Source organism: Vaginella massiliensis (genome assembly GCF_900089075.1).
GTDB classification, from domain to species: Bacteria; Bacteroidota; Bacteroidia; order Flavobacteriales; family Weeksellaceae; genus Weeksella; species Weeksella massiliensis_A.
The window spans coordinates 173,014-229,896 of record NZ_LT593745.1; the positions used below are offsets into that span (position 1 = coordinate 173,014).

At 38.7% G+C, this 56,883-nt stretch carries 63 protein-coding genes, 1 tRNA gene and 2 pseudogenes (2 of these 66 cut by a window edge); 32 read left to right on the forward strand and 34 right to left on the reverse strand.

Translation table 11 applies throughout. The features are described 5' to 3' along the window. The 8 genes from BN8061_RS00785 to BN8061_RS00820 form a co-directional block, all read left to right on the forward strand. Positions 1-305, forward strand: partial view of a cupin-like domain-containing protein gene (locus BN8061_RS00785; RefSeq protein ID WP_068595366.1) — the 3' portion only. 565 nt of this gene lie to the left of the window's left edge; only the last 305 of its 870 coding nucleotides appear in the window; the start codon falls outside the window, past its left edge; it ends in the stop codon at positions 303-305. 160 nt (positions 306-465) lie between these two features. Continuing rightward, positions 466-1,779: a Na+/H+ antiporter NhaC family protein gene (locus BN8061_RS00790; protein ID WP_068595369.1), complete on the forward strand. Its 1,314-nt coding sequence runs from the start codon at positions 466-468 to the stop codon at positions 1,777-1,779. Positions 1,780-1,847: 68 nt separating this feature from the next. Continuing rightward, complete coding sequence (gene mnmA / locus BN8061_RS00795; protein ID WP_068595371.1) at positions 1,848-3,041, forward strand: tRNA 2-thiouridine(34) synthase MnmA; 1,194 nt, start codon at positions 1,848-1,850, stop codon at positions 3,039-3,041. A gap of 226 nt (positions 3,042-3,267) precedes the next feature. After that, entirely contained in the window at positions 3,268-5,151 is a 1,884-nt protein-coding gene (htpG, locus tag BN8061_RS00800; RefSeq protein WP_068595373.1) for a molecular chaperone HtpG, read from the forward strand. 99 nt (positions 5,152-5,250) lie between these two features. Continuing rightward, positions 5,251-6,570: a T9SS type A sorting domain-containing protein gene (locus BN8061_RS00805; RefSeq protein WP_068595375.1), complete on the forward strand. Its 1,320-nt coding sequence runs from the start codon at positions 5,251-5,253 to the stop codon at positions 6,568-6,570. A 52-nt stretch (positions 6,571-6,622) separates the two neighbouring features. Beyond that, the gene (locus BN8061_RS00810; RefSeq protein WP_068595377.1) at positions 6,623-7,396 is read left to right on the forward strand and encodes a hypothetical protein; all 774 of its coding nucleotides are present in this window, start codon (positions 6,623-6,625) and stop codon (positions 7,394-7,396) included. An 8-nt stretch (positions 7,397-7,404) separates the two neighbouring features. After that, positions 7,405-8,019 (forward strand): deoxynucleoside kinase, encoded by a 615-nt coding sequence (locus tag BN8061_RS00815; RefSeq protein WP_068595378.1) that lies wholly within the window; start codon positions 7,405-7,407, stop codon positions 8,017-8,019. A gap of 63 nt (positions 8,020-8,082) precedes the next feature. Continuing rightward, complete coding sequence (locus BN8061_RS00820; protein ID WP_068595380.1) at positions 8,083-9,045, forward strand: EamA family transporter; 963 nt, start codon at positions 8,083-8,085, stop codon at positions 9,043-9,045. A gap of 25 nt (positions 9,046-9,070) precedes the next feature. On the opposite strand, the gene BN8061_RS00825 is transcribed toward BN8061_RS00820, so the two are convergent. From BN8061_RS00825 to BN8061_RS00855, 7 genes are all read right to left on the reverse strand, one after another. Further along, a complete protein-coding gene (locus BN8061_RS00825; protein WP_068595382.1) occupies positions 9,071-10,294 on the reverse strand; it encodes an aminotransferase class V-fold PLP-dependent enzyme in 1,224 nt (407 codons plus the stop codon). Positions 10,295-10,388: 94 nt separating this feature from the next. Beyond that, positions 10,389-11,708 carry a Fe-S cluster assembly protein SufD gene (sufD, locus tag BN8061_RS00830; protein WP_204207184.1) on the reverse strand — a complete coding sequence of 440 codons (1,320 nt, stop codon included), beginning with the start codon at positions 11,706-11,708 and terminating at the stop codon, positions 10,389-10,391. Positions 11,709-11,810: 102 nt separating this feature from the next. Then, a complete protein-coding gene (gene sufC, locus BN8061_RS00835; RefSeq protein WP_068595384.1) occupies positions 11,811-12,569 on the reverse strand; it encodes a Fe-S cluster assembly ATPase SufC in 759 nt (252 codons plus the stop codon). Positions 12,570-12,658: 89 nt separating this feature from the next. Continuing rightward, the gene (sufB, locus tag BN8061_RS00840; RefSeq protein ID WP_068595386.1) at positions 12,659-14,116 is read right to left on the reverse strand and encodes a Fe-S cluster assembly protein SufB; all 1,458 of its coding nucleotides are present in this window, start codon (positions 14,114-14,116) and stop codon (positions 12,659-12,661) included. A gap of 17 nt (positions 14,117-14,133) precedes the next feature. Further along, the gene (locus BN8061_RS00845) at positions 14,134-14,463 is read right to left on the reverse strand and encodes a HesB/IscA family protein (protein WP_068595388.1); all 330 of its coding nucleotides are present in this window, start codon (positions 14,461-14,463) and stop codon (positions 14,134-14,136) included. Between the two features lie 98 nt (positions 14,464-14,561). Next, a complete protein-coding gene (gene trpS / locus BN8061_RS00850; RefSeq protein WP_068595389.1) occupies positions 14,562-15,533 on the reverse strand; it encodes a tryptophan--tRNA ligase in 972 nt (323 codons plus the stop codon). Between the two features lie 121 nt (positions 15,534-15,654). Further along, a complete protein-coding gene (locus BN8061_RS00855; RefSeq protein WP_154662230.1) occupies positions 15,655-16,167 on the reverse strand; it encodes a DUF6438 domain-containing protein in 513 nt (170 codons plus the stop codon). A 156-nt stretch (positions 16,168-16,323) separates the two neighbouring features. On the opposite strand from BN8061_RS00855, the gene BN8061_RS00860 reads away from it, so the two are divergent. Further along, positions 16,324-16,518 carry a hypothetical protein gene (locus BN8061_RS00860; RefSeq protein WP_068595395.1) on the forward strand — a complete coding sequence of 65 codons (195 nt, stop codon included), beginning with the start codon at positions 16,324-16,326 and terminating at the stop codon, positions 16,516-16,518. Continuing rightward, entirely contained in the window at positions 16,515-17,456 is a 942-nt protein-coding gene (locus tag BN8061_RS00865) for a PstS family phosphate ABC transporter substrate-binding protein (RefSeq protein ID WP_068595397.1), read from the forward strand. The genes BN8061_RS00860 and BN8061_RS00865 overlap by 4 nt, the downstream gene beginning before the upstream one ends. Before the next feature lie 83 nt (positions 17,457-17,539). Here BN8061_RS00865 and BN8061_RS00870 read toward each other — a convergent pair whose 3' ends face one another. From BN8061_RS00870 to BN8061_RS12095, 4 genes are all read right to left on the reverse strand, one after another. Then, positions 17,540-17,896, reverse strand: coding sequence for a heavy-metal-associated domain-containing protein (locus BN8061_RS00870; RefSeq protein ID WP_068595399.1), 357 nt, complete (start codon positions 17,894-17,896; stop codon positions 17,540-17,542). 34 nt (positions 17,897-17,930) lie between these two features. Beyond that, the gene (locus BN8061_RS00875; RefSeq protein WP_068595401.1) at positions 17,931-20,180 is read right to left on the reverse strand and encodes a TonB-dependent receptor; all 2,250 of its coding nucleotides are present in this window, start codon (positions 20,178-20,180) and stop codon (positions 17,931-17,933) included. A gap of 80 nt (positions 20,181-20,260) precedes the next feature. After that, the gene (locus BN8061_RS00880; protein ID WP_162270396.1) at positions 20,261-20,680 is read right to left on the reverse strand and encodes an HYC_CC_PP family protein; all 420 of its coding nucleotides are present in this window, start codon (positions 20,678-20,680) and stop codon (positions 20,261-20,263) included. A gap of 289 nt (positions 20,681-20,969) precedes the next feature. Further along, complete coding sequence (locus BN8061_RS12095; protein ID WP_235802656.1) at positions 20,970-21,173, reverse strand: OsmC family protein; 204 nt, start codon at positions 21,171-21,173, stop codon at positions 20,970-20,972. 157 nt (positions 21,174-21,330) lie between these two features. On the opposite strand from BN8061_RS12095, the pseudogene BN8061_RS00890 reads away from it, so the two are divergent. Both BN8061_RS00890 and BN8061_RS12100 read left to right on the forward strand, forming a co-directional pair. Further along, positions 21,331-21,972, forward strand: a pseudogene (locus tag BN8061_RS00890) (aldo/keto reductase). Positions 21,973-21,975: 3 nt separating this feature from the next. Continuing rightward, a complete protein-coding gene (locus BN8061_RS12100) occupies positions 21,976-22,173 on the forward strand; it encodes a hypothetical protein (RefSeq protein ID WP_235802657.1) in 198 nt (65 codons plus the stop codon). A gap of 60 nt (positions 22,174-22,233) precedes the next feature. Here the strand turns inward: BN8061_RS12100 and BN8061_RS00895 are convergent. From BN8061_RS00895 to BN8061_RS00945, 11 genes are all read right to left on the reverse strand, one after another. Continuing rightward, positions 22,234-22,307 (reverse strand) — tRNA-Arg (locus tag BN8061_RS00895). Positions 22,308-22,395: 88 nt separating this feature from the next. After that, positions 22,396-22,902 (reverse strand): hypothetical protein, encoded by a 507-nt coding sequence (locus tag BN8061_RS00900; protein WP_068595406.1) that lies wholly within the window; start codon positions 22,900-22,902, stop codon positions 22,396-22,398. 2 nt (positions 22,903-22,904) lie between these two features. Further along, on the reverse strand, positions 22,905-23,606 hold the full coding sequence (locus BN8061_RS00905) for a DUF6048 family protein (RefSeq protein ID WP_154662233.1): 702 nt from the start codon (positions 23,604-23,606) through the stop codon (positions 22,905-22,907). Further along, positions 23,533-24,153, reverse strand: coding sequence for a hypothetical protein (locus BN8061_RS00910; protein ID WP_068595410.1), 621 nt, complete (start codon positions 24,151-24,153; stop codon positions 23,533-23,535). The genes BN8061_RS00905 and BN8061_RS00910 overlap by 74 nt, the downstream gene beginning before the upstream one ends. A 3-nt stretch (positions 24,154-24,156) precedes the next feature. Then, positions 24,157-25,578, reverse strand: coding sequence for a 23S rRNA (uracil(1939)-C(5))-methyltransferase RlmD (rlmD, locus tag BN8061_RS00915; RefSeq protein WP_068595412.1), 1,422 nt, complete (start codon positions 25,576-25,578; stop codon positions 24,157-24,159). Between the two features lie 84 nt (positions 25,579-25,662). Next, entirely contained in the window at positions 25,663-26,616 is a 954-nt protein-coding gene (locus BN8061_RS00920; RefSeq protein WP_068595414.1) for a hypothetical protein, read from the reverse strand. Positions 26,617-26,626: 10 nt separating this feature from the next. Beyond that, positions 26,627-27,670, reverse strand: a complete 1,044-nt coding sequence (locus BN8061_RS00925; RefSeq protein WP_068595417.1) for a cytochrome-c peroxidase — start codon at positions 27,668-27,670, stop codon at positions 26,627-26,629. A gap of 4 nt (positions 27,671-27,674) precedes the next feature. Continuing rightward, positions 27,675-28,529 (reverse strand): MbnP family protein, encoded by an 855-nt coding sequence (locus tag BN8061_RS00930; RefSeq protein ID WP_068595419.1) that lies wholly within the window; start codon positions 28,527-28,529, stop codon positions 27,675-27,677. A gap of 103 nt (positions 28,530-28,632) precedes the next feature. Then, positions 28,633-29,292 (reverse strand): SCO family protein, encoded by a 660-nt coding sequence (locus tag BN8061_RS00935; RefSeq protein ID WP_068595431.1) that lies wholly within the window; start codon positions 29,290-29,292, stop codon positions 28,633-28,635. Then, on the reverse strand, positions 29,285-29,557 hold the full coding sequence (locus BN8061_RS00940; protein ID WP_068595433.1) for a YHS domain-containing protein: 273 nt from the start codon (positions 29,555-29,557) through the stop codon (positions 29,285-29,287). The genes BN8061_RS00935 and BN8061_RS00940 overlap by 8 nt, the downstream gene beginning before the upstream one ends. A 139-nt stretch (positions 29,558-29,696) precedes the next feature. Then, complete coding sequence (locus BN8061_RS00945; RefSeq protein ID WP_154662234.1) at positions 29,697-30,071, reverse strand: hypothetical protein; 375 nt, start codon at positions 30,069-30,071, stop codon at positions 29,697-29,699. A 96-nt stretch (positions 30,072-30,167) separates the two neighbouring features. On the opposite strand from BN8061_RS00945, the gene BN8061_RS00950 reads away from it, so the two are divergent. The 3 genes from BN8061_RS00950 (at position 30,168) to rplS (ending at position 31,648) form a co-directional block, all read left to right on the forward strand. Next, positions 30,168-30,941, forward strand: coding sequence for a polyphosphate kinase 2 family protein (locus BN8061_RS00950; protein WP_068595443.1), 774 nt, complete (start codon positions 30,168-30,170; stop codon positions 30,939-30,941). A gap of 33 nt (positions 30,942-30,974) precedes the next feature. Further along, positions 30,975-31,208, forward strand: a complete 234-nt coding sequence (locus tag BN8061_RS00955) for a putative signal transducing protein (RefSeq protein WP_068595446.1) — start codon at positions 30,975-30,977, stop codon at positions 31,206-31,208. A gap of 89 nt (positions 31,209-31,297) precedes the next feature. Further along, positions 31,298-31,648: a 50S ribosomal protein L19 gene (gene rplS / locus BN8061_RS00960; protein ID WP_068595448.1), complete on the forward strand. Its 351-nt coding sequence runs from the start codon at positions 31,298-31,300 to the stop codon at positions 31,646-31,648. Positions 31,649-31,711: 63 nt separating this feature from the next. Here the strand turns inward: rplS and BN8061_RS00965 are convergent, their stop codons facing one another. Both BN8061_RS00965 and BN8061_RS00970 read right to left on the reverse strand, forming a co-directional pair. Beyond that, positions 31,712-32,197 (reverse strand): DUF2314 domain-containing protein, encoded by a 486-nt coding sequence (locus BN8061_RS00965; RefSeq protein ID WP_068595452.1) that lies wholly within the window; start codon positions 32,195-32,197, stop codon positions 31,712-31,714. A gap of 46 nt (positions 32,198-32,243) precedes the next feature. Then, entirely contained in the window at positions 32,244-33,611 is a 1,368-nt protein-coding gene (locus BN8061_RS00970) for an HTTM domain-containing protein (protein WP_068595454.1), read from the reverse strand. A 62-nt stretch (positions 33,612-33,673) separates the two neighbouring features. Between BN8061_RS00970 and BN8061_RS00975 the strand changes: the two genes are divergently transcribed. Next, positions 33,674-34,075, forward strand: coding sequence for a thiol-disulfide oxidoreductase DCC family protein (locus BN8061_RS00975; protein ID WP_068595459.1), 402 nt, complete (start codon positions 33,674-33,676; stop codon positions 34,073-34,075). Between the two features lie 49 nt (positions 34,076-34,124). Here the strand turns inward: BN8061_RS00975 and BN8061_RS00980 are convergent, their stop codons facing one another. Together BN8061_RS00980 and hisE are read right to left on the reverse strand one after the other, a co-directional pair. Beyond that, a complete protein-coding gene (locus tag BN8061_RS00980) occupies positions 34,125-34,898 on the reverse strand; it encodes a M48 family metalloprotease (RefSeq protein WP_068595462.1) in 774 nt (257 codons plus the stop codon). Between the two features lie 24 nt (positions 34,899-34,922). Further along, the gene (gene hisE / locus BN8061_RS00985) at positions 34,923-35,267 is read right to left on the reverse strand and encodes a phosphoribosyl-ATP diphosphatase (RefSeq protein ID WP_068595465.1); all 345 of its coding nucleotides are present in this window, start codon (positions 35,265-35,267) and stop codon (positions 34,923-34,925) included. 184 nt (positions 35,268-35,451) lie between these two features. Between hisE and gcvP the strand changes: the two genes are divergently transcribed. The 3 genes from gcvP (at position 35,452) to BN8061_RS01000 (ending at position 39,911) form a co-directional block, all read left to right on the forward strand. Beyond that, positions 35,452-38,307, forward strand: a complete 2,856-nt coding sequence (gcvP, locus tag BN8061_RS00990; RefSeq protein WP_068595467.1) for an aminomethyl-transferring glycine dehydrogenase — start codon at positions 35,452-35,454, stop codon at positions 38,305-38,307. A 110-nt stretch (positions 38,308-38,417) separates the two neighbouring features. Then, positions 38,418-39,119 (forward strand): aquaporin Z, encoded by a 702-nt coding sequence (aqpZ, locus tag BN8061_RS00995; RefSeq protein WP_068595470.1) that lies wholly within the window; start codon positions 38,418-38,420, stop codon positions 39,117-39,119. A 192-nt stretch (positions 39,120-39,311) separates the two neighbouring features. After that, the gene (locus BN8061_RS01000; RefSeq protein ID WP_094745812.1) at positions 39,312-39,911 is read left to right on the forward strand and encodes a hypothetical protein; all 600 of its coding nucleotides are present in this window, start codon (positions 39,312-39,314) and stop codon (positions 39,909-39,911) included. Between the two features lie 127 nt (positions 39,912-40,038). Here the strand turns inward: BN8061_RS01000 and BN8061_RS01005 are convergent, their stop codons facing one another. The 5 genes from BN8061_RS01005 to BN8061_RS01025 form a co-directional block, all read right to left on the reverse strand. Next, positions 40,039-41,301, reverse strand: coding sequence for an AI-2E family transporter (locus BN8061_RS01005; protein WP_068595480.1), 1,263 nt, complete (start codon positions 41,299-41,301; stop codon positions 40,039-40,041). Between the two features lie 283 nt (positions 41,302-41,584). Further along, positions 41,585-42,253 (reverse strand): sterol desaturase family protein, encoded by a 669-nt coding sequence (locus BN8061_RS01010; protein WP_068595483.1) that lies wholly within the window; start codon positions 42,251-42,253, stop codon positions 41,585-41,587. 126 nt (positions 42,254-42,379) lie between these two features. Next, a complete protein-coding gene (locus BN8061_RS01015) occupies positions 42,380-43,663 on the reverse strand; it encodes a citrate synthase (RefSeq protein WP_068595486.1) in 1,284 nt (427 codons plus the stop codon). 90 nt (positions 43,664-43,753) lie between these two features. Continuing rightward, the gene (gene eno / locus BN8061_RS01020) at positions 43,754-45,046 is read right to left on the reverse strand and encodes a phosphopyruvate hydratase (protein WP_068595489.1); all 1,293 of its coding nucleotides are present in this window, start codon (positions 45,044-45,046) and stop codon (positions 43,754-43,756) included. Between the two features lie 130 nt (positions 45,047-45,176). Then, on the reverse strand, positions 45,177-45,620 hold the full coding sequence (locus BN8061_RS01025) for a hypothetical protein (protein ID WP_068595492.1): 444 nt from the start codon (positions 45,618-45,620) through the stop codon (positions 45,177-45,179). Between the two features lie 128 nt (positions 45,621-45,748). Between BN8061_RS01025 and greA the strand changes: the two genes are divergently transcribed. Genes greA through BN8061_RS01045 form a run of 4 tightly spaced genes read left to right on the forward strand, consistent with a single transcriptional unit; the run spans position 45,749 to position 47,583 of the window. Then, on the forward strand, positions 45,749-46,228 hold the full coding sequence (gene greA / locus BN8061_RS01030; RefSeq protein ID WP_204207181.1) for a transcription elongation factor GreA: 480 nt from the start codon (positions 45,749-45,751) through the stop codon (positions 46,226-46,228). A 12-nt stretch (positions 46,229-46,240) separates the two neighbouring features. Continuing rightward, on the forward strand, positions 46,241-46,636 hold the full coding sequence (locus BN8061_RS01035; RefSeq protein ID WP_068595495.1) for an HIT family protein: 396 nt from the start codon (positions 46,241-46,243) through the stop codon (positions 46,634-46,636). Positions 46,637-46,639: 3 nt separating this feature from the next. After that, complete coding sequence (locus BN8061_RS01040; protein WP_068595499.1) at positions 46,640-47,209, forward strand: tetratricopeptide repeat protein; 570 nt, start codon at positions 46,640-46,642, stop codon at positions 47,207-47,209. After that, positions 47,209-47,583: a hypothetical protein gene (locus tag BN8061_RS01045; protein ID WP_094745813.1), complete on the forward strand. Its 375-nt coding sequence runs from the start codon at positions 47,209-47,211 to the stop codon at positions 47,581-47,583. Before BN8061_RS01040 ends, BN8061_RS01045 begins: the two co-directional genes overlap by 1 nt. Here the strand turns inward: BN8061_RS01045 and BN8061_RS01050 are convergent. Together BN8061_RS01050 and mnmD are read right to left on the reverse strand one after the other, a co-directional pair. Beyond that, entirely contained in the window at positions 47,580-48,011 is a 432-nt protein-coding gene (locus BN8061_RS01050) for an NUDIX domain-containing protein (protein ID WP_068595502.1), read from the reverse strand. The two genes, BN8061_RS01045 and BN8061_RS01050, sit on opposite strands and share 4 nt — an antisense overlap. Before the next feature lie 12 nt (positions 48,012-48,023). Continuing rightward, positions 48,024-48,725: a tRNA (5-methylaminomethyl-2-thiouridine)(34)-methyltransferase MnmC2 gene (mnmD, locus tag BN8061_RS01055; protein WP_235802658.1), complete on the reverse strand. Its 702-nt coding sequence runs from the start codon at positions 48,723-48,725 to the stop codon at positions 48,024-48,026. A gap of 81 nt (positions 48,726-48,806) precedes the next feature. Between mnmD and BN8061_RS01060 the strand changes: the two genes are divergently transcribed. The 3 genes and pseudogenes from BN8061_RS01060 to BN8061_RS01070 all read left to right on the forward strand — a co-directional run bounded on the left by BN8061_RS01060 (position 48,807) and on the right by BN8061_RS01070 (position 51,488). After that, entirely contained in the window at positions 48,807-49,868 is a 1,062-nt protein-coding gene (locus tag BN8061_RS01060) for a branched-chain amino acid aminotransferase (RefSeq protein WP_068595505.1), read from the forward strand. Between the two features lie 104 nt (positions 49,869-49,972). Next, positions 49,973-51,001: pseudogene (locus BN8061_RS01065) on the forward strand (DUF4407 domain-containing protein). A gap of 76 nt (positions 51,002-51,077) precedes the next feature. Further along, entirely contained in the window at positions 51,078-51,488 is a 411-nt protein-coding gene (locus BN8061_RS01070) for a hypothetical protein (RefSeq protein WP_068595507.1), read from the forward strand. Positions 51,489-51,499: 11 nt separating this feature from the next. Here the strand turns inward: BN8061_RS01070 and folP are convergent, their stop codons facing one another. Beyond that, complete coding sequence (folP, locus tag BN8061_RS01075; RefSeq protein ID WP_068595576.1) at positions 51,500-52,330, reverse strand: dihydropteroate synthase; 831 nt, start codon at positions 52,328-52,330, stop codon at positions 51,500-51,502. 57 nt (positions 52,331-52,387) lie between these two features. Here folP and BN8061_RS01080 point away from each other — a divergent pair, with 57 nt between their 5' ends. The 6 genes from BN8061_RS01080 to BN8061_RS01105 all read left to right on the forward strand — a co-directional run. Beyond that, a complete protein-coding gene (locus BN8061_RS01080) occupies positions 52,388-52,936 on the forward strand; it encodes a DUF1599 domain-containing protein (protein ID WP_068595509.1) in 549 nt (182 codons plus the stop codon). Continuing rightward, positions 52,933-54,042: a BT_3928 family protein gene (locus BN8061_RS01085; RefSeq protein ID WP_068595516.1), complete on the forward strand. Its 1,110-nt coding sequence runs from the start codon at positions 52,933-52,935 to the stop codon at positions 54,040-54,042. The genes BN8061_RS01080 and BN8061_RS01085 overlap by 4 nt, the downstream gene beginning before the upstream one ends. A 2-nt stretch (positions 54,043-54,044) precedes the next feature. Next, a complete protein-coding gene (locus BN8061_RS01090) occupies positions 54,045-55,127 on the forward strand; it encodes an ABC transporter permease (RefSeq protein ID WP_068595517.1) in 1,083 nt (360 codons plus the stop codon). Positions 55,128-55,150: 23 nt separating this feature from the next. Further along, a complete protein-coding gene (tpiA, locus tag BN8061_RS01095) occupies positions 55,151-55,909 on the forward strand; it encodes a triose-phosphate isomerase (RefSeq protein WP_068595518.1) in 759 nt (252 codons plus the stop codon). Between the two features lie 73 nt (positions 55,910-55,982). Beyond that, complete coding sequence (prmA, locus tag BN8061_RS01100) at positions 55,983-56,813, forward strand: 50S ribosomal protein L11 methyltransferase (protein WP_068595519.1); 831 nt, start codon at positions 55,983-55,985, stop codon at positions 56,811-56,813. A 4-nt stretch (positions 56,814-56,817) separates the two neighbouring features. Continuing rightward, positions 56,818-56,883: the start of an ATP-dependent Clp protease adaptor ClpS gene (locus BN8061_RS01105; protein ID WP_068595521.1), read on the forward strand. It continues 228 nt past the right edge of the window; only the first 66 of its 294 coding nucleotides appear in the window; it begins with the start codon at positions 56,818-56,820; its stop codon lies beyond the right edge, outside the window.

Here is a 56,883-nt window from a genome sequence, read left to right on the forward strand (position 1 = left end):
ATCCAGATTTCGACAAATGGCCCGCGCTGAAAAATCTACAGCCCATGTACGCCGATCTGAAACATGGCGAAATGCTCTACATGCCAGAAGGCTGGTGGCATTACATGAAATACCTCACACCCGGATTTTCGATGAGTTTGCGTGCGTTGGCTCATAAACCAAAAAATTTTACAGAGGCGATTTACAATATTTTCATCATGCGCAATTACGATAATTTGATGCGAAAGATAAAAGGACAACAATGGATAGAAGAAAAAAACGCAAATGCCATTAGCCAAACGCACAAACGATTATCTATTAAATAGTGAAAGTTTAGAATTTTCGACCTTTTGAAAACACCAAAACCAGATAACTATTCTAATTTTTGACAATTATTTGGTTTTGTTTTCTAAATACACTATTTATAATCTGAAATTTTAGATTATTTTTCAGGAAATATGAAACTTTGCAAGCTAATTGGAATGTATGGTTTCTGACAGAAAAAAATCTTGGGCACTTTTGCCGCTCATCCTTTTTATCCTCATCTATTTTTCGGCATCATTGATGCTCAACGACTTTTATGCAATTTCGGCACTCACCGTATTTGTTGCTGTTACGCTTTTGGCCTTTTTACAATTTCCGAAAATACCATTCGACCATAAATTGAAAGCTTTTGCCGAAGGCGCAGCTAACGAGACAGTTTTGTTGATGATTATGATTTTCTTGCTGGCAGGCGCATTCGCGCAACTGGGCAATATGGTTGGTGCTGTACAAGCTATTGTCAATATGCTCATGGCCTATATTCCATCAAATTTTATCATTCCTGGCTTTTTCTTACTGGCTTGTTTTATCTCGATTTCGATAGGCACCTCGGTTGGCACAATTGCTACGCTCTCACCAATTGCGGTAGAAATGGAGAATGTACTCCCGGGCAGTTTACCTATTTTATTAGCAGCAGTTGTTGGCGGATCGATGTTTGGCGATAATTTATCGTTCATCTCCGACACCACGGTTGCTGCTACCCGAACACAGAACGTCAGCATGAAAACAAAATTCAAAGCGAATTTTACATTGGTTCTTCCTGCCGCTGTCGCCACCACAATTCTTTATTATTTTTTATCATCCGCCATAACACTTCAACAATTCGAGTCGCAACAAGCTGGCTATGACATTCTTGGACTTCTGCCTTATGTGCTAGTGTTTGGCTTTTCTATTTTAGGTCTGAATGTTCTATGGGCGCTGTGTATTGGTATAATTTGTTTTGGTCTGATCGCTGTTTTTCATTTCGATTTTACATTTCACGACAGCATAAATGCCATACAAGATGGTTTCTCGAATATGTTTGAATTGAGCTTATTATGCTTAATTATCAGCGGTTTGGTTGGAATTATTCGTTTGCACGGCGGGATAGATTATATCGTACAAATGATTACCAATCGTATCAAAACTAAAAAACAAGCCGAACTCGGAATCGCTTCGCTCACGGCAATTGTAGACGCTGTATTGGCAAACAACACCATCAGCATTTTGATTGTAGGAAATCTGGCAAAAGTCATTGCCGACACACACAATTTGCAACCCAAACGCGTCGCGAGTATTTTGGACACCACTTCGTGTTTTATGCAAGGAATCATTCCATACGGAGCGCAAATTTTGGTAGCGCTGGCGGCAGCAAAATCATTAGGATTCAACTTATCACCTTTAGCCATCATCAGTCATCTCTATTATCCGTTTTTGATTGGCTTTTCGACCTTGGTGATGATACTTTTCTACCAACATCGACCGAAAAACTCCGATTAAATTCAGCAATTGATCGCTACAGCAAAATGAGAAATAACTCGTAACTTTGCCGATATTTTTTTTAGAAAATGAAAAGAGTTGTTGTCGGATTATCTGGAGGAGTGGATTCTAGCGTTGCAGCCTATCTTTTGAAAGAACAAGGCTATGAAGTTATCGGGTTGTTTATGCGCAATTGGAACGATGCAAGTGTAACTTTGGAAGACGAATGCCCGTGGATAGAAGATAGTGCAGACGCTTTGTTGGTTGCAGAAAAGTTGGATATTCCTTTTCAGGTCATCGACATGTCGGAGGCGTACAAAGAGCGTATTGTCGATTATATGTTCAACGAATACGAACAAGGTCGAACGCCAAACCCGGATGTTCTCTGCAACCGCGAAATAAAATTTGATTTGTTTCTGAAAACTGCGCTCGAACTTGGGGCAGATTTCGTTGCAACGGGGCATTATGCACGCAAAACTTCTTTTATCGATGAACACGGCAATGAAATATTCCGATTGCTGAAAGGGGTTGACAACAACAAAGACCAAAGTTATTTTTTGTGCCAACTCTCACAAGAACAATTGAGCAAAGCTTTGTTTCCAATAGGCGATATCGAAAAACCAGAAGTGCGTAAGATTGCCCAAAAATTAGATTTGGTAACCGCCAACAAAAAAGATTCTCAGGGTTTATGTTTTATTGGTAAAGTAAGTCTGCCCGAATTTTTGCAACAGCAACTCAGCACCAAAGAAGGTAAAATCATCGAAATTCAAAAAGATTGGCAGCCTTATACTCGAGCAATTCCCGACTTCAAAGATCAATTTGAAGCCTTGGACTTCGAAGCAAATGGTTTTCAATATCATCCTACCGACGGCGAAGTAGTGGGCAAACATCAGGGCGCTCATTTTTTTACCCGCGGTCAACGCAAAGGTTTGGGTGTTGGCGGTAAAGCAGAACCGCTCTTTGTGCTCGATACCGATGTAGAAGAAAACATTATCTATACAGGGCAAGGTGCCGAACATCCTGGTTTGATGAAGCGTGTTTTGTTTATAAAAGAAAACGAAATTCATTGGGTACGAGAAGATTTGGCGTTACAAGAAAACGAAACGCTCGAGGTGATGGCCAGAATTCGTTACCGACAACCATTACAAAAAGCAACTTTACACAAAGCGAAGTCTGGTCTATACGTAGCATTCGAACAACCGCAATCGGCTATTACCGAAGGGCAATTTTGCGCTTGGTACAAAGGCGAAGAATTGCTGGGTTCGGGCGTGATTGCGTATTGATAAATTGGGAATAAAAACAAAACCTTGTAACTGATACGCATCGATGTATTGACTGATGAATTTTCTAAGATAAACGTTTTTTTATAACTTAAATATTTAGGTCAAAATAACGAAAGACAAACAAGCAAACTCTTCACTTCTTGCCAAATTGTCATATTTTTACCATTGGTCTAACTTTTGAATTTTCCAATCGAAAATAATCATTAAAAACACAACATCAGCTATCATGAACAAAGGAAGTATCAAGGTATCGGTAGAAAATATTTTTCCATTAATCAAGAAATTTTTATACTCAGATCACGAAATATTTTTACGCGAATTGGTGTCGAATGCGACAGACGCAACCTTAAAATTAAAACACCTCACTAATATTGGAGAAGCAAAAGTAGAATACGGCAACCCGATAATCGAAATCAAAATAGACCAAGAAAAAGGGACCTTGCACATCATAGACCAAGGGATTGGGATGACAGCTGAGGAGGTCGAAAAATATATCAACCAAGTGGCGTTCTCTGGTGCAGAAGAATTCATCAATCAGCACAAAGATGCAGACGGCATCATTGGTCATTTTGGTCTGGGTTTCTACTCGGCTTTTATGGTTGCGGATAAGGTCGAAATCATTACCAAATCGTACAAAGACGAAGCTGCTGCGCATTGGACATGCGACGGCTCGCCAGAATTTACCTTAGACGTTGCCGATAAAACAGAGCGCGGAACAGAAGTGATTTTACACATTGCCGAGGATTCGAAAGAATTTTTGGATGAGTGGAAAATTGGAGAATTGTTGAAAAAATACAATAAGTTTATGCCAGTTCCGATAAAATTCGGGACGCGTAAAGAGACTTTACCTCTACCAGAAGACGCTGCAGAAGATTCAAAACCCGAAGAAATAGAAGTAGACAACATCATCAACAATACTACGCCAGCCTGGACAAAAGCTCCGTCTGAACTCACAGATGAAGATTATCTCAACTTCTACCGCGAATTGTACCCAATGCAATTCGAAGATCCATTATTCCACATCCATTTGAATGTCGATTATCCGTTTAATCTAACTGGAATTTTATTCTTTCCAAAACTGGGGAACAACATCAATCTCGATCAAGACAAAATTCAATTATACCAAAATCAAGTCTTTGTTACAGACGAAGTAAAAGGCATTGTGCCCGACTTCTTGATGCTGTTGCGCGGTGTGATCGATTCGCCAGACATTCCGTTGAACGTTTCTCGCTCATATTTGCAGGCAGACGGCGCGGTGAAAAAAATATCGGCGCATATCACCAAAAAAGTAGCCGATAAAATGACCACTTTAATGAATCAAAACCGGGAAGATTACGAGCAAAAATGGAACGATATCAAAGTTGTCATCGAATACGGTATGATTACAGAAGATAAATTCTTCGAAAAATCGGACAAATTTGCATTATACCCAACCACAGACGGAAACTATTTTACCTGGACCGAGTTGGAAGCAGAAATCAAAGACTTGCAAACCGATAAAGACGGAAAAATGGTTGTATTGTATGCGACAGATCGAGAGGCACAAGACCAATACATTCAAATTGCGAATGAAAAAGGCTATAAAGTTTTGTTCTTAGACTCACCCATTGCGCCACACCTTATTCAGAAATTAGAAGGAACAAAAGAGAAAGTAAGTTTTGCTCGTGTAGACGCCGATCATATCAACAAACTGATTGATAAAGATGAGGTAAAAATTGCCAAATTATCGGATGAAGAGAAAGAAAAACTGAAAACTCAGATCACCGAAAGCATCAACAACACAGCTTATACTGTGCAATTAGAAGACCTATCGGCAGACGATGCGCCATTCATCATCACGCAATCAGAATTTATGCGCCGCATGAAAGATATGCAAGCCACAGGTGGCGGCGGAATGTTTGGCATGGGAAATTTCCCAGAAATGTATAATCTAGTCGTGAACACCAACGCAGCAATGGCTTCGCAAATCTTGGCAAAAGAGAACAGCGAAGAAAAAAACAAGATCATCGCTCATGCATTAGATCTAGCAAAACTATCGCAAGGCTTGTTGAAAGGGAAAGATTTGACCAACTTCATCAACAAAAGCTTCAAAGCCTTGAATCAAGAATAATCCTTTTTTATCATAATCTCGTATTTTTTAATACGAGATTATTTTTTTTGTAAAAATAAAAACATAACTTTAATTGATTTTTAATTATAAAACACTTTTATGAAAAAACTTATACTTAATGTAGCTATCCTCGCTTCAACCGTAGCATTGGCACAACCAGTTGGATGGACAGACCAAAACACCAACATCCCAGGATCTCAAGATTACTATGTTTCTGCGATCCATGCGCTAAACGAAAATGTAGTGTGGGCTTTACCACAAGGGCAATCGACTGCTCCAAACCGTTATCCTAATTATGTTTTGGTAACGTCTGACGGAGGAAATACTTGGGTTGCAAAAACAGGTCCAGCACCCTCAGGCGCATTGATTTCTATGATCTTCGGGGTTGATGCGAATACCGCTTTTGCTGTAACAGCACCTTACACTGCTGGACCTAGCACAAACGGATTGTACAAAACCACAGACGGAGGAAATACATGGAGCAAAAAAGCTTCTGTAAACTTTAGCAACGCAGCATCGTTTGCCAACATTGTTCATTTTTGGGATGCGAATACTGGTTTTGCGATCGGAGATCCTGTAAACGGAATATATGAAGCATTCAAAACTACCGATGGTGGAGAAACTTGGTCTGTACTTACTACTGCACCTACTACAACCGACAACAATGAGTTTGGGTATAATGGAGGTTTAGCAGTAAATGGAGAGAACGTTTGGTTGACCTCTTCTACTGGTGCAATCTGGCATACAAATGATCGTGGTGTAACTTGGACCAAACATTTCACACCGATTTCTGACTTTGGTGGCGTAAACGTAGAAGGTTCCTTTGGTCACATCTCTTTCTCCTCTGCAACTTATGGTTTGGTTACTGGATCCGATGAATTATTATTCTACACAACCGATGGCGGAGCCAATTGGGAGGTTTTGGAAACATCTGGATTTTACAATGGTGACATTGCGTGGGTGCCAGGAACAGAAAAAACATTCATCTCGACAAGTGCAGATTTCAACAATATCAATTTAGGATATGGATCGTCTATCAGCTACGATGGCGGAGTTACTTGGAATATCATCGACCAAGAAATGCAACGTGGTGCCATTGGAGCTGCAAATCCGAATGCGGTTTGGGCTGGACACTTCCAAACGAATGGTGTTGGAGGAATTCTAAGATTAGATGGAAGCTTATCGATTGAAGATTTGGCTACAACCAAAGTGAGTTTACATGCTGTTGTAGATCAACAATCCTTGAAATTGGTCTCGAATCAAAAAATCAGCCATGTTACATTGGTTGATATGAATGGGAAAGCGGTTGCGAAGTTCAAAGGCAACACCAATTCTGTCTCACATTTACCAAAAGGCGTGTACGTTGCAAAAGTACAATACGAAAACGGTACTTTTGGTACGGTAAAATTTATAAAATAAATATTATACAAAATTCCAGAAAAAAGGGTAACTTCGGTTATCCTTTTTTTGTATGCGTCAACTTATCTTTTATATCCTAATTTTCATCTGCCCAGGTGTATTATTTGGGCAATACATTCTCCAAGACTCTATTCAAGTCGCAAAACCGCTTACAGAAATTGCCCTTGACGAACAAGGAAATATTTACGGCATTGAGCAAAATCAAACCTTGATCAAAATAGGTGAGCAAAAGAAAATCAGCCGTTTCAAACTTACAGGTCATCTCAACAATTTGCGTGTTCACAGTTCCTTACTTTTGTCGTTGCAATTGAACAACGAATTGCATTTGTTAGACAATCACCTGAATCCGACTCAGGACCCAATTCACTTACAAACAGCTGGTTACATTTTACAACAAACAGACGTCATCGACAATAACTTTCTTATAGGGTACGATGCGATTTCGCACAAAATTATTCAATTAAATTATCAACTGGGTAGGATCATCAACACTTCGCCTATCCTCACGATGATTCCGTGGGAAGAGAAAATAACGAAATTACAATACGACAAGAAATCAATTTACCTCATCACTGATAAAAGTCTTTATACCTTCGATGAGTTTTTGACGTTCAAAAAAAAGCTTGACATTCCAGAATACCAAAGCATCTTGTTGAATCACGGTAAAATTTATCTTCAACATGAGAATCAGCTCATTATTTTCGACCCATCCAACTCAACAACAACCACAATATACAACGGTAAAATATCAAATTTCACAGCAAACCGCACACAACTTATTGTAGATAATGATAAGGTATTGTATATTTACAAATTCACAAATTAGAGTAAAAAATGCATATTGCAATTGCAGGAAACATAGGTGCAGGTAAAACAACGCTTACCAAATTATTGGCGAAACAATACAATTGGATTGCCCAATTCGAAGATGTCGACCACAACCCCTATCTCGATGATTTTTACAATGATATGGCAAAATGGGCCTTCAACCTGCAAATTTATTTTTTGGGAAGTCGTTTTCAACAAGTGAAAGAAATTCGCGAAAGCGGTAAAAACATCATTCAAGATCGCACCATTTACGAAGATGCGCATATTTTTGCGAGTAATCTGAAGGATATGGGCTTGCTATCGACTCGCGATTACGAAAATTACCTGCGCGTTTTCAACCTGATGACAACCTTTGTAGAAGCGCCAGATTTGCTCATCTACCTCAAAGCTTCTATACCAACCTTAGTGGCGCAAATTCAGAAACGTGGACGCGAATACGAAAACTCGATCAGCATAGATTATCTGAATCGTTTGAATGATAAATACAACAAATGGATTGAAAATTATTCGGAAGGAAAACTGCTCGTGATCGATGTAGACGATCTCGATTTTGTGAAAAACCCTGAAGATTTGGGTTATATCTTCAATCGAATCGAGGCAGAAATTAATGGACTTTTTTAGATAACCGAAAATTAAAGAATAGCAAAGCGGCAATTCTCACGAATTCGACCGCTTTTTTCAACGATGGAAAATAAAAATATCGCAAAAGGAGTTTTGTTGGTAGCACTTGGCGCTAGCGCTTATGGCATGCTCGCTACTTTTGTAAAACTTGCCTACAAAGAAGGTTTCACAACCGCAGAGGTCACCACTTCACAATTTGTAATCGGATTGGTCGGACTCTTGATCATCAATTTTTTCAACCGAAAAAAACTTCAACCCCTGAAAAAGGGTGATTTATCCAAATTACTAATTTTTGGATCTTCGATGGGATTTACGAGTCTTTTTTACTACTTATCGGTACAATACATCAATGTTTCTATTGGAATTGTGTTGCTCATGCAATCGGTTTGGATCAGCATCCTGATCGAGAGTATTCTAGAAAAACAATTCCCATCGGCACGAAAAATCATCGCAACGCTCATTGTTTTGCTCGGAACTTTATTGGCGACCAACACCTTCTACCAAAGTATAGAACTTGACATTCGGGGTGTTTTTTGGGGATTTTCAGCGGCCTGTTCATTTGCGACCACCATGTATGTATCCAACCGAATTGCCACCTATCTTCCCAATACTCAAAAATCGCTGTATATGCTATCGGGAGGAGGAATAATAGTCGGATTGTTTCTAATCTTTTCCCAAATAGGGCCTTATTATTCGGATAGTTTCAAAGCAATTTACCTCACTTTTTCGGATAATCAAGCCGGCATCAAAGCTTTTGATTGGAGTATTTTTTGGAAATATGGTTTGTTACTCTCATTATTTGGTACCATTTTACCTCCATTATTACTCACAGCTGGATTCCCGCATACCGGACTTGGATTGGGCAGTATTGTTTCTTCTTTAGAATTACCCGTTTCGGTCATGTTTGCTTTTTTCCTACTGAACGAACAAGTAAAATTCATCCAGTGGATCGGAATTTTATTAATTCTTTTTGCGGTGTTTTACATGAACATGAATTCTCTAAAATCGATGAAAAAATCATCATAAGAAAATTTGCATTCGTGAAGCGTTTTTATGCCAACATCCGAATGGCGGTTTTCAAACCTTCTATGAATTGATCTATTTCTTCTTTGGTATTATAAATCGCAAAGGATATTCTCACCGTACCAGGAATACAGAAAAATTTCATGATTGGCTGTGCACAATGATGCCCCGTGCGCACGGCAATTCCTTTTTTATCTAGAATCATCCCCACGTCGGAAGCATGCACGCCATCTAACTTCAGATTAAACGAGATAGCACCAGAATGAGGAGCATTGGCTGCATAAATTTCGACTTCGGGTAAGGTTTTCAATCGTTGCATAGTGTAATCGATCAAGCTCATTTCGTAATCGTGTATCTCGTTGATTCCGATCGAATTGATGAAATCTATTGCTGCTCCCAAACCTATGATACCTGCAACATCTGGCGTTCCGGCCTCGAATTTGAAGGGCAAACAAGCGTAAGTAGAAAAATCTAAATTTACTTCTTTTATCATCTCCCCTCCTCCATGATATGGTGGCATCAAGTTCAGCAGTTCTTCTTTTCCATACAAGACGCCAATTCCGGTCGGACCATACATTTTATGTCCAGAAAAAGCAAAAAAATCACAATCCATTTCTTGTACATCGATTGGAATATGCGGTGTAGATTGTGCCCCATCGATCAGAACTTTGGCACCTACCTGATGAGCTTTTGTTATGATCTCTTTTATGGGGTTGACTACGCCTAAAGCATTCGATACCTGATTTAGGGCAACCAACTTTGTCTTGTTTGTCAACAATTGATCTAATTGCGAAAGATCTAGAATTCCTTCAGCAGATAACGGAATATATCGAAGTACAGCTTTTTTACGTTGTGCCAACAATTGCCATGGTACAATATTGGAATGGTGTTCGATTTGGGTAATCAGAATTTCGTCGCCTTCGACTAACAATTCACCAAAACTACTCGCAACAAGATTAATCGCCTCCGTCGTTCCTCTAGTAAAAATGATTTCGTGTTCGTGTTTTGCGTTTACGAAAGCTTGCACTTTGCGTCGCGATTCTTCCATTTTATCGGTTGCTTCTTGACTCAAAGTATGAATGCCACGATGTACGTTGGCATTGTAATATTCGTAATAATGGTTCAAAACATCCAACACTTCTTTAGGCTTTTGCGTTGTAGCACCGTTGTCGAAATAAATGAGCGGTTGACCATTTACCTCGCGATCGAGTATGGGGAATTTTTTACGAATTTGTTGAATATCTAGTGACATGAATTGTGCTTCGTTTATTTATCCTACCTTATTAAAAAAGTTGTAAACGAACTTACAACTTATATCGAACTATTTTTTTAATAATCTAAACATTTTATAAATCAAAATCTATACTTACACCCAATTTATCGGCTATCATACGATTTACTTTCGTTGTTACCTGCGGTATGGTTACATGTTGTAAGGCATCTGACGCAAAAGCATAGAGTAACAATGCTCTGGCTACATCTTTCGAAATCCCGCGTTGCTGCATATAGAAAAGCGATTCTTCTTCTAACTGCCCAACCGTACAACCATGAGAACATTTTACATCGTCTGCAAAAATTTCTAATTGTGGTTTGGTGTTGATGCTTGCCGCATCGGACAAGAGCACATTGTTATTCTGCTGAAAAGCGTTAAGTTTTTGAGCTTCTTGATGTACATAGATTTTACCATTGAACACTCCACGTGCCTGATCTGCATAGATTCCTTTGTACAACTCATGCGACTCACAATGCGGTGCATTATGCTCAACAAAGGTATGATGATCCACGAGTTGCTTACCATCAATAACGGTGATACCATCTAAAATCGAATTGCAATTCTCACCATTTTGATAAAAATTTAGATTGTTTCGAACGATTTTCCCTCCAAAAGCAAAGGTGAAAACACTCGCTCGCGAATCGCGTTCTTGTGCAATGAACACATTGTCGATCAACGAGGCGTGATTGCCATCGTTTTGAAACTTATGTATAGCAACTTCTGCATTTTTACCTACATTCACCTCTGTTACGGCATTGGTGAGATTCGCTTTATCGTCTAAGGTCTGATGACGCTCGATAATTTGTACCTGCGAATTGTCGCCAACAACGATTAAATTTCGCGGCTGATACATCACTTCTTGCAACACGCCTGTTGAAAAATAAACAAGCTGAATTGGTTTTGATAAAATCACATTGTTCGGAATATAGATATAAGCGCCGTCTTTTGCAAAAGCGGTGTTGAGCGCTACTAAGCTATCATCTTTGGGTGCGATTTTACCATAGTAATTCTCTATTACCGGCTGATGAGTGGATTTGTGCATAGCACTTGACAATACACAAATATCGGCTTCGTCGTGGGTTGTATTCGACAAAAAAGATGAGTATTTACCATTCACAAAAACAATGAGATAGGTATCTATATCGTGAATGAGATACTTCTTGATGTCTTTGTACTCTAAGGCCGTATCGCCTTCTGGGAATAGCTTGTAATCGATCTTGAGCAATGGCGCAAGATTGGTATATTTCCACTCTTCGTCTTTACGGTGGGGAAATCCTTTTGCCTTGAAAACTTCTATCGCTTCTTGACGGAGGAATTCTATGTTTTTATTGACTTTATTTTTTTCGTCGAACACCAAGTGACGAGCTATCAAATTTTCTTTTAAATCAATCATCATTTTTAGATTTTAGATGCTAATTATTCAGAGGGTTTGGTTTTTTATTGTTGCAAAAGATTCATCCTAAATTCACTGCAACACTTTATTATACCCGAAAAATTAGACTCCTGCTTCTTCTTTTACCCAATCGTATCCTTTCGCTTCTAATTCTAAAGCGAGTTCTTTTCCGCCTGTTTTGATGATTTTTCCATCGGCCAAGACGTGTACAAAATCCGGTACGATGTAGTCTAACAATCGCTGATAATGCGTAATTACCAATACGGCATTGTTCTCATTTCTGAACGAGTTTACCCCATCTGCCACAACGCGTAGCGCATCAATATCTAATCCTGAGTCGGTTTCGTCTAGAATAGCCAATTTAGGATTGAGCATCAACATCTGAAAAATTTCGTTTCTTTTTTTCTCTCCACCAGAAAAACCTTCGTTCAACGAGCGTGATAAGAAGTCTTTTTTGATGCCGAGTAATTCTGATTTTTCACGAATCAATTTCAACATTTCCGATGCGCTCATCTCTTCTAAACCTTGTGCTTTTCTCGTTTCGTTGATCGATGCTTTGATAAAATTGGTTACCGATACACCCGGAATCTCGATAGGGTATTGGAACGATAAGAAGATTCCTTTGTGCGCTCTTTCTTCTGGAGCTAATTCGCGCATATCTTCGCCTTCGAAAAGGATATCACCTGCTGTAACTTCGTAATCTTCTTTACCAGCGATTACCGAAGAAAGGGTCGATTTTCCTGAGCCGTTTGGTCCCATAATCGCGTGCACCTCACCTGGATTGATTTGTAAGTTTAGTCCTTTTATGATTTCTTTGTCGCCAGCTTCTATCTTGGCGTGTAAATTTTTTATTTCTAACATTATTTTTCAGATTTGATATGGTAGAACTCAGCTATTGGAGCTGCTTGTCTTATCTTTTCTATGATGGTTTACTTTTGATATTCCGTATGCTATCCTACCGAACCTTCTAACGAAATTTCTAATAATTTTTTTGCTTCCACTGCGAACTCCATCGGGAGTTTGTCCAACACTTCTCTCGAGAATCCGTTCACGATAAGCGCAATTGCCTTTTCGGTATCGATACCGCGTTGATTGCAATAGAACAATTGGTCTTCTCCAATTTTTGAGGTGGTTGCTTCGTGCTCTAATTGTGCGGTTTTGTTTTCTATCTCGATATAAGGAAACGTATGCGCTCCACACTGATTTCCCATCAACAATGAATCACACTGTGAGAAATTACGTGCGCCTTCTGCTCCTTTCATCACTTTTACCAATCCACGATAGGAGTTTTGCGATTTACCGGCCGAAATCCCTTTTGAGATGATGGTGGATTTGGTATTTTTCCCGATATGAATCATTTTGGTTCCAGTATCGGCTTGTTGGTAATTGTTGGTTACTGCAATCGAATAGAATTCTCCTACCGAATTGTCACCCTTTAAGATGCACGAAGGATATTTCCAAGTAACGGCCGATCCGGTTTCTACCTGCGTCCAAGATACTTTTGCATTTTGCTCACACACGGCACGCTTGGTTACAAAATTGTATACACCGCCTTTCCCTTCACTATCACCAGGATACCAGTTCTGCACGGTAGAATATTTGATTTCTGCGTCATCCATGACCAACAATTCTACCACAGCAGCATGCAATTGATTTTCGTCTCGCATTGGAGCTGTACAGCCTTCTAGATACGAAACATAAGATCCTTCATCTGCAATCAATAAAGTTCGCTCAAATTGCCCTGTTCCAGCCGAATTGATTCGGAAATAGGTTGACAATTCCATTGGGCAACGAACGCCTTTGGGAATATAACAAAACGATCCGTCTGAGAATACCGCAGAATTCAGAGCGGCATAGAAATTATCGGTCATCGGAACGACTTTCCCGATGTATTTTCTTACCAATTCTGGATGTTCTTGTATCGCTTCTGAAATCGAGCAGAAGATAATTCCTTTCTCTGCTAAAGTTTCACGAAATGTAGTTTTCACCGAAATCGAGTCGATAACAGCGTCTACAGCAACGCCAGTCAGTCGTTTTTGCTCGTCTAACGAAATACCCAGTTTTTCAAAGGTTTTCAACAATTCTGGATCGACCTCGTCTAGACTTGCCAACTCTTTCTTTGCTTTGGGAGCGGCATAATATCGAATTGCCTGAAAATCGGGTTTCTCGTATTCTACATTTGCCCAGTCTGGCTCTTCCATCTTCTCCCACGCTCTGAAAGCTTCTAAGCGCCAATTCAGCATCCATTCTGGTTCTCCTTTCTTTTCAGAGATGAGACGAACAACTTCTTCATTGAGTCCGATCGGAAAATCTTCGTATTCGATATCGGTTTCCCATCCAAACTCATATTCTTTTTGTTTGGATAGATCTTCGCGTAAGTCGTCTTCTGTATATTTTGTATTGCTCATTTTTAATCAAATTTTTATTATACGGCAAAACTTTCGCCGCAACCACATGTTCTAGAAGCATTCGGATTGTTGAACACGAATCCTTTCCCGTTCAATCCACCAGAATACTCCAAGGTCATCCCTACCAAATACAAAAACGATTTTTTGTCTACGGCAATGCGAACGCCGTTGTCTTCGAAAACCTTATCGTCTTCTTTCAATTCTTTGTCAAAAGAAAGGTTATACGACAATCCAGAACAACCTCCACTGGTCACCCCTACGCGAACGTAAGTTTCTGCCAATGTTGTGTTTTCTTCTTGTAGTAAGGATATTATTTTGTTTTTTGCTTCTTCTGTAACTTTAACCATGTTTAATTTAGATTAATTCTATGCAAAGATACAGCTTATAAACGATTAATTGTATCGACTTCTATAAATAATATCAATTGTTTAACTTATAAAATCGATTATTGAAATCCGAGTTGTTTACGAACTCTTTTCAGTACTTCTTGTGCTACATTGCGTGCTCTTGATGCTCCGTTTTCTAAAAAAGCATCCAAGCTTGCTTTGTCGTTGATCAAGGTATTGAATTTTGTTCTTGGTTCGGCATATTTTTCTAAAATCAATTCGTACAATGCTTGCTTTGCATGGCCATAACCATACCCTCCGTTGAGATAATTCTGACGCATTTGCTCGGTCTGTTCTGCTGTTGCCAACAGTTTGTACAGCGCAAACACATGATCTGTATCCGGATTTTTCGGATCTTCTAATGGCGTAGAATCTGTCGTGATCGACATAATCTGTTTGCGCAACTCTTTTTCGGGTAAAAAAATGTTGATGAAATTGTTACGAGACTTCGACATTTTATTCCCATCTGTACCTGGAACCAACATCACTTCTTCGTTGATTGATGCTTCTGGCAAAACAAAGGTTTCGCCCATCTGACGATTGAATTTCTCTGCAACGTCTCGCGTAATCTCTAAATGTTGCAATTGGTCTTTGCCCACAGGTACCAAATTTGCATCGTACAGCAAAATATCTGCTGCCATCAAGATCGGATAGGTAAACAACCCCGCATTGACATCGGCGAGATAATCTTGCTTATCTTTGAAAGAGTGTGCCAATGTTAAGCGTTGAAAAGGAAAGAAATTCAATAAATACCACATCAATTCGGTTGTTTCGGTAACATCTGATTGACGATAGAAAACAACTTTATTCACATCCAAACCCAAAGCCAACCAACATGCTGCTACTTCATAGGTGTTTTGCCTCATCACTTCTTGGTCTTTGATTTGGGTCAAAGCATGCAAATCTGCAATAAAAATAAACGAGTCGTTTCCAGACTGCTCAGTCATTTCGATGGCTGGTTGTATCGCTCCTAAAATATTCCCGAGATGTGGGGTTCCTGTAGCTTGAATTCCTGTTAAAATCCTTGACATTTTCTTTGCTTTTTTGAGGATGCGAAGATACGCAAGTATTAGTGATTTTAAAAACTTATCCCTTCAAATTCATCATGTTTTCTACTGGTTTTATGATCCAAAACTACAATTCAAAGATGGATTATTGCGTCGCAAGGATTCCCCATTCATTATTATCTTTTAGGCGATCCATATATTGGTACAAATTTTTGAGCGCTTGAGTACCATTCATCCCGTAATCGTAGATATAATGATGTTTTCCGTTGCTGTACCAAACATCTAGATGCGCAGCTGGCACATCGGTGACAGGCGAATTGTACCGCAAAGTATCTGCATCAAATTTAACCTGATTTACCAAGCGGGTGATTTCTTGCCAAGTCGCAGGATTTAACGTTGCTTTAAATTCGCCTTCTGGCTTGCCTTGCAAGGGTTGCTTGTTCGAAAAATTAAAAGCTTCTGCCAAAAAAGTAGATTCAGCATGTGGAACTAGCGTATAGGTATAGATCGGACAAAAACCAAAACACGCGCCTCGAGAGAATTTTATTTTGGTGATGTTCACCTCTTTCTCTGACGTTGTTGGATGGGTGTTTTTACTGACTTGACAATTGGTCAAAAGCAAAATCAATCCGAAGGGTATAAACGCTTTTAGAGACATTTTGACTGAGATTTTTGAATTATGAATTTGAATCATTCAAAAGTTGAACCAAGCTTTGATTTCGGATGGGCTTCTTGTGCATAAAATCGAATAAATCTTAAAGAATGCTAAAAACAAAACGTTTTTTACGCATAAATTGTATCTTTGTTTGAGCTTATGAATAAACAGATTTTTTACGGAATTATCGGTTTTGGATATTTCCTGATCGGAATTTTTACTTGGTATTATAAATTCTTCATCATCTTTTTAGACCCAACACAAGCCATGTTGCTGGGAATTTTATTTATTGTTTATGGCCTATTCAGGATTTATCGTGCATACAAAGCTTTCAAACAAGATTCAATCTCATGAAAATTCTATCCTACATTGCAATTTCTACCTTGGTTTTCTCGCTGTTCATTGGCTGTAAAAAAGAAAAGCAAGAGGCACAGCCAGCAACAGAAAACACCGAAAAAGATTCTTCGCGCCTACAACGCGCTGGTCATACCTTTGGCGAAACTACTTTTGTGGCAGACCCGACTTACAAAAATTTGGTCGAAGCCTGGGTGGCAACTTATACCACCGATTATCCCGATGTCAAAATCAAGGTTGATTACCAAATAGAAGATTTGGCGATAAAGAATTTTTACGAAGGTCTATACCCTATCGCTATTGTTGGGAAAGAGCTCGACGAATCACAACAAAATTACTTGTTCAATAAAACCACAATCAAATACGTACCTTCGCCCATTGCGATGGACGCCACGATTATGGTAACCAGCACTCAAAATCCGTTGGATTCGATTTCGATTTCGCAAATCAAACAAGAACTTTACAAAAACACGAATCAATACATTTTCGACCGAGCAAATTCATCAAACTTCAATACCGTGAACCGTGTGTTGAAAACCAAAGTGCCAGAAGGTGTTAAAGTTTCTTCGATCGAAGATTTCGACGAAATGATTGCGTTTCTCGAAAAAAGTCCAAAAGCAATCGCGTTCATTGGGTATAATGTATTGAGCGACCGAGACAACCCAAAAATAAAAGCGTATTTGACTCGTATAAAAATATTGAAAATCGTAAACGAACAGAACCAAGTGGCAGAAGCAAACCTGTCTAATATGCGCAATGGTTCATATCCATTCACTCGTTTGGTCTACATCTTGAAAAACGAAAAAGGCTTTGGAATCGGCGCAGGTTTTACTCGTTTTGCGGGTTCGCAACAAGGGCAACTAATTGTGAAAAAAGAAGAAATGCAACCTTATTTCTTATACAAAAGAGAAGTTCGGATACAATCAAATGCCTTATAAATACGAATGATTTTTAGTATAAATTTGAATCATAAAAAAACCTTTCGATGGAATCGAAAGGTTTTTTTATTGAAAATAGAATTTTAATGTGCTTCTAAATCTGGATCTCTGTACTGACAACAACTATCGATCGAATGATAGACTTCATCATCAGCTTTCACATGTTCGGTATCGTGCCCAACTGCAGCAATTGCATGCTCTACTTTGTCCAGATCGGTGATGCGCTCGTTTAGGATGAGAGACAACTCTTTGGTTGCCGGATCCCATGTTGCCATTTTTACCCCTTTCACGCCATACGCTGCTTTTTCTATTCGCTGTTTGCACATTCCGCAAACTCCTTCTACCAAAACTTCGTGTTTGGCATTTTTATTTCCTTTGTTTTGCGCTTGAACCGCGAAGAACAATCCGAAAAAAAAGAAGATTGATAATACTTTTTTCATTGTTATTATAGATTACATTGTTAATTAGTCATTTTTATAAAACCTTGAATCGCAAACCTGCGTAAATCATCCTACCAAAAATCGGCGCATACACCATCGAAGAATCAAAGTCTTGACCAAATGGATTATCGCCACCGTAAATTACTCTTTTTTGTTGATAATCTGTTAAATTTTCTCCACCGACATACACTTCGAATGTTTTAGAAAACACACGCGTAATTTGCGCATTGAGTGTCGAATAGGGATTAGAGAACGCCGCCCATTGATTATTTATTGCATTGTCTTGCGAAGAAGGCAATCGTTGTTTGCTGAACCAATTATAGGTGATATCGAATCGCCAATGTGCGCCATTTTCTGCTTCGTGCGTGGTATATTCGGCATTGGCAAAAAACCTGTTTTTCGCTTGCAAAGCTTGGTTCATCCTACCCGAAAGATAATCGGTTTGTATATCATAATATTTGTAGGATGTTCTCAATTGCAAATGATTAATTGGTTGAAAATTGAAATCGACTTGCATGCTGTTGGCAAAAGAATTTCCGTCTAAATTGTAAAAAAGAACTTGATGCGATGAATAGTCGATATCGGTCACGATTTGGTTTTCGAAAGTGGTTCGATAAAAATCAACACTCAGATCTGCATTTCGGTTGAAAAGTCGAAACTTCTGTGCGATACTTCCTCCAAAATTCCAAGCAATTTCCGGATTCAAATCTTCAAAATCACCATGTTCGGTCGCGATCATAAACGTCCGATTACTCGCCATCAAATTTTGATTTTCGGCATAAATATTAGCCAATCTTTTTCCTCTTCCTACCGAAGCTTTGATCGTGGTATCTTTCCAAGGATTGTAACGCAAATGCAAACGCGGCGTAGCAAAAACGCCCATTCGGTTGTGGTAATCTATTCGTCCACCGGTAATAAGGCTAAAATTGGTTAAATTATCGTAATGATACTCGGCAAAAATTCCTGCAGAGTTATCGATTCGATGTTCTTTTGTAGCATCCGACAAGGCTAAATTTTCACGGTATTGATCCCAGGTAAAACTACTACCGAGCGAGAATTTGTTTTTGGTATTATTGATAATCGATTGGAAAATATAATTGGCGTAAAAACTTTTCTGATCAATATCGTACCATCTATTTCCGAAATAACTGTTCTGGTCATGATCCGAATAAGCAAGTTGTAAGCCCATCGATTGAAAAGGCTTTTCTGGAAAAACATATCCAACTTTTGCATTCAGATCCAATCGTTCGGTTTTGATTTGATAACCCCAAACATCTTTCTGCAAAGAACGTAAACTGGGTTTGAAATCTTTTTCTCCACCCCATTTATCATCTTTCATATACCGCGCGGTGGCAAATCCTACCCAACCTTTTTCGGTATTTTGGTATTGCCAACGATTCATCACATTGATTTGTTCACCCAACGGATTGTCTAAAAAACCATCGTGATTGTGGTCATTTTTCACCAAACGAGAATTCCCATGCAAGAACAAAGAAGAGCTCCATTTGTCATTGAAACGATGATTGTAATGTGCATTAGTTTCTACACGAGCATCCGTAGATCCGTAGAGATTCAGGAAAAAAGGAATATCGTTATTGGGTTTAATCAGCTCGGTATTGATTTGTCCAGAAATACTTTCGTAGCCATTAATTACCGGTCCCATTCCTTTGGTAATGAGAATATTTTCTACCCAAGTTCCGGGAGTAAAACTCAACCCATAAGCCTGAGAAGCACCTCGTACACTCGGAATATTTTCTTCTGCAATAAGGATATAAGGAGAAGTTAACCCCAACATTTTTATTTGCTTATTTCCGGTTACCGCATCCGAAAAATTAACATCGATTGACGGATTGGTTTCGAAAGATTCGGCCAAATTACAACAAGCAGCTTTCAGCAACTCTTTTCCGGTCATTTGCATCGCATTGAAAGGTGAATTTACTTTTCGTAAACTTGGACGACGATCAGTAATGGTAACTTCTTTCAGTTGATTGATATCGGTAGAAAAAAGTTGTGATTTGAATGTAATCGTATTAGAAGAATCCGATGGAAGAGAAAATAATTGTTCTTCATTCTCATAAAAGACACCTATATTTTTACCGGATTCTATTGGGATAGAAAAATTTCCTTCTTCATCGGTTATAGTACTTTCGGTGTTTCCTTCCCAAAAAACTTCAGCACCAACAAGCGGCTGTTTTTGTTCATTAACAATTTTACCTGTATACATTTCTTGCGCATACAGACTGCATCCCACCAAAAGAAAAAGTGGGCTTATAATTTTTTTCATTTTAGATTTTTTGATTTGATTAATCGAATTAGCGACAATTGTTATTTACAAACAATTGAAAATTAAAAGATTAATAAAAATCAGGCGTAGAAAATAAACTGTTGATGGATAAGATATATCGGAGGCGAATTTGTATGTATTTTTTGCGTATCTGGCGCAAAAAAAGTAGAAAATCCTACAAACTCATACCACCATAAATCGGTATTTTTATTTGATAAAAAAGTAGAAACAAACGAAACTTTCAGAATATCAACCGATTGTTTATCGATCATTTTTTGTTGCAAAGCAACTTCTGTACAGCAAGCTTCATCCTCTTCATCATCCGGATTCGGGCAACAATTATTGGCTACCTCTTCTTGCTGACAATGATGATTGTTGAGATGATTAATCGAAATACTTTCGGCAACCCCGTGACAAAGATGCATAGATAATGCAATACCGGTATTTGATAAAAACATCAAAACCGATAACAAAAACACTATATATCTTTTACTTATCACGCTGCAAAGTTAAAAACAAATTAACACATTATAAAAAAGTATTTGTTATAATGTGTTAATTTTCTATGATTATACTTCTATGAAATTCACTTCGTAGGTAATGTCTACTCCTCCGGCTGCTAACATATCGTGTACGCTACAATATTTTTTCACCGCTAATTGAGCGACTTTTCTTGCGCGTTCTTCATCGATATTTTTCCGGTAAGATGAAAAACAATATGGATATTGGTAAAAACTTGTGGAATTTCTTCGCGTCTTTTCCCTTCTACTTCTATTTGAATATCGGTAATTACTTGTCGTTTTTTTTAAATATTTCCCCTAAATCGAAAACACTACAACTCCCCAAAGCGATAAAAACCAACTCCATCGGGCGAACACCTTTCCCTTCGCCACCAATACTTTCTAGACCATCGATATGGACTTTTACATCAGATGATTTTGCTGTGGCTTCGAAATGATACGCTTGGTTTACTCTTGCTAATTGAACTTTCATGGTTATGATTTTATAAAATAATTGAACTAGAAAGAGACAACATTTTCTTATTTCCAATCCGTAACCTATGAATCATCCTACCAAAACACTGCTCGAAAATAAGAGTTTTTTCGGTCTGAAAATTGTATCTTTAGAAGACATAATAATATTTTTTATCATGAATAAATTTACTTTAAATAATGGTATTGAGATTCCGACCATTGGTTTAGGAACATGGCATATAGAAGAAGGCGAAAAAGCATATCGTTCAGTCATTACCGCTCTTGAAGCAGGTTACAGACATATAGATACTGCAGCAGCGTACGGAAATGAGAAAAGTATTGGGCGTGCTTTGCACGATTTCGGATTGCCGAGAAAAGAAATTTTCTTGACAACAAAACTTTGGAATACGGATCGTTCTCCTGAAAAAGTGAAACAAGCTTTGCAAGATTCGATGGGAAAATTACAAGTCGATTATCTCGATTTATATCTAATTCATTGGCCGGCCAATGCGAAACAATTTCCGAACGATTGGGCAAAAATAAACGCTGAAACGTGGGAAGAACTTAGCAAAGCTTACGAAAACAAAACTTTGCGTGCGATAGGCGTTAGTAATTTCATGGTCGAACACTAAGAGGCTTTGCTCGCTTCTACCAAAGTGAAACCCGCAGTGAACCAAATCGAGTTTCATCCGGGATGGTTACAACCTGAAGTGGTTGATTTTTGCAAGAAAAATGATATTGCGGTAGAAGCTTGGAGTCCGCTAGGAAGTGGTCGAGTTTTGGATAATCCGGTTCTACAAGATATGGCAGAAAGATAGAATGTGAATGTTGGGCAATTGTGTATAAAATTTGTTTTACAAAGTGGTATTATCTGTTTACCAAAATCAGAAACGCCTCAGAATATCAACCTAAATATTGACGTATATAATTTTGAGTTGAGCGCGAAGGATTTCGAGATTATCAATCCGTTACCAGAGATTGGTTTTTCTGGTTTGGATCCTCATACCGTGGATTTCTAAACTTACACAACTTAGCATAAACAAAAAAAGCACTGTACAAGAAACAGTGCTTTTTTTTTGTGACCCCGGCAGGATTCAAACCTGCAACCGCTGGAGCCGAAATCCAGTATTCTATTCAGTTGAACTACGAGGCCATTTGGGTTGACAAATTTAAAAAGATATCGCAAGATTCAAAATCTTTTTACAGTTAGAAATGAAAAAAGTGCCAATTGGCACTCATCATTAAAACTCCAACTGATTGATAAACTCTTCTTTCGACAAGTTGGCCGTCGGATTTTCTTTTTTAAATTTTTTGTATCGTTGGTCAATTTCTTCGGCTGCTTCTTGTTCTGCTTTATGTTGTACTTCTTCGAAAAAGGATTTTGAAAACTTCGTGTCCAACAATTCATCCATTGTTCGGATGTAGCCACTTTTGTACGCCGTCATGATGTCGTCTCCATACAAAAGGCTGATTTGCTCCTTTTCTAACAATTGTTGCATTTTTTGCAAAGTCAGGGCATACATGCGATCTCTTGGCATTCCCATCCTAATTTTCACATAATTTCCATTAGCAAAATCAGCTTGTGCGTCTTTTATCCCTTGTTCTTCAGACGCGTTGATATTGGATGGATTGTACAACATATCGATGGGTTGTTTATTGGTTTTTGAATTGGCATTCAAGACTTTCGATTTTTCGCAAGAGAACAACGACAAGGTGAAACTCATTGCTAGAATAAATAATTTGTTCATATTTAGAATAATTTATAGGTTAAACCCCAAAAAACGGGCAAATTCATTATGGTATTGTGTTTTCCATAACCTGGAATTACTTTCGATTCCAATCCATTATCCTTTTTTCCTCCGATATAAAATGCTGGATGAATCGAGAAGTCTAAATACAAATTCTTTACCAAATTCATTCGAGCACCTGCAACCAACTCTGCCCAATAAGCATTTACTTTGTTTTGTGGTAACGCATAAGTACTCACCACCTCGCCCGTTGTGAGATCTCGAACCGGAATTTTGGTATAAGTTTGTTCGTAATGCGCATACGCAAAACGGCTTCCTACATAAAATCCACTGGTAGGATTTGCCTCGTCTTCTGAAACCATGTAATTGAATCCTATTTTACCAAACATGCCAGAAACCTCGGCTGCCCAGCTGTTTTCGTTTATCCTATTATTACCAAAACCCACTTCTGCCACGCCATACCAAGAATTGTGTAAACGATATTGGAGCATTGCCTGAAATTCTTTGCGGTCTGTAAAAAAAGATAAAGCAGGCGTGAAGACATCTACCCCTAGCAAAACATCGCCTCTTTGCACAACTTTGGACGGCAGGATAGTATCGGATACAACGCTATCATTCGGCGTTTGCGCGTTACAGAGGATAGAACTGATAATGATTGTAACGATTGAAAACAACGGTTTGTAAATGTAGATTGACTGTTGCATTGTCTGAGATATCTTTGGTTATGGGTTTTACGTTTTTTATCCAACCATCGGGTTGAGCTAACTGATAGTTTACGTTATCGAAAATAATTTTTCCACCACACGAAGTGTTTTCGAACGCCTGTCCCAACTCGTAACGCATGGTCAAAATATCGCGTTGCGTTCGCCTATAACCGATGATGATTCTCTGCCCTTGCTCATTGAGGTGATAATCGCCATTTGCAAGAGTGTCGTACACCGGCAGGTCGGAGCGTCGATAGATTTCAAAAACAATCGGATGATTGGCAGAATCTTTCACGAAAGGCAGATTGAATTGGCGTCCATAAAGCTTACGATGATTGGCGTATTGATAGACGGTATTTCCGTTCTCATCGACACCCAAGATTTGATTATAATATAAGGTATCGGTAAAAACCTCATCGGTTTCTACATTTCGCAACTCCAAAGTAAGCTCTGGGGCAGCGCTTGGGGTACAAATATCTTCGTCTAAACAACTTACCGCAAACGCACAACCTAAAAATAACGCAAATCGAGGGATTCCAAATTTCATACACTAAGCTTCTTTTCGTTCTAAAAGTACAATATTTTCTACATGATGCGTTTGCGGAAACATATCTACGGGTTGCACTTTTACTATATTGTACTGTTCTTTCATCATCTCTAAATCTCGAGCTTGCGTTGCCGAGTTACACGATACATACACCACGCGTTTCGGATTCATAAACAAGATGTTTTCTACCACTTTTTTGTGCATTCCGTCTCTTGGCGGATCGGTGATGACCACATCTGGAATGCCGTGTTGCTCGATAAATTCCTGATTCAAGACTTCTTTCATATCGCCACAGTAGAACTCACAATTATCGATTTTATTTTGTTTTGCAGCAGCTTTCGCAGCCTCTATCGCTTCTGCAACCGATTCTACACCAATTATTTTCCGAGCTTTTTTGGCAACGAATTGTGCTATGGTTCCAGTACCTGTGTACAAATCATACACCAATTCTTCACCAGTGAGTCCAGCAAATTCGCGGGTCAATTTGTACAATTCATAGGCTTGTTTCGGATTGGTCTGATAGAATGATTTTGGTCCTATCTTGAAATGCAAATCCTCCATTTGTTCGGTAATGTATTCCTTTCCCGAATACACTTGAATAGCAAGATCGTACACCGAATCGTTTTGTTTCGGATTGATCGCATACAATAGTGAGGTGATTTCTGGAAATTTATTTTTCAGGTTTTCTAAGAATGCTTCTCGTTTTTCTTTTTCTTCTCTGTAGAACTGAACCAAAACCATCAATTCGCCATTTTGCGACGTTCTGATCATCAATGTTCTGAGTAAACCTTCTTGCTCCTGCAAATCGAAAAAGTCGAGTTGATGCTCGATTGCGTATCGTTTCACTTCTTGCCTTATGGCGTTGGAAGGATCGCGTTGCAAGTAACAAGTTTCAATGTCCAACACTTTCGACCATGCTCCAGGAATATGAAATCCGACCGCATCGCGATCATTGAATTCTTTACCCGATTGGATTTCTTCTAAGGTAAGCCAACGTGCATTAGAAAAGGTAAATTCTAATTTATTACGATAAAAATACTGTTCTTCTGACCCCAAAATCGGTACAATTTCAGCATCCAAATCTTTGAATCCGCCAATTCGAACCAAATTGTTGATAACCTCATCATGCTTGAATTTCAATTGTGCATCGTAACGCATATCTTGCCATTTGCAACCACCGCACACGCCAAAATGCGAGCAAACAGGCTCTACTCGATAGGGCGACGCGTGATGCAAGGCGATAGCTTGACCTTCGAGGTAATTGCTTTTCTTTTTTGAGACCTGCACATCTACCACATCGCCCGGAATCGCCCCTTTGATCAAGACGGTTTTCCCTTCATCTGTTTTCCCTATAGAAATACCTTTGGCTCCAGCTCGTAGAACTTCTATATTATTTAGGATTATCGTTTTTCTCTTTCTCACCATTCTACAAAGGTAAAATTTTATGCGGTATGAAGGTGTTTTTAATGCAATGTTCTGAGCAACTTGTACTTTTTCTGACCGAAAAAATCATAAAGCATAGTTTACAAAAACTCCCATTCTATTTTTTGCTTCTACTTCGCCAGCGTTGAGATTGGAAGAAAGTGTTTGATAGTACTCTAGTCCTAAATTTATTTTTTTGTGCGATAATTCTAGCGCGTATTTCATGAGTTGCAAATCGCCTTTGGTCTTTGGGATTTTTTCTCCAAACTGTTTATTAGCCTCATAAATTTCGTTCTGAAAGCCGATTTTCGCATTAATTCCGCCATTTTCCAACGGAAAAAAGCGTTGCATTTGCAACAATTGATTCCACTGATTTCCGAATCGATATTTTTTCTTGTTTTCAGATTTTATGGTATAATCCGTAATCAATTGCAGGGCATTGTTTTGATATTGTAAGTGATAATGCAAAGCCAATTGAGTGTCCCAACTCCCCGTGCCAAGCTGGAAACTCGGATTGGAGGTTTCGGTAGATTTCTCATCGAATTTTGCAACAGGAATTTTCAGACCACTTGCCAAAGATAATTGATGATGCATTTGTTTTTCTTCTGATGACTTAGTTTTTAGAACTTGCACTATTGTAGTAAGATTTACATCGCCAAAACCGTTTATTTTGTCGTTATTTCTTCCTTTTTTTTCATGAAAATGATAAGGAATTGTGGCTGCGATTACCATTCTATCGTTTAAGGGAAAACGCATCCAAATCATGGTGGTCTGGAAATGTTGCTTTTGCGAAAGCTGTTTGCTAAACGCATCTTCTTGCGCATGGTAATGTTGGTAGAGATAGCGTATGCCTACAAATTTGTTTTCTATAAGGGATTCTATCCCACTATTCATCGCAGAAACAGAGCATCCGCAGGCATCACAATCGACTTCGGGCGAAAAATATTGCGCATGAATAGAATCAGCCGAGACGGAAGCCCAACTATTTGAACTACAAAACAATAATAAAATAATGATAAGATAGAAATGAATTTTTGTCATGATAATAAAATTAGAATTCTGCATAGGCAGGATTATTGATAAACGTCGTATCGGTAAGCGTATGAAGAAAAGCGATAATGGCTGTTTTCTCTTCGTTGGTCATCGCAATTCCGGGGCGAGCACCTTGTAGAAAAATAGTGTCTAAATTTTTTGAAGCGCGGATACCATGGCTATAATGATTGAGCACCGCCTCTAAACTATAAAAACGTCCATCGTGCATATAAGGTGCTGTGAGTTCTACATTTCGCAAACTTGGCACTCGAAACTTCATCCAATCTACCGAATCTAAGGTTACTCTAAATCGACCTGCATCTTGGTATTGAGGATCATAATACAAGCCTGTATTTCTAAAACTTTGGTCGGTCTGCAATGTTCCAGAATGGCACGTGCTGCATTTGTTTTGAAACAAAACTAAGCCTCTGTGTTCTTCTGTACTTAGCTTTATTTTTCCTTGTAGGTATTTATCGTACTTTGAATCAGAAGAAATTACGCTTCGCATAAACTGTTCCAACGCCGAAAGTATTCTATAACCATCAATCTTTTCGTCACCAAAAACTATCCGAAAATATTTTCTATATTCCGCATCATTTTTAAGTTTTTCGATCACTTCTTCCATTGCGCTATCCATCTCTTCGAAAGTGGTGATCGGTATCAGCGGTTGCAAACGAAGATCGTGAAGAACGCCATCCCAATTGAAATGTTTCACAAAGGCAAGATTCTGTATTGGTGGCGCATTGCGAATTCCCAATCGCCCATCTATCCCATGGCTTACATTGTGACCGTGATGGGTAAACGCATTTTCTTGTATATGGCAAGACCCACAAGAAATCGTGTTGTTTCTAGACAGTCGACCATCGTAGAATAGTTTTCTACCCAATTCTACTCCGAGTTTGGTGAGCGGTTTTTGGGCAGAAGTGTTTGTTATTGTTGGAAAATATTCTGGATACTGCAACACATATTCTTCGTCTATAAGTGGTTCTCCTACGTCGATATCATCGGTGATGCAACCCACAAATAGCACCGACAAGATGAAAACAAAAACGACTTTTTTCATCGGGCTAATTGTTTTTCGGCGCCTCATCATTATGCACATGATCTACACGAAACATCCCAGACAAATTATTGGTAACCTCTACCATAAAGGGCGAAGAACCCATCGTATCATCGTTGGTATCATCGAGCAGAAGTTTTTTATCGCCACTCAAAAAATTATTCAGATTTGCCATGATATGGATAGAGGGTTTCACTTTCGTACTCACTCTTGCAGTTGTTGGCAAATTGAGTTCTATTACACGATACAAATCAGCGGTTTGGTTTGCCGTTACATTTCCCATATTTCCTGTATGGTTTTTGTAGGGTTTAGTCGGAAATTCTTGTCCGTATTTTCCTTCTAATTTCACAAAAACATAACCCGACGCCCAAGACCAAGTCATGCCTTGTTGTTTGGCTTCGTTCCAAAATTTTGCCTGCCCATCATGTCCCAAGAGATAAGCCGATTGGTGGATTCCTAAACCAAATCGCAGCTTGGTATACTTGCGTTGCGGAATATCTTTCAGTTGCACATAAACAATGTTGGCTCGTGCATTTTCTTGGTTGATGACAAAAGCTCCTTGATCTGGATTGTTATAATGATAAGAAAAAACTTGTCCGTTTTCATCGATCAGTTCTATATTGCTAATGATGTATTTTAGGGTAGAAAAATTATGAAATTGCCCCAATGCAGATTGCTGAGTGGTAGCACCAAGCACAATTCCGCCTACACCTTCGAAGCCGTTTTCGAATTTCAGTTCTAATTCGCCATCTTTCGATTCATCTATCTTTGCAAAATCATCGTCTGATTTACACGCTGTAAAAAAACTTAAGAATAACAGGCTCAATCCTATTGATAGAGCTAATTTAGAATATTTGTACATGATTATTTTTTTGTTGATTTTTGAGCATAGTTATCGCCTGCGCTTTCTTTTTATCGAAAAAAACGTCGATTTATGCTCTACTAATTTTTTGTTAGGAAACTACCTAAGGTTGTTCATTTAATAATTTACGAATGTCTTCGATTAAGAGTTCCACCTCTGGGTGATATTCTCCTTGCAACGATGGTTTTTTGCCTTCTGGATCTAAATAATTTAATCCAGAATAATACAACATAGGTAAACCGTTTGGCAAATATCGGCTTCTGATTTTTCCGTTTTTGTCTACCAGAGCGAATTTACCACTATGATCCAACCCAGTTGCTTGTGAAACGTCTTCAACATAGATGTTAAACTCTTTACTCAAAGTTTGGATATATGCCCTATCGCCAGTCAAATGATGCCAATTCTTAGATTTCACCCCAATTTTTCGAGCATACTCTGCCAAACGTTGCGGCGTATCTCTTTTGGGATCGATCGTAATCGACAAAATACCAAAATCTGGATGCTGAATTTCGTCTTCTATCGACCTCAAATTCATGCTCATCACAGGGCAAATCGTAGGGCAACTGGTAAAGAAGAATTCAACAACATAGACTTTCCCCAACATGGAATTGCGGGTAATGGTTTTCCCATTTTGATCGGTCAACGAAAATTCTGGGACTTCCATCACGGTAAAAAGCTCGTCTTTCTTGCTGAATTTGTACCAAACAACTGCTATGGAAAATACCAAAAAGGCGCCCACAAAATACAGCATTCGTTTACTCATTGATGTATTTTTCTGGTTCTTTTAAAAATTCTTCTTTGCAAAGGCTAGAGCAAAATCCAAATACCTTAGCATGATAATGCACGGTATCCGACAGATGTTCAGAAGTTTTCATGCCGCAAACTGGGTCTATCTCGTTTGTCACCTCAACATCCATTTGCTTTTCTGCAGCCATATGATGGGCTTTTTTCACTTGAGGTTCGGTTTTCGTCTCACAAGAAGTCAACACGAAAACGCTAAGTATACTGGGAATAATTATTTTTTTCATCGTTTATTTTTTTCTTCAACTCATCTTCTTTTAATGGAAATGAGTCTAATTATTAAATCAATATTTTTTTATAAATAATGGCTTATTTTGATAGTTTTTATTAACCAAAATAAAAAATTAAAATCATCAATAAAAAAAACTAAACGATGTTGGGCGGTTGCCAAACTTTGCGAAGATGCGGGTCAGAAAAATTCAAAACCGTATAAAAAAGTGTTTTATCTTTTTTTGTCGATGGTAGAAAATAATCTTGGTGTGTAGCAAGGACGACGACAAAAAAATCTGCATTGTTTATTTTGGGTTGTGTTTGTTTTTGGGTATCCCGATCAGTCGAAAAATCGTCTTCAAACTGCTCAGACAAATAACATTTTCCGTTGCACAACAGCTCTGGGCGTTCTACATTCACACAATATTCCGTTACGATTTTATCGTATTGCAACACGTATTCTACCATGGGCAACAGTGGCCTGAAACCCATCATCAGAATCATTAGTATGTAGAAAATGTTTTTTGACACCGAATATTTTTCACATTCAAATTTAAGTTAATTTCAGCATCTTATCCATGATTTTATTCAGGTTTTTCTTTATATTCGGTTTAAGATTAGAAAAAAATGGCAGAATTTAATTTAAATGATTTAGAAAAAATCGCGAGCAAACAAGAAATCATCGACTTTTTGGTCGAACACAACATCATCAAAGAAAAAAAATTTCTGAATCAGTTGAAATACGAGAAAGAAATCGAAGTGCTGAAAGAGCGCATGCTCGAAATACAATCTAAAATAATTGAGCAAGAAAAACGCGTGCTAATCATATTCGAAGGTAGAGATGCCGCGGGAAAAGGCGGTGCTATTTCTAAGACGGTAGAATACATGAATCCAAAGAAATACAGGGTCGTAGCTTTGCCAAAACCGACAGAAGAAGAGAGCGGACAGTGGTACTTTCAGCGCTATTTGAAACAGTTGCCCAACAAAGGCGAAATAGTGTTTTTCGACCGATCTTGGTACAATCGTGCTGTGGTAGAACCCGTTTTTGGTTTCTGTACAGAAGATCAACATCAACTATTTATGAAACAAGTAAATAAGGTAGAAAAACTCTTGCAAGAAGACGGAATCATCTTAATTAAAATATTCTTGAACATCAGCAAAGAAGAACAAGCCGTACGTTTGCAAGAACGCAGAGACAATCCGCTGAAGCGTTGGAAATTAGGACTTTTGGATCAAAAAGCACAAGAACTTTGGGATAGTTATACTCACTATATCGACACGATGTTGGAACAAACAGCCAAAGCTCGCTCATGGGATGTCATCACGACCGATGACAAAAAAGAAGCTCAAATCGAGACGATAAAAACCATTATACACCATATAGAAAAAAAACTATCTTAACCTTTTTTTATCCCTCATCAAACGCAATAAAACATGAGCATTTTCAAGATTATAACTAAATATCCGACTGTTGTAGAAGCCGAAATCGCAAAATCTGTCTTAGAAAGTCACGGCATAGCAAGTACGGTTCTTGATCAAAATATGATGATGAATATCGGAACTACAATCACCCAATGGATAAGGTTGCAGGTAAAAAGCGAGGATTTTGAACGGGCATGTGAAATTTTAGAAATAGAAAATGATTTGAAAGAAAATTTTGATGAATAAGTAATAATTATTATTTTTGCACTCGCATTGATTAACCTCTGACGAAGGACGTGTAAGTTGCTCAATCTAAATAAATTATAATTTATAAAATGGAAAATTTAGTAAAATACGTACAAGACAAATACGTAGCTAAAAAAGAATTCCCAGCGTTTGCTGCTGGTGACACAGTAACAGTTTATCAAGAAATTACAGAAGGTGGAAAAACTCGTGTACAGTTCTTCAAAGGAGTTGTAATCCAAAGAAGAGGTCACGGGACTACAGAAACTTTCACCGTTCGTAAAATGAGTGGTGACGTAGGTGTAGAGCGTATCTACCCAATCAACATGCCAGCGATTCAAAAAATAGAAGTGAACAAAAGAGGTAAAGTTCGTAGAGCTCGTATCTTCTACTTCAGAAATCTTAGCGGTAAAAAAGCTAGAATTAAAGACGCTGCTTACTAAGAAGAATTTTTCAAACCATAAAAAAAACCGTTCCATCACGAACGGTTTTTTTATACTCTATTTTTATTCTAAGCCATATTGTTTATCAAATTCGGCTCTTTCTTCCTCTGTCATTTTGCTACGCTGATACAACACCGAATAACCGCCAACCAATTTGCCATTGTCATAATACATCCAATCGGTTACACGAGAAGGATCGATCAAAATCGTATCGTTTAATTTCACTTCGCGTGTTGCTTTGGGCTGAGAATTCACAACCCCAAACAAAGAGTCACCTCTAGCTTCGATGTCGCTCAGCCACAAATGCTCTTCTTGCTCGGTCGATGTTCCGAACTTTTGTTTTACAAAAAAATTTTCGGTTCCTGCTTTTTGTTCTTTGAATGCCGCCCGAAAATCGGCAAAGGTTTCATTGCCAAGTTTGGTAACAGAATCCAATCTCGCCTGCTCTGCTTTTTGCTCATCTACAGCTTTGTAAGCATTTTGGGTATTCTCGTTGGTGCAAGCAAAAAAGCCTAAGCACAGCGCTGTGATCATGATATTTTTTTTCATAATAGCAATACTAAATATTTGGAATAATATACAACAAATAGTGCTGTTATTCAAAAAACGACAAATGCAATTCTTTTGGCTGAGGCAATATCCATGGTTGATGACTGAAATAATGCCATTTGGTTGAAGCCAAATCTACCGTGGGATCGATGAATGGATAAAAATCACTTCCGTTGACCGAAACTCTGCTGTCGACGTATACGCGAATCCCTTTTTCGCCTGTTGGATCTAATTTTCCTTTCAAAATATGGGCGAACTGCCAAATCATATCGGGGCTGTACGCCATTTTTAATATTTGCTTGTTGGTCAAATAATTAGTAATAAAAACTTGTTCTTTTTTCCCAGTTTTATCCAAGGTATAAAAGCTAGTATGTCCTGCTTTGGAACGCAACATCATCCGCCAAGACATTCGATGACCTTCTTCGGTCCAAAAAACATTTTCGCTGATAAAATGATGCCGAATCGGAAGGTAAATTTGCCACATGAAATACAAGACAAAAAAGTATTTAAACACCACGCGAAACATGGTCAAACGGTCATCCTCTGGTAATCTATCCAACAAAAAAGACTTTTTAGGGAATAGTTTTTCTTGAAAAAAATCTGATGGATAAAAGAAAATCAACATCCCTAATGAAAAATATGGAAAAATTCCGATTTGGAAAATAATTGAGTTCGATAAATGAAAAACAAAAGACAAAATCAGTCCGTATTTTCTCAATTTCGGTATCAACATGATGGGAACAATCAGCAAATCGAACAAAAAACCAATCCAAGCAATACCTTGCGCAAATGATCGACTCGCCACGAAATCACCCAAAATATCGAAGTTGTATTGATGTTTGATAAACCCTCCAATCCGTTCGAAAGTTGGCAATAAAAACTGACCATTGAACCAGTCTGGATAAATTTTATTGATGGCTGCAAAAAAGTAAACAATCGAGAGTTGTAGGATAAAAAAATAGTAAATCCAAACGCTGCATTTGGTCGCTTTTATTTTAGGAAAAATCGTACTATCGACCGAAAAGAACCGATGCGCTGGCATGAAGGCCATTGCCCAAGAAACCAACATAAAAAGATAGTAATGATTATTGTAGCTGGTTTTTTGCATCAGGTAAGTAAGCATCCAAAGCAATGCAAACGCAATTGAAGACACCCGATAAAGTGTTCCTGTGGCAATCAAGAGCCCGAGAAATCCCATTACACCATAGAGTGTGACCATCCCTTGCCCAAGAAAAACATGCGTCCACTCGAAACCAATAAAGCTAAAATTGAGTTGCGGCTCTACAAAATTGGTGTTTACCCAACCGGTAAAAATCGCTCCCCAACACTCGAACATGATGAATATACCGAAGAATATCCGAAATAAAATCAAGGTTGAATTATCTACTTTTCGATAGAATAAATCGTGATTCATGTAATGGTTAATTAACGCAGGCTAAGTTAGGTAAGAAATTTATTTATTCATAAATTTGGTTGATGAATGCCAAAAAAATTATATTCTTCGATGGGGTGTGCAACCTCTGCAACTCGACTGTGCAATTTCTCATTAAGCACAACAAATCCAATACTTTGCATTTTGCATCTTTACAATCAGATTTGGGTCAAAAATTCTTGAAAGAAAACTGTCTGAAAATCGAGAATTTCGAAACCATTTATTATTTAAAGAATAAAAAAATCTACAGTCATTCGAGTGCAATTTTAGAAATTTTCAAAGAATTGAATGGCTTTTATCCTTATTTGAGCATTCTGAAAATCGTTCCCAAATTTATTCGAGACGCAGCTTACTGTATGGTGTCGAAAAATCGATACCGTTGGTTTGGTAAAAAAGAAAGCTGTTGGTTGCCAACTACCGAGCTGAAAGAAAAATTTTTAGACTAAATTTCTTGATATCTGCTTGTATAGTCGAAAAAATAATCGACGCACTTTTTTATCGATATTTAGCGATTGCTTCTTGTATTTTTTTTCTACGATTGGCAGGCGACGGATGCGAACTTTGCCATTCTGGCACCGATGCACCACCAGAAGCTTCTTCTAGAATATCCATCACTCCGATCAAAGCTTCGGGGTTGTAGCCCGCTTGTAGCATGAATCGCACTCCCAATTCGTCTGATTCCAACTCATCTTCTCGTCCGTATTTTAAGTTCACCATATTCGCCACCACCTGAGCATAATAAGCCGAATTCATATCGCCAGAGGCGACACCCGCAGCACCAGCGATCCCTTGCGTCAGTTCTTGTTTCGACATCTGTTGCGCACTATGCCGAGCAATCACGTGCCCAATTTCGTGACCCAAAACTCCCGCTAATTGATCTTCTGTCTGCAATCTTGCCAGCAAAGCTTCGGTGATAAAAATCGGACCTCCTGGCAGAGCAAAAGCGTTTACCGTACGCCGATCGGCTAATACATAAAACTGAAACGGGTATTGCGTTCGGCTGGCATCACTGGCGTGTACGATTTTTTCGCCAACCGTTTTTACCAATTGTTGCGCTTGTGCGTTTTGTGACAGTCCGCCAAATTCTCTTGCCATCTGCGGTGCAGAATTGAGTCCTAAAGCAATTTCTTGGTCTTTGCTGAGCGATATATATTGTTTTTCGCCTGTAATTTCGTTTACCTCAGACGAAGAATAATATTTGATGATCGAGAATAAAACAATCCCAATTGCCACTAATATTTTTAGTGATGCGCTTCCTCCTCTTTGCATAATTTGTTGTGTTTGGTTGATTGACTATTTCCTAAGTTTTTGTTTCTTGGTATGGCGTTCTTTCAAAATCATCAATACATCTCGTAAGCTAAAACCCCTGTGGTGCAGTGCCATGAGGTAATAAAAAAATACATCTGCCGACTCTTCCAAAAAAGCAAGGTTGTCTTCTTGCCCAGAGGCGATCACCATTTCTACCGCTTCTTCTCCCATTTTTTTGGCGATTTGCGAAGAGCCTTTTTTATGAACATTTTTCATCTTAGACTTCTTGGCATCTTCCAGCTTTGCCTCTTCTATCAACTTTTCCAATTTCTTTAGAAAAGGGAAAGCTTTTTCTTTTTCTTCTAGTACTTTGGTATCTTGAAAATCCATAACCTTTTTAAAACGTGCTATAAAATTATTTTATTTTATAGATTAATTATCATTTTTAATGAATATTTATCAACTATTATTCCGCATTGTTGTTGAGAATTAGTTTTCTTTACCTTCATCATGTCCTTATAAAATCCAATATTTATCGTAAATTTACAATCGAATAAAACTCACGCAAACAAGAATGAACACAAATGATTTTTCTTTGCGCCATATAGGAAATCATGGCGAACAGATCACCGAAATGTTATCTGTAATTGGTAAAGATTCTATCGAATCGTTGATTAAAGAAACCTTACCTCAGAATATTCGACTGAAAAATGAATTGAATCTGCCCGAAGCACTTTCTGAATTTGAAACTACCAATCACCTTTTGGAAATTGCAAACCGCAATCAAAAAGTAAAAAACTACCTTGGTTATGGTTATTATGGTACGATTTTACCCGCAGCCATCCAACGCAACGTTTTAGAAAATCCTGGATGGTATACGGCTTACACGCCTTACCAAGCAGAGATTGCTCAGGGTCGTTTAGAAGCTTTGCTGAACTTCCAAACCGTAATTTCAGATCTTACTGGCTTGCCTATTGCCAATGCCTCGTTGCTAGACGAAGGTACTGCTTGTGGCGAAGCAATGCATATGCTCTTAGAATCTCGCACAAGAGATCAAAAGAAAAACAATGTGGTAAAGTTTTTCGTAGCCGATAATTTATTTCCGCAATCTATTGCTGTTTTAGAAACCAAAGCGCATGGTTTAGGAATCGAACTGGTTGTAGGAAACTTCGAGACCACAGAAATTACAGACGAATATTTTGGAGCAATTGTTCAATATCTTGGCAAAGGTGGACAAATCAACAACTACCAATCATTTGTAGAGAAAGCAAATGCCGTTGGAGTGAAAGTTGCCGTAGCTACAGATTTATTGGCTCTTACCTTGTTGACTCCGCCAGGAGAGTGGGGAGCTGAAATCGTAGTTGGAACATCGCAGCGATTTGGTATTCCAATGGGCTATGGTGGGCCACACGCCGCATTCATTTCGTGTACAGAAGATTACAAACGCGTCATACCAGGGCGAATCATTGGGGTTTCTCAAGACCGATTAGGCAACTATGCTTTGCGCATGGCGTTGCAAACTCGTGAACAACACATCAAACGAGAAAAAGCAACCTCTAACATTTGTACGGCACAAGTTTTATTGGCGGTAATGGCTTCTTTCTATGCCGTGTATCACGGAAAAGAAGGTTTGAAAAACATCGCCAACGAAATCCATACCAAAGCCGCGGTTTTACACGGTGGTTTGGAACACTTGGGCTACAAAAACCTCAATACTGCATTCTTCGATACCGTTCAAATAGAAGTAGAAAATTCTGATGAAATCGTAAAGATTTTTGCAGAAGAAGAAATCAATGTAAATGGGTTTGAGAAAGGAAAAATCTCGATCACGGTAGACGAAATGACTTCTGAAGAAGATGTATTCGAAATTCTGAGCGTATTTGCAACGATTAAAAACATAGAAGACGGCTTTGAATTTGAAGTTGATGATAATTATCTTCCAAAAGAATTATTGCGCACTTCGGATTTTTTAACGCATCCTAACTTTAATTCATACCACACCGAAACCGAATTGATGCGTTACATCAAACGATTAGAACGCAAAGATTTAGCCCTAAATCAGTCGATGATTGCCCTAGGTTCTTGTACCATGAAATTGAATGCAGCGACCGAGCTATTGCACTTATCTTGGGAAAGAATGGGGAATATTCACCCTTTTGCCCCAAAAGAACAAGTAGAAGGCTATCAAACTTTGATCAAAAATCTTGAAGAATTCTTGGCAGAAATCACTGGCTTCGACGCTACTTCTCTACAACCAAATTCTGGTGCACAAGGAGAATATGCAGGTTTGATGGTGATCCGTTCATATTTCGAATCGAAAGGTGAAGGTCATCGCAATGTCGCGCTTATTCCGCAATCGGCACACGGTACAAATCCGGCTTCTGCTGCCATGGCCGGAATGAAAGTAGTGGTTGTGAAAAACTTAGAATCTGGCGAAACCGATTTAGAAGATTTGAAAGCAAAATGCGAGCAATACAAAGACGAATTGGCTGCATTGATGATTACCTACCCGTCTACTTACGGCGCATTCGACAGTAATATTGTAGAGGTTACTTCTATGATTCACGAATATGGTGGACAAGTTTATATGGACGGGGCAAATATGAATGCACAAGTTGGATTAACTTCTCCTGGGAATATTGGAGCAGATGTTTGCCACTTGAATTTACATAAAACTTTTGCCATTCCTCACGGTGGTGGTGGTCCAGGCGTTGGGCCGATCTGTGTCAAAGCACACCTGGCGCCATTCCTTGGCTCTTCGCCACTCATCGAAACAGGCGGTAAAGAAGCGAAGAATACCTTTGCAGCCGCACCTTATGGCTCAGCATTCATTTTGCCAATCTCTTATTCGTATATCTTGATGTTGGGTGCCGAAGGATTGTTGAAATCGACTCAGGGTGCAATCTTGAATGCGAATTACATGAAAACACGCTTAGAAAATCATTACGATATTCTCTATACCAACACCAACAATGTGGTTGCGCACGAATTTATCTTGGACTGTCGACCATTTAAGAAAGTTGGAATAGAAGTGACCGACATCGCAAAACGATTAATCGATTATGGATTCCATGCGCCTACGGTATCTTTCCCAGTAGCAGGCACCTTGATGGTGGAGCCGACAGAGTCTGAATCAAAAGCAGAATTGGATCGTTTCTGTGATGCTTTGATTGCAATACGAAAAGAAATTGACGAGATTGCCAACGGCGATTACCCGGCAGATAACAACGTATTGCGCAATGCACCTCATCCGCAACATCTATTGACAGCAGACGAATGGGAATATCCTTATACACGTTCCAAAGCTGCCTACCCGCTAGAATGGGTGCGCGAACGCAAATTCTTCGCCTCTGTTTCTAGAATAGATGATGCCTATGGCGATCGCAATCTGATCTGTACTTGTGCTCCTATCGAGGCTTATATGGATTAGAACAAGATCATAAAATATTTATTTAAAATCGCTCTAAAAATTAGGGCGATTTTTTGTTAAATTCTAAAGAAAAAAAGTATTTTTAATCCATTAATCTAAATTTCAATACTATGAAAAATTATGCGGCCGAATTTTTCGGTACTTTTTGGCTTGTATTCGGAGGTTGTGGAAGCGCTATCTTTGCAGCCGGAATTCCAGATTTAGGAATTGGATACGCTGGCGTATCGATGGCTTTCGGTCTAACGGTTCTCACCATGGCTTATGCCGTTGGACACATCTCGGGCGGACACTTCAATCCGGCTGTTTCATTTGGGTTGATGGCTGGCGGAAGATTTGATGCCAAACAACTTTTACCATACATTGTCGCTCAAGTCGTGGGCGCAACTGCAGCCGCAGCAACCTTGTATTTAATTGCAAGCGGAAATGCAGATTTTGCAATCGACAACACCAAAGCTGGTGCATTCGCCGCAAATGGATACGGCGGATTATCACCACACGGCTACTCGATGACGGCTGCATTCTTAGCAGAATTTGTTCTAACGGCGTTTTTCTTGATTATTATTTTGGGAGCTACCGATCGTTTTGCAAACGGAAAATTTGCAGGTGTTGCCATCGGTTTAGGACTTACATTGATTCACCTGATCTCTATTCCGATCACCAATACTTCTGTAAATCCGGCTCGTTCGACATCGCAAGCCTTGTTTGCACAAGGTGATTTTTTACCACAACTTTGGTTGTTCTGGGTAGCACCTATTGCCGGTGCAATTGTCGGAGGCGTGATTTACAAATTTTTGTTACAACGAAACGACTAACAGTCAGAATCAATACGCAAACAAGAGGTTGTTTTTTTGAGATAACCTCTTTTTTTATCTATTGAAAGATTAATGCTCAGAAGATTACAATCGATAACGGATTGACTTAAAAAAAGAACATTCAAGATATTTTTGATTAGTTTGCTTGTAATTTCTTATTATTGTAAAAACATTTGTGCAAATCCCTAAAACATGAAAAAACCATTTTTAATCATCGCAATAACTGCCAGCTTTTCAACCGCTTGGTCGCAAGTAAACTCGTCGAACTTGACATACCCAAACCAAAACGAACCGCAAAAAAACGAAAGCAATCTAGAACGCACCACAAAACCTGATCACAATCGGCTCGATATGCAGCGTTGGCGTTTTGGTGGCGGACTCGGATTGGGATTTGGAAATAATGGATATTTTGCTGTCGGCATTATCCCAAGTGTTGGGTATATAATTTCGGAGCAGTTCGAAGGCGGACTTATCCTTGGATACACCTACTCGAAAGATGATTATGTGAAACAAAATACATTCAATGTTGGGCCATACGTCAATTATTTTCCGATATCCAGTTTATTCTTGCGTGCCAATTATATGTATTACACGGGAAAAGTAACTTTCGACAACGCTAATTCATACAACTACAACTTCGACGAATCGGCGCTGTGGCTTGGTGGAGGTTATCAATCTAGCGGTGCTGTTCGTTTTCAAATAGGGATGATGTACAACGTATTGTACGACAAAAAGAGTAGCCGATTTGCTACGCCATGGCAACCGATTGTAGGCGTTAGTTTTGGTTTTTAAAATCGGAAGAACAAAATCTGATAAAAAAACGCTGCCTGCTTGTTGATGAAAGATTTGCTCGAGTAATCTTTGTAACGAGCCAGCTCTTTTTATTCATTAATAAAAAGATTCATCAACCCGAAATTTCTTATTCTTTTTCGTCGTCGTTGTTTACCGATTCATCGGGCTCTCTGTTATGTGATTGATCAAATTCTTCGTGATTCTGATCTTCTGATTGCAATTCACGAGACAAATCTTCATCTTTCGGTTTGAGCTTGTTTTTGTACAAGTTATAATATTTTTCGAACATCGGCGTCGGTGCATTGTCTTCACCCAATAAGAATCCATACGGTTTGAGGTCTGGCACGGCATCAAAAACAATTTTTACGATAGCCAAAATCGGAATTGCTAAAAACATTCCTGCAATTCCCCAGAAACTCTCGGCAATGATAATTCCGAACAAAACCACAAAAGAGTTGAGTGAGACTTTGGACCCTATCACTTTTGGCGTGATGATATTTCCGTCTATAGAATTGATCCCGATTACCGATACAACGACCCAAAGCGCTTCGGTGAGTCCACTCGTGGCCAAGGTGACAGAGGCTGCGAGAACGGTTGCGGAGAAAATACCCAAATATGGGATGAGATTCAAAATACCGCAAAGGGCAGCAAAGAAAAATGCATATTTGATTCCGATAATCGAAAATATGGTGAACAATGAAAGGGTGATGAAAAGGATTTGTATGCCCAAGCCAATAATGTAATGTTTCATGATCGATTGTATCGAATTCAACACATCTCGAACTTGTCTTTGATCATTTGGCGGAAAACACCATACAACAAATTTCACCAAATGACTTCGATAAAGCAAGAAGAAAAAGATACAAAGAAAGACAAAAGTTGCGCCAGTAATGACAGTTGAAACCGAAACCAAAACACCTCCAACCACACTGGATCCTTTTTGTATTGTTTTCTCGGTATTGTTTCGCAAATATTGTAATTGTTCTTTTTCTGAAACATTAAATTTTTCTGAAACAAAAACTTGAGCTTTATGAACCAAGTCGATCACCTGCTCTTTTATCTCTGGGAAATCGTCTCTGAATTGCACGATTTGCGTTCCTAATAAATATAAAACACTCAGAATTGCCAAGACGAATAGAATTGGCGAAATCAGCGAAGATAAAACTCTTGGGAATCTCAATTTTCTTTCAAAAAAATTGGCAACTGGCAACAGCAACATCGAAAGAAGAAATCCTATTACCATCGGTACGATGATCGATTTCCCGATAATGGCAATGTAAAAAATAATGACTAAACTAACCAAAACACAGGTTAGCCTGACCACAAATGGCAATCCTTTTTTCTTTTTTCTGATTGGTTCTTGCTCTTTTGCTTCTATTCTATTATCCATAATAAAATATTGTTGGACTGGATATTGTACGATAAAAATGGTTTTTTGGGCTGAAAAAAGCTCACGATGCAAATTAATCTAAATTTTCGAAATCGATGGTAGAATTTTCATCATTTTTATCGACTAATAGACCTGATGATTTTCATTTTGATAATCGGAGAAGCGTTCGCTGAAACTCGTGGTACGAAAAATGTAATGCTTTGCAGGCTTGTCGTTTTACGGACCGTGAAAATGTTGAGAGCAGACACAAAAAAAAACTCTCATGGTATGAAAGCTTTTTTGATTATTTTTTCTTTTCGAACATCAAATCTTTTACTTTTTCTTTGTCCTCTTTCTCTTTCGTCAAATCGAACATGGTACCAAAAACTTTATCCCAAAATGTATTGGACACCCCAAATCCCAACTCTTGATTTTTGTAATGATGCAAATGGTGATTTCGCCACAATGGTTTCATGAATTTGAATGGGGGAGCCATTGCATGTATGGCGTAATGCATAGAAGCATACATCAGCCAACCCAAAATAAAGCCTGGGTAAAAAGCGAATGCATATTGCCCCAATATAAGATATTGTATTCCAAATAAAGCTGCTGCAATGATCAGACTGGGTACGGGAGGCATAAAAAGCCTTTGCTTATCGCGCGGATAGTGATGATGATTACCGTGCATGATGTACGCAAATCGTTGCAATTTTGGGTTCTCGCTGATGAGATGAAAGACAAAGCGATGAGCCAAATACTCGAAGAAAGTCCAAAAAACGATTGCTCCTATAGAGATAAGCAACATTTTACCAAAACTCATGGTGTAATGAGTGTAGCCGTAGTAAAAACAGTACAACAAGATGGGCAAATGAATTCCCCAACTCAACTGCGGACTACCTTTTGTAAGTGCTTCGAGAAATTTATTCTCGAACAGTTGTGCTTGTCCTTTATTATTAATTTTCTCAAACTCCATATAAAAGTTTTTTAGCCTCTAACGAAAATATGGTTTTTCGAAAACTAGACCGATTTATTATTTTATGCTAATAAGAGCCGAAAATCTCACAACTTTCGGCTCAATTTGTTTTTATTATCTTTTTTATTATCTTTTAGAAATCTCTACATAATCGCGTGCTGGCGAACCAGTGTAAAGCTGTCTTGGACGCCCAATTGGTTGATTGGTTTCTCGCATCTCCATCCATTGTGCTATCCAACCTGGTAGACGACCTACAGCAAACATTACAGTAAACATTTCTGTAGGAATATCCAATGCTTTGTAGATAATTCCAGAATAGAAATCTACGTTTGGATACAAGTTTCTAGATTTGAAGTAATCGTCTTCTAAAGCTGCTCGCTCCAATTTTTTTGCAATATCCAATATCGGGTCGTTGATTCCTAATTGTTCTAATACATTGTCGCATGCAACCTTGATGATTTTGGCACGCGGGTCGAAATTTTTGTAAACTCGATGCCCGAATCCCATCAATCGGAAAGGATCGTTCTTGTCTTTTGCTTTTTCTAAATATTTCTCAACGTTGCCACCATCTGCCTGAATTGCATCTAACATTTCTAATACGGCTTGGTTTGCTCCACCATGTAGTGGCCCCCAAAGCGCCGAAATACCAGCCGAGATCGAAGCAAATAAGCCTGCATGCGAAGAACCCACTAGACGTACTGTTGAAGTCGAACAGTTTTGCTCATGGTCTGCGTGTAAAATCAACAACTTGTCTAAAGCATCGATAATCACCGGATTCAATTCTAAATCTTTTCCTGGTTTTTTGAACAACAGGTGATAGAAATTTTCTACATAGCCCAACTCGTCGTTCGAGTAGTTGATCGGTAAACCTTTAGATTTACGCTGTGTCCAAGATGCCAACACTGGAAATTTACCCAATAGGGTTACTGCAGCTTTGTACATATCGTCTGGCGAATGTACGTTGACACATTTTGGATTGAAGGCTGATAAAGCCGATGTTAGCGATGACAACATTCCCATCGGATGCGCAGAACTTGGGAAAGCATCTAAGATTTTCACCAAGTCTTCTGTCACATAGTTGTACTCTGCGATGTCTTTATTGAACTGATCCAACTCTGCTTGTGTTGGCAATTCTCCTTTCAACAATAGATACATTACCTCCACGAACGATGATTTTTCGGCAATCTGTTCGATAGGATAACCTCTATACAATAATTTTCCTTCTTCTCCGTCTAAGAAAGTGATTTTACTCTCACAAGCGCCCGTGTTTTTGTATCCTGGATCGAAAGTGATAAGCCCGGTTTTATCTCTCAATTTCGAGATATCTACCGCGTTTTCATTCATTGTTCCCTTATAAACGGCTAATTCTAACTCTTCGTTGTTATAATTTAGTATAACTTTATCTGACATTTTACTTTAAACTTTTGAAAGCGTAATATACAACAATTTTTATTTTTTCGAGACAAAAACCTTACATGAAATTAATCATTTACGGCAGATTTATCTTTTTACCTTGAAAGCTTTCATACCTGGATAAATTGCTGTTTCGCCCAACATTTCTTCGATGCGTAACAATTGGTTGTATTTTGCCATACGATCCGAACGCGAAGCTGATCCGGTTTTGATTTGCCCCGTGTTCAACGCTACTGCCAAATCGGCGATGGTTGCATCTTCTGTCTCACCAGATCGGTGCGACATCACTGCTGTATAACGTGAATTTTGTGCCAATTGTACAGCGCTGATTGTTTCGGTCAACGTACCGATTTGATTCACTTTTATCAAGATAGAGTTGGCAGTTTCGTTTTCGATTGCTTTTTCTAATTTTTTCACGTTGGTCACCAACAAATCATCCCCTACCAATTGTACGCGATCTCCTACCAAATCGGTCAAGATTTTCCAACCTTCCCAATCGTTTTCGTCCATCCCATCTTCTATAGAGATGATTGGATATTTTGCTGTGAGGCTTGCTAAATATTCTGCTTGTTCTTTGGAACTACGCTTGGCTCCTTTATCTCCCTCGAATTTGGTATAATCATATTCGCCATCTTTATAGAATTCAGACGAGGCACAATCCAGCGCCAACATGATTTCTTCACCTGGCTTGTAACCTGCTTTTTCTATTGCTGCAATCACAGTATCCAATGCATCTTCTGTACCTTCGAAAGTTGGTGCAAAACCACCCTCGTCACCTACTGCAGTAGATAATCCTCTATCGTGTAAGATTTTTTTCAAGGCATGAAAAACCTCTGTTCCTTTGCGCAAAGCATCCGAAAAACTTTCGGCCTCTACAGGCATAATCATGAATTCTTGAAATGCAATCGGAGCGTCTGAATGCGATCCACCATTTACAATATTCATCATCGGGACAGGTAAAGTATTCGCATTCACTCCACCAACATAGCGAAACAAAGGCAAGCCCAATTCTTCTGCGGCAGCTTTGGCTACAGCTAAGGAAACGCCCAATATAGCATTGGCTCCTAAACTTGCTTTGTTCTCGGTACCGTCGATATCGATCATGGTTTGGTCTATAAGATTTTGCTCGAATACCGAATACCCCAATAACTCTGGTGCAATGACTTCGTTTACATTTTCTACTGCTTTCAACACTCCTTTACCTAAGTATAAATCACCACCATCGCGTAATTCTACTGCTTCGTATTCACCTGTTGAAGCTCCAGACGGAACAGCTGCTCGTCCTAAAATTCCGTTTTCGGTAACAACATCAACTTCAACCGTTGGATTACCTCTCGAATCCAAAATTTGTCTTGCATGGATATGTGTAATTATACTCATAGTTTAATAATTTAATATTTAATGATTCGTGTTCTTTTAATTTATTTTCAAAATTAATCCAATTGTGTTGTACGCACAAATGATTTGATTAGAATTTATCTCTTAAAATCGTTTATCAATTTCCAGAAAATCATCGCTCGATAACCAACGTGTTATTCCCTTGATATACTGCACGATACATTGTTGGCGGTCTGTTTGCAATTTTGATGGGTTCACCTGTGAATAAGTTCCATTCAGCTTCGTCTTGCGGGCAATACAGTTTTATATCGTCTACCACCACTAAGGTAGAATTTTCTCTTGGGCACATATGCGGCGCATTGCGGTCGTAAACCATAAACCTATTTGCTCCTGTGTTGATCACCACAAGCCCTCGCGTGCCAGCGCCTTCGCCGTCAACATACACCCAACCGCCAGGATTTTGTAGCGGACTGTACAAAGGTAAATTCAGGTTGAGCACTTTGCTGATGATGGTATGAGGCACACAATTGTTCTCGGTATTGTTTTCGCAACTGCTCAAGGTCGACAAAAATCCGACCGAAACTGCGAAGATTAAAAATATAATATATTTTCTCATTTACTGCTTTGATTTAAATTTTTATTATCTTTGTGCAAAGATATAGTCCTGCGCATTCTGAAAAGATATTGTGTAGGATTTTCTTTTTATTTTTTTATAAACACATCAAAAATTAGAAAATTACAATTATGACAAATATACAATATGTAACGAAAGAAGGTTTGGAAAAATTGCGTGCCGAGTTACACGAGTTAGAAACCATAGAAAGACCAAAAATTTCGCAGCAAATTGCAGATGCTCGAGACAAAGGTGATTTGTCTGAAAATGCCGAATACGATGCAGCAAAAGAAGCACAAGGCTTATTGGAAATGCGCATTTCTAAGTTGAAAGATTCTATCGCCAATTCGCGCATCATCGACGAGTCGAAACTCGATTCTTCTAAAGTATCGATTTTGTCTAAAGTAAAAATAAAGAATACTGCCAACGGACAAGAGATGACCTATACCTTGGTGCCAGAAACAGAAGCAGATTTGAAGTTGGCTCGCATCTCTGTAAACACCCCAATTGCAAAAGGTTTGCTCGGGAAATCGGTAGGCGAATTGGCAGAAATCGCTTTACCAAACGGTGCTGTGATGAACTTTGAGATTCTGGAAATTACGTTGATCTAAAAACAAAAAACAATGGCTAGTATTTTCACCAAAATCATCAACAACGAAATTCCGGCATATCGCATTGCCGAAAACGAGCACTACATTGCAATTCTCGACGCATTCCCATTGGTAAAAGGACATGTTTTGGTCATCCCGAAAAAAGAAGTAGATAAAATCTTCGACCTCGACAAAGAAACTTATTTGGGTCTAATGGAATTTGCTTACGAAATTGCGCCAGCGATAGAAAAAGCCGTTTCGTGCAAACGTATTGGCGTATCGGTAATTGGCTTAGAGGTTCCACATGTACACGTGCATTTGGTTCCGCTCAACACCATGGACGACATCAATTTCACCAATCCAAAAATTCAAATTTCGGGTGAAGAAATGCAAGAAATAGCCGACAAAATAAAATCATATTTAGGATAACTTATGAACAAATACATCAAACTGCTGATTGCAGCCCTACTGATTGGATTAGGAATTTATTTGATTAGCGATCGCGAAGTTGGTTGGGGATTCGTTGTGATTCTTCTCGCTGCAATTCCGATCACGCTATTTTTCAGAAACGAATACATCTTGTTGGCTTTTTGGTATTTACGCAAACAAGAAATGTCCAAAGCTATCCAGTGGTTGAATAAAATTAGTAATCCAGAAGGTCAATTGATTCGCAAACAAATGGGCTACTTCAACTATCTGAAAGGAGTAACACTTGCCGAAGAAAATATACAAGAATCTGAAAAGCATATGAAAGCTGCTTTGGATTATGGATTGAGCTTCAAACACGACCGAGCAATGGCAAATCTAAGCCTAGCAGGAGCTGCCATGGCAAAAGGTAGAAAAAAAGAGGCTGAAAATTATCTGAAAGAAGCCAAAAAATTAGACGATAAAGGAATGTTTGCCGATCATATCAAGATGATGCAAGGTCAACTCAAGAAATTCAATTTCAATCCTGGTCAATTGCAAAATCCAAACATGCGCCATCGCGGAAGAAAATTCTAATGATCAGAAAAGAAAACATATCAAACGATGCGTTGAAATGGAAACGTATAGAAGTTTTCTTTGAAGAAAATTTCACCAATGGCGAAACGCCAGATTTGGACACCATCCTTTTCCTGATTGGCGTACAAGAATTGGGACAAGGAAAAAAGCGATTCAAAAAAGACGACAAACTCAACCTTTTGCATATTGCCGTTTGTCGAGTTTTAGAACCTTTTGGCTACTACCGATTTGATGGATTAGATGCCGATGGCTGGCCACATTTCGAACTATTAGAGCCTTTGCCCGAACTGAAAACTAACGAGCAAACGCTACTGATGAAACATGCTATCATACAATATTTTGAAGATCAAAACATCATCAACTTCGAGTCTTAACGATTCGGAGTTTTTTGTTCTTTGTATCGTTCGATTGCAATTTTATCTGCTGCTAAAGTAAAATTGTTTGCATCCAAATCTGCCAACTTTGTCCAAATTAAAGCTTCGATATCCGAATCTAAAACCCTGAGTTTTGCCAACTCGGCAGTAGGAATGCGCGCAGTATAATAGATGAGGACAATCTGCTCTTGCGCATCGAAGGCACTTTGCATAAAGAAATCTTGCGTGTATAAATGGTCTAAAATTTCGACCTCTACATTGAGTTCCTCTCTAAATTCACGCTGCAAACATTCGCGCGTGCCTTCGCCAAACTCCAAACCACCACCCGGAAATTTATAAATCAATTTCCCCTGAAATGGCTCATGAATCACCAATACTTTATCTTCATGCTCCAAAAATGCATAAACGCGAATATTAAATGGTTTCATTTTTCGTCAAATTTATTTCTCATTATAGGCGATCATCATTTCTCGCTTCCCAGGTGGTCCGGGACGTTTTTCGACCTTGAGTCCTAAGTTGGTCAGATGACGTTTCAGACTTCCTTTTGCCGCATAGGTTGTAAACCAGCCGTCGTCTGCCATTTTTTCTACCACCAACTGTAGCAAATCCTTTTCCCATAATTCGGGTTGCGCATGCGCACCAAAAGCATCGAAATACACCAAATCGAAAGCGGATTCGCCTATCGTATTCAAATCAAAAAAATCTTTATTCACTTTACAAATGCTGAACGAGGGCGTTATTTCGGTCCACTTTTCCCATTCGGCTTCGAACATTTTCCGATTGATCGCTTCCACCTCCTTCTGCTCTACCTCCAAAGCTTTGCTCACCGAATCTGCATAATGCAACAACTCGAACTCTTCGCTGTTTATAGGATATTTTTCGACCCCAAGATACTCAATCTTCAAATTATTTTTTTTGGAAAATAAGGCCGTGATTAGTGCATTGAGTCCTGTACCCAAACCCATTTCTAGAATTCTAATTTTATGTTTTGTAGAAGCAACTTCGTCCAATCCGTTTTTTATAAAAACATAAACCGCTTCGTTTACCGCTCCATGTACAGAATGGTAGCTCTCTTTCAGTTCCTCTATGCGCAAGGTTTTAGAACCATCTTTGGTTGAGATGATTTTACGATTCAAGACCATGGTTATTATTTTTACAAATCAGCATAGGAAATATTCGACAAATTAAACGTATATTTGGAAGGCAACAAACAAAAAATAATTATGATTATCGAAAAAATTCCTCAGTCTAGATTCTCTGAAAAAATTTTTGAATCTACAACTTTTGGAAAAGATTTCTCTGACCATATGCTGATTGCAAACTACAAAAATGGTCAATGGAGCGAACCAAAAATTATTCCTTATCAACCCATAAGCCTTACCCCTGCAGCGATGGTTTTCCATTACGGGCAAGCCATTTTCGAGGGAATGAAAGCCTATAAAAATGCAAATGACGAAGTGTTTTTATTCCGTCCGGAAAAGAATTTCAAACGTTTCAACAAATCTGCAGTTCGCTTGAACATGCCAGAAGTACCAGAAGAAATTTTCATGGATGGGTTGAAAGCGTTGATTGATTTGGATCGCCAATGGGTTCCGAAAACCGAAGGAACATCACTTTACATCCGTCCAACTTTATTTGCAACCGAAGAAGCCATCACAGCTAGAAGTTCGACCGAATTTACCTTTGTTATTCTCATGGCTTATTCGCCAAGCTATTACACCAAACGACTATCTGTAAAAATTGCCGATTACTACAGCCGTGCGGCACCAGGAGGTGTAGGATTTGCCAAATGTGCTGGTAACTATGCGGGATCATTCTACCCTACCGAACAAGCAAAATCGGAAGGATACGATCAAGTAATTTGGACAGATGCCGTCTCGCATCAATACATAGAAGAGGCAGGAACCATGAATGTTTTTGTACGAATCGGCGATAAATTATTAACTGCTCCTACATCCGAAAGAATTTTGGATGGCGTTACCCGTGATTCTGTAATTCAACTTGCAAAAGACAACGGTTACGATGTAGAAATAAGACCGGTCGCTGTACAAGAAATGTACGATGCTTACCAAAAAGGAGAATTAAAAGAAGTTTTCGGGGTTGGTACTGCTGTTGTGGTAAACGTTTATGATGCTGTCGGATTTGGTGAGGAGCGATGCCAATTGCCAGAAATCTCAGACGAAGATTCTTTTGGAATGCAATTGAAAAAGAAATTAAACGATATCCAATTCGGGAAAGTTGAAGATCCTTATGGATGGCGAGTAAAGGTCGAGAACCAACAATAAAAAGAATGTTTTCTTAAAAATAGTTAAGTTTCAAATCAGTCTTCGGACTGATTTTTTTGGCATGATTTTTAATATTATGTATTACAAAGTACTATATTTGTAAAATGAATAGAATACAAAAATTTTTGATTCATTGCTCCGGTAGCAGTCTCGAAATTCTTAAAAAAACACCAACAGACATCAACAAACACGCAGGAATTGGCGGTGTGATTTTGTTCACTGGAATTTTAGCATCCCTATCTGCAGGCTACGCACTTTATACAATTTTCGATCAGTTTTACCTCGCTATCCTGTTTGGCTTACTTTGGGGTTTGATGATTTTTAACCTCGATCGTTAAATCGTGACTTCTATGAAGAACAAGGGTTCGATTTTCAGACAATTTTTCATTGCTTTGCCAAGAATTGCAGTTGCTGTTTTGCTAGGAATTGTAATTTCTAAACCATTAGAACTGAAAATTTTCGAAAAAGAAATCGACAAACAACTCAACCTAATAATCGCCAGAAACAAAGCCGAATTATTGCATGAGATAAATTTACGTTATCAAACGATGAATGCAGACTATCATCAAGAACAAAAAGAAATCTATTCAAGAATTGAAAACCTTCGGAATGAATACCAAAATGCTGCAACCGAGTTGGAAAAAGAAGTAGTAGGAACAGCTACCGAAACCACTACCGGTCGTGAGGGATATGGACCAAATGCCAAACGAAAAGCAGCACTCAAAGAACAGAAGAAACAAGAAATGGAGGCCTATATTGCATGGGTACAACCAAGATTGGCAACCATCACCAAGGAAATAGATAGCATCAACAAAGGAAAAGAAAAAGAGATCGCTGCAGCAAATACGACAGAAGAACTCTACAATGGCTTTGCTGCTCGCATACAAGCTTTGGATGAATTAGAATCTAAAAATCCAGTCATGGGCATCGCTTCATTATTCATCGTGCTGGTTTTTATATCTTTAGAAACAGCTCCTGTACTGGTAAAACTGATTGCTCCACGTGGACCGTATGATTTTCTACTTGAAAAACATGAATATACTTTTCGAATATTCGCCAAAGAAGCCATTGAAATTATGGATATAAAATCGGACAGGCGAATAAAAAATGAAATTGCAAAAGGTAATTTATAAACATCATTTTTCGAAAAATAACAGTAGAATAGCAAAGTAAAAGCATTGCTTTCTTTACCTTTACAAAAAATATATCATGGCAGATTTCCATATCAATAGCGTACTTCCGAACGATGCTTACGTCGATATTTTCGAATTGACACAGCCTATCGTCAACCCAAATCAATACCATTGGCGAATCATGTGGTTGGATGGCGAAACCGATTCAGAAGAGTTTCCAATTTACAGCCTTCACCAATTGATCGAAGAGCAAGACGGCATTTTGGTAACATACGAAAACCTAATCAACATCAACGATCGGCTGACTGCACTTACTGGAGCGATCATTGTAGCCAATCGAGATTTGGACAAAATCAACAGTCTTACGGATGACGAAAATCTCTACGATAACGAAATCATTCTCGAACTCACCGACAAAATTTGGCATGTAAGTTCGGATATCGACGAAGTGTTGACAGCCTATGCAAAAGCATTGGGAAAAGCCTAAGGCTTGAAAACTTACAAATTCGATGTCAGCGCAAGATGGATTTTGATCATCTGTTGAGCTTCTTTCACATCGTGCACGCGTAAAATTTTTGCACCCTTTTGCAGTGCCAATAAATTAAGTGCAGAGGTTCCTGCTAGAACTTCTTTCGGTGTAGTATTCAACAATTTATAAAGCATCGATTTTCTCGAGATGCCCACCAATACAGGAAATTCGCCAAAGCCAATCAATTCCAACTTATTGAAAAGTTCATAATTATGATCTAACGTTTTGGCGAAACCAAATCCTGGATCGAGAATGATGTCACTGACTTTCATTTGTTGCAACTGTTTTGCTTTTTCTAACAGAAACTGATTGACTTCTAAGGTAACATCTTGATATTTCGGATCGTTTTGCATGGTTTGCGGTGTACCTTGCATATGCATCAGAACATAGGGTACCTGCAAATCGGCAATGGTAGAAAACATTTGGTTGTCTAGGCTGCCACCCGAAACATCATTGATCAGGTGAGCGCCAGCCTCGATGGTTTTTCTAGCGACCTTGCTACGAAAAGTATCTACCGACAACAGAGCTTCTGGAAATCGCTTCACGATTGCTTCTACCACAGGCACCGTGCGTTGCAACTCCAAATCTTCGCTTACATTTTCTGCTCCGGGTTTGGTCGAATATCCTCCGATATCGAGGAAGGTAGCACCCTCGCTCAAGAATTTTTCTGCTTTTTTCAAAATCAAATCCAGCGTTTCGCTGCTTCCTCCATCATAAAAAGAATCTGGCGTGGTGTTGATGATTCCCATAATTTTTGGTCGAGAAAGATCGATTAGCGTGCCTTTGCAATTAATTGTCATTCCTTTCTTGTACATTTATTACTGAATTTGATTTATTTTTGAATTTGAAACGAATTTATGAAAAATACTGCACAACAATTCAACGATATTATTGCACAATGCCGAGACTTGTACACCAAAAAACTCCAAGATTATGGTGCAGCTTGGCGAGTTTTGCGTTTACCATCGCTCACCGATCAGATTTTCATCAAAATCAATCGAATTCGCACGCTACAAGAATCCGATGAACGAATGGTTGATGAAGACGAAGAAACAGAATTCATTGCTATCATCAATTATGCCATTATGGCTTTGGTTCAATTGGAATTAGGATTTGCAGATCAGCCCGATTTAACGACAGATCAAGCAATAAAATTTTATGACCGATATGCCAAAATCGCCCATGATTTGATGATGAAAAAAAACCACGATTATGGCGAAGCTTGGCGAGATATGCGCGTAAGTTCTATAACCGACCTCATTTATCAGAAAGTATTGCGTACTAAAAGTATAGAAGATAATAAAGGAAAAACAATCGTCTCTGAAGGTTTGGATGCAAATTATTTGGATATGATAAACTATTCTATCTTCGCATTGATATTAATTAACGAAAACAAAACTTCATGAAAATTCTAGTTCAAATATGCCGCCTCGTAGTGGGTGTTCTTTTTATAATTTCTGGATTTGTAAAAATCATAGACCCAATTGGAATGGGTTACAAATTGGAAGAATACTTCTCACCAAGCGTGCTAAACTTTGCAGGGCTGATGAATTTTCATTTGCCTTTGGCAGTCATCATCACCATGTTGGAAATAATTTTGGGACTGTTTTTACTCTTAGGAATTGCAAAAAAATTTACCGTATGGACTTTGCTTGCGATGATTTCGTTTTTCACTTTTCTCACCTTCTATTCGGCATATTTCAACAAGGTTACCGATTGCGGATGTTTTGGCGAAGCATTGAAATTAGAACCGTGGACGTCTTTCATCAAAGATGCAATCTTACTGGTTTTTGTCGTCATTATCCTTTTTGAGCAACGATTTATTCGACCGCTATTCAGTCAGAAAACAAATGCTATTATCATTGCTATCGCTTGCCTTGTCTCTCTTTTTGCAGCCTACAAAGGAATTTACAGCTCTCCTCTTATCGATTTCAGAGCCTATGCCGTGGGTAAAGATCTGAAAAAAGAAATGATGACAGCAGAAGAATTAGGGTTGAAACCTTCTCGCTATGCCGTTTTTTATACATTAAAAAATAAAGAAACCAACGAAACGGTTACCCTCAATGATGCTGAATATATTGCAGATGAAAAATGGTATAAAGCAGATTCGCCCTGGGAAATAATTGAAGATAAAACAGAAAAAAAGCGAATTTATAAAGGATACGAGGCTCCGATAAAAGATTTTCGTATCGATTGTAATGGTGTGGATAAAACCTTGGATTATTTGAATGTACCTAAAGTAGTGATGGTTGTCGTTCCTTTTGCAGAAAAACTTTCTACCGAAAAGAAATTGCGAATCGCCTCTTTCATTCAAAAACTAAAAGATGAAAATATCGACACCGTAATCTTATCCAATAATCCGATCGAAAAACTACATGAACCAGTTTGCCTAGCAGATCAGACGGTGCTCAAAACCATCACGCGTAGCAATCCAGGAATTATAGTCTTAGAAAACGGGGTGGTGAAATCCAAATTTCATTACAACGATTGGCCAACCATAGAAGCATTCTAAAAGTGGGAAAATACATTGTCAACAAATTGTTTTATGGATTGCACACCTTATTGGGAGTTGTTACGGTCGTGTTTTTTCTGTTCACTATTCTACCAGGCGATCCGGCTCGAATGATGCTCGACCAAAAAGAAGATCCAGAACAATTGGCACTCATACGGAAGAATCTTGGATTGGATCAACCAATTCTTACCCAATATTTTTATTATCTCAACGATTTGTCACCAATTTCAATTCATCAAAATCAACCAGAAAGCGACCACTACACGGCGCTGAATTCTGGAAAATACGATTACAAAAAAATAATGAAATTGGGAAACCAAACCCTGGTTTTGAAGACACCTTACCTCAGAACATCGTTCCAGAAACAAGGGAAAACCGTGAATACCATCATAGCCGATACCCTTCCGAACACCATTGTCTTAGCAGTTTCGGCCATTACGATCGCAACCATCATTGGCATTGTGCTTGGGATAATTTCTGCATTGCTCAAAGACTCTTTCATAGACCGTTTACTTTTGGTTGTGACCAGTTTTGGGATGAGCATTCCATCGTTTTTTTCGGCTATCATTATCGCTTATATATTTGCCTTTCTGTTGCACAATATTACCGGACTCAATATGATTGGAAGTTTGTACGAAGTTGATGATTTGGGCGAAGGAAAATATCTGCAGTTGAAAAACCTTATCTTACCCGCCATCACGCTCGGTTCTAGACCTTTGGCGGTTTTCACACAACTCACCCGAAATTCTTTGCTCGAAGTATTGAATCAAGATTATATCCGTACCGCTTACGCAAAAGGATTGAGCAAAAAAAACGTCATCATAAAACACGCCTTACAAAACTCACTGAATCCCGTGGTAACTGCTATATCGGGATGGTTTGCCTCGATGCTGGCTGGTGCAGTTTTTGTTGAATTCATTTTCGGATGGAACGGATTGGGGAAAGAAATTGTGAACGCGCTCAATGCCTTAGATTTACCCATCGTGATGGGCGCCGTTCTTACCATAGCGGTGATGTTCATCATCATTAACATCATCATTGATATCGTTTACGGATTATTAGATCCAAGGGTCAGAATTAAATAGTAAAAAACACAAAAAATATTATAATGAGAAAAAAAATTGTTGCAGGAAACTGGAAAATGAACCTACTGTTCGAAGAAGCACTGAAACTGGCTTCGGACCTTAACGGTTGGATTGCCGACAACCTACCAGAAGCAGAAGTCATTATTGCACCTTCTGCTATCTACCTACAAACGATTCTAGAAAATATAGACGAACAATACCTAAAAGTTGCATCGCAAGATGTGTCTGCATACGAATCTGGCGCTTATACAGGTGATATCTCGGCAAAACAATTGGACTCGATCGGATTAGATTTTTCGTTAGTCGGACATTCGGAGCGTAGAGAATATCAAAAAGAAGATGATGATTTGTTAGCAAAAAAATTACAACAACTCTTCCAAAATCAGCTCTACCCTATTTTCTGTGTGGGAGAAAAATTAGAAGAACGCGAAGCAAATCAGCATTTTGAGGTCATCGAACGTCAAATCTTAAACGTTTTGAAACAACAAGCTCCAGAAAATTTGAGTAAACTCATCATTGCCTACGAGCCCGTTTGGGCGATTGGGACAGGCAAAACCGCCACGCCAGCGCAAGCACAAGAAGTTCATGCGCATATACGCAAAGTGATCGAAACCCATTTCGGAAGCGAATTGGCAATTTCTACCCCTATACTTTATGGTGGAAGCGTGAATGCCAGCAATGCCGAAGAATTGTTTAGTCAGCCCGATATTGATGGTGGTTTGGTAGGCGGTGCTTCGTTGAAACTCGAAGACTTTACGCAAATTATATTAGCAGCCAAATAAGCCTTATCATAAAATAACTGTCAAATGGTTTGAAAACTTGACGTAAATTTGTCTTGTTTTTAGACCATTTTTTATGACCAATTATAACGAATATCAATTTACTGTTAGCCCGACAAAACCTTGGACCGAAATTGTCATTGCACTTATCTCTTCGCTTCCTTTCGAGAGTTTTGTAGAAAACGAAACCGGATTTACCGCTTACATTCCATCCGATCAAGACAACGAAGAAGATGTGAAAGCCTTGTTGGAAGATTTAGAAAATGTCGAAATACACTATACACGACAAGAAATAGAGCAGCAAAATTGGAATGCCGAATGGGAAAAAAACTTTCAGCCGATTATTGTCAACAACCAATGCATCATTCGCGCAGATTTTCACGAACCTTACCAAGATATTCCGTACGAGATTGTGATTACGCCAAAGATGTCTTTTGGTACAGGTCATCATGCCACTACTCATCTGATGGTAGAATATATTTTAGAAAATGATTTTGCTAAGAAAGATCTTCTCGATATGGGATGCGGAACCTCTATTTTGGCGATATTGGCGATGAAAAAAGGAGCAAACTATGCCGAATGTATCGATATTGACGAATGGGCGGTGGAGAATTCTATAGAAAATGCAAAAAAGAACAATGTGCATCTCGACGCCAAAATGGGTGATGTTTCTCTTTTGGGAAACAAATCATTTGACGTTGTTTTGGCAAACATCAACAAAAATATTTTGATGAAAGATATTCCATGGTACACAAAGGTTCTAAATAAAAACGGCGATTTGTTTTTGAGCGGACTTTTGGATGTCGATTTTGATGATATGGTGACCAAGTGCAACGAAAATGGCTTAAAATTTGTGTCTAAAAAACAACGTAACGAATGGATAGCTTTACATTTTATAAAATCTTAAAACTATGCAACTTACCGTAAAACCCTTGATTGAGACAAATCCGGAAATAGAAGTTGATGTTCTAACCGCA

Bases quoted from the DNA above. Each gene is read 5' to 3' on its own strand.
- BN8061_RS00970 (WP_068595454.1), bottom strand. From the start codon at position 33,611: ATGAATCACGATTTATTCTATCGAAAAGTAGATAATTCAACCTTGATT.
- BN8061_RS00815 (WP_068595378.1), top strand. From the start codon at position 7,405: ATGCATATTGCAATTGCAGGAAACATAGGTGCAGGTAAAACAACGCTT.
- rlmD (WP_068595412.1), bottom strand. From the start codon at position 25,578: ATGGTGAGAAAGAGAAAAACGATAATCCTAAATAATATAGAAGTTCTA.
- BN8061_RS00940 (WP_068595433.1), bottom strand. From the start codon at position 29,557: ATGAAAAAAATAATTATTCCCAGTATACTTAGCGTTTTCGTGTTGACT.
- tpiA (WP_068595518.1), top strand. From the start codon at position 55,151: ATGAGAAAAAAAATTGTTGCAGGAAACTGGAAAATGAACCTACTGTTC.
- BN8061_RS00930 (WP_068595419.1), bottom strand. From the start codon at position 28,529: ATGTACAAATATTCTAAATTAGCTCTATCAATAGGATTGAGCCTGTTA.
- mnmD (WP_235802658.1), bottom strand. From the start codon at position 48,725: ATGGTCTTGAATCGTAAAATCATCTCAACCAAAGATGGTTCTAAAACC.
- BN8061_RS01010 (WP_068595483.1), bottom strand. From the start codon at position 42,253: ATGGAGTTTGAGAAAATTAATAATAAAGGACAAGCACAACTGTTCGAG.
- gcvP (WP_068595467.1), top strand. From the start codon at position 35,452: ATGAACACAAATGATTTTTCTTTGCGCCATATAGGAAATCATGGCGAA.
- BN8061_RS01025 (WP_068595492.1), bottom strand. From the start codon at position 45,620: ATGAGAAAATATATTATATTTTTAATCTTCGCAGTTTCGGTCGGATTT.
- BN8061_RS12095 (WP_235802656.1), bottom strand. From the start codon at position 21,173: ATGAAAGTTCAATTAGCAAGAGTAAACCAAGCGTATCATTTCGAAGCC.
- htpG (WP_068595373.1), top strand. From the start codon at position 3,268: ATGAACAAAGGAAGTATCAAGGTATCGGTAGAAAATATTTTTCCATTA.
- mnmA (WP_068595371.1), top strand. From the start codon at position 1,848: ATGAAAAGAGTTGTTGTCGGATTATCTGGAGGAGTGGATTCTAGCGTT.
- BN8061_RS00950 (WP_068595443.1), top strand. From the start codon at position 30,168: ATGGCAGAATTTAATTTAAATGATTTAGAAAAAATCGCGAGCAAACAA.
- BN8061_RS00980 (WP_068595462.1), bottom strand. From the start codon at position 34,898: ATGCAAAGAGGAGGAAGCGCATCACTAAAAATATTAGTGGCAATTGGG.
- BN8061_RS01050 (WP_068595502.1), bottom strand. From the start codon at position 48,011: ATGAAACCATTTAATATTCGCGTTTATGCATTTTTGGAGCATGAAGAT.
- aqpZ (WP_068595470.1), top strand. From the start codon at position 38,418: ATGAAAAATTATGCGGCCGAATTTTTCGGTACTTTTTGGCTTGTATTC.
- BN8061_RS01035 (WP_068595495.1), top strand. From the start codon at position 46,241: ATGGCTAGTATTTTCACCAAAATCATCAACAACGAAATTCCGGCATAT.
- BN8061_RS00860 (WP_068595395.1), top strand. From the start codon at position 16,324: ATGAATAAACAGATTTTTTACGGAATTATCGGTTTTGGATATTTCCTG.
- sufB (WP_068595386.1), bottom strand. From the start codon at position 14,116: ATGAGCAATACAAAATATACAGAAGACGACTTACGCGAAGATCTATCC.
- rplS (WP_068595448.1), top strand. From the start codon at position 31,298: ATGGAAAATTTAGTAAAATACGTACAAGACAAATACGTAGCTAAAAAA.
- BN8061_RS00820 (WP_068595380.1), top strand. From the start codon at position 8,083: ATGGAAAATAAAAATATCGCAAAAGGAGTTTTGTTGGTAGCACTTGGC.
- sufD (WP_204207184.1), bottom strand. From the start codon at position 11,708: ATGATTGATTTAAAAGAAAATTTGATAGCTCGTCACTTGGTGTTCGAC.
- BN8061_RS00905 (WP_154662233.1), bottom strand. From the start codon at position 23,606: ATGCAACAGTCAATCTACATTTACAAACCGTTGTTTTCAATCGTTACA.
- BN8061_RS00920 (WP_068595414.1), bottom strand. From the start codon at position 26,616: ATGACAAAAATTCATTTCTATCTTATCATTATTTTATTATTGTTTTGT.
- BN8061_RS01005 (WP_068595480.1), bottom strand. From the start codon at position 41,301: ATGGATAATAGAATAGAAGCAAAAGAGCAAGAACCAATCAGAAAAAAG.
- BN8061_RS00935 (WP_068595431.1), bottom strand. From the start codon at position 29,292: ATGAGTAAACGAATGCTGTATTTTGTGGGCGCCTTTTTGGTATTTTCC.
- BN8061_RS00955 (WP_068595446.1), top strand. From the start codon at position 30,975: ATGAGCATTTTCAAGATTATAACTAAATATCCGACTGTTGTAGAAGCC.
- BN8061_RS00870 (WP_068595399.1), bottom strand. From the start codon at position 17,896: ATGAAAAAAGTATTATCAATCTTCTTTTTTTTCGGATTGTTCTTCGCG.
- BN8061_RS01040 (WP_068595499.1), top strand. From the start codon at position 46,640: ATGAACAAATACATCAAACTGCTGATTGCAGCCCTACTGATTGGATTA.
- hisE (WP_068595465.1), bottom strand. From the start codon at position 35,267: ATGGATTTTCAAGATACCAAAGTACTAGAAGAAAAAGAAAAAGCTTTC.
- BN8061_RS00965 (WP_068595452.1), bottom strand. From the start codon at position 32,197: ATGAAAAAAAATATCATGATCACAGCGCTGTGCTTAGGCTTTTTTGCT.
- BN8061_RS00925 (WP_068595417.1), bottom strand. From the start codon at position 27,670: ATGAAAAAAGTCGTTTTTGTTTTCATCTTGTCGGTGCTATTTGTGGGT.
- prmA (WP_068595519.1), top strand. From the start codon at position 55,983: ATGACCAATTATAACGAATATCAATTTACTGTTAGCCCGACAAAACCT.
- BN8061_RS01045 (WP_094745813.1), top strand. From the start codon at position 47,209: ATGATCAGAAAAGAAAACATATCAAACGATGCGTTGAAATGGAAACGT.
- BN8061_RS01070 (WP_068595507.1), top strand. From the start codon at position 51,078: ATGGCAGATTTCCATATCAATAGCGTACTTCCGAACGATGCTTACGTC.
- BN8061_RS00810 (WP_068595377.1), top strand. From the start codon at position 6,623: ATGCGTCAACTTATCTTTTATATCCTAATTTTCATCTGCCCAGGTGTA.
- BN8061_RS00900 (WP_068595406.1), bottom strand. From the start codon at position 22,902: ATGAACAAATTATTTATTCTAGCAATGAGTTTCACCTTGTCGTTGTTC.
- eno (WP_068595489.1), bottom strand. From the start codon at position 45,046: ATGAGTATAATTACACATATCCATGCAAGACAAATTTTGGATTCGAGA.
- BN8061_RS00975 (WP_068595459.1), top strand. From the start codon at position 33,674: ATGAATGCCAAAAAAATTATATTCTTCGATGGGGTGTGCAACCTCTGC.
- greA (WP_204207181.1), top strand. From the start codon at position 45,749: ATGACAAATATACAATATGTAACGAAAGAAGGTTTGGAAAAATTGCGT.
- BN8061_RS00875 (WP_068595401.1), bottom strand. From the start codon at position 20,180: ATGAAAAAAATTATAAGCCCACTTTTTCTTTTGGTGGGATGCAGTCTG.
- BN8061_RS01080 (WP_068595509.1), top strand. From the start codon at position 52,388: ATGAAAAATACTGCACAACAATTCAACGATATTATTGCACAATGCCGA.
- BN8061_RS00790 (WP_068595369.1), top strand. From the start codon at position 466: ATGGTTTCTGACAGAAAAAAATCTTGGGCACTTTTGCCGCTCATCCTT.
- BN8061_RS00855 (WP_154662230.1), bottom strand. From the start codon at position 16,167: ATGTCTCTAAAAGCGTTTATACCCTTCGGATTGATTTTGCTTTTGACC.
- BN8061_RS00865 (WP_068595397.1), top strand. From the start codon at position 16,515: ATGAAAATTCTATCCTACATTGCAATTTCTACCTTGGTTTTCTCGCTG.
- sufC (WP_068595384.1), bottom strand. From the start codon at position 12,569: ATGTTAGAAATAAAAAATTTACACGCCAAGATAGAAGCTGGCGACAAA.
- BN8061_RS00805 (WP_068595375.1), top strand. From the start codon at position 5,251: ATGAAAAAACTTATACTTAATGTAGCTATCCTCGCTTCAACCGTAGCA.
- trpS (WP_068595389.1), bottom strand. From the start codon at position 15,533: ATGTCAAGGATTTTAACAGGAATTCAAGCTACAGGAACCCCACATCTC.
- BN8061_RS01060 (WP_068595505.1), top strand. From the start codon at position 48,807: ATGATTATCGAAAAAATTCCTCAGTCTAGATTCTCTGAAAAAATTTTT.
- BN8061_RS00845 (WP_068595388.1), bottom strand. From the start codon at position 14,463: ATGGTTAAAGTTACAGAAGAAGCAAAAAACAAAATAATATCCTTACTA.
- BN8061_RS00910 (WP_068595410.1), bottom strand. From the start codon at position 24,153: ATGAAATTTGGAATCCCTCGATTTGCGTTATTTTTAGGTTGTGCGTTT.
- BN8061_RS01085 (WP_068595516.1), top strand. From the start codon at position 52,933: ATGAAAATTCTAGTTCAAATATGCCGCCTCGTAGTGGGTGTTCTTTTT.
- BN8061_RS01000 (WP_094745812.1), top strand. From the start codon at position 39,312: ATGAAAAAACCATTTTTAATCATCGCAATAACTGCCAGCTTTTCAACC.
- BN8061_RS01015 (WP_068595486.1), bottom strand. From the start codon at position 43,663: ATGTCAGATAAAGTTATACTAAATTATAACAACGAAGAGTTAGAATTA.
- BN8061_RS00825 (WP_068595382.1), bottom strand. From the start codon at position 10,294: ATGTCACTAGATATTCAACAAATTCGTAAAAAATTCCCCATACTCGAT.
- folP (WP_068595576.1), bottom strand. From the start codon at position 52,330: ATGACAATTAATTGCAAAGGCACGCTAATCGATCTTTCTCGACCAAAA.